57 protein-coding genes (1 of these 57 running past the window's edge) are annotated in these 57,671 nt (G+C 42.0%); 38 read left to right on the forward strand and 19 right to left on the reverse strand.

Annotation, left to right across the window (positions count from 1 at the left end; all coding sequences use genetic code 11):
• The 4 genes from U5K72_13585 to U5K72_13600 all read right to left on the reverse strand — a co-directional run.
• On the reverse strand, nucleotides 1–799 hold a 799-nt coding region (locus U5K72_13585), incomplete at its 3' end, for an Hsp33 family molecular chaperone HslO (protein MDZ7719843.1).
• Nucleotides 800–945: 146 nt separating this feature from the next.
• Nucleotides 946–1,770: a DUF6159 family protein gene (locus tag U5K72_13590; protein MDZ7719844.1), complete on the reverse strand. Its 825-nt coding sequence runs from the start codon at nucleotides 1,768–1,770 to the stop codon at nucleotides 946–948.
• A gap of 52 nt (nucleotides 1,771–1,822) precedes the next feature.
• Nucleotides 1,823–1,987 carry a hypothetical protein gene (locus tag U5K72_13595; GenBank protein ID MDZ7719845.1) on the reverse strand — a complete coding sequence of 55 codons (165 nt, stop codon included), beginning with the start codon at nucleotides 1,985–1,987 and terminating at the stop codon, nucleotides 1,823–1,825.
• A gap of 238 nt (nucleotides 1,988–2,225) precedes the next feature.
• On the reverse strand, nucleotides 2,226–3,350 hold the full coding sequence (locus U5K72_13600) for a Glu/Leu/Phe/Val dehydrogenase (GenBank protein MDZ7719846.1): 1,125 nt from the start codon (nucleotides 3,348–3,350) through the stop codon (nucleotides 2,226–2,228).
• Nucleotides 3,351–3,733: 383 nt separating this feature from the next.
• Between U5K72_13600 and U5K72_13605 the strand changes: the two genes are divergently transcribed.
• On the forward strand, nucleotides 3,734–4,411 hold the full coding sequence (locus U5K72_13605) for a hypothetical protein (protein MDZ7719847.1): 678 nt from the start codon (nucleotides 3,734–3,736) through the stop codon (nucleotides 4,409–4,411).
• Between the two features lie 2 nt (nucleotides 4,412–4,413).
• Here the strand turns inward: U5K72_13605 and U5K72_13610 are convergent, their stop codons facing one another.
• The 12 genes from U5K72_13610 to U5K72_13665 all read right to left on the reverse strand — a co-directional run bounded on the left by U5K72_13610 (nucleotide 4,414) and on the right by U5K72_13665 (nucleotide 16,311).
• Nucleotides 4,414–5,295, reverse strand: coding sequence for a ZIP family metal transporter (locus U5K72_13610; protein MDZ7719848.1), 882 nt, complete (start codon nucleotides 5,293–5,295; stop codon nucleotides 4,414–4,416).
• Nucleotides 5,296–5,416: 121 nt separating this feature from the next.
• Nucleotides 5,417–5,767 carry an MmcQ/YjbR family DNA-binding protein gene (locus tag U5K72_13615; protein ID MDZ7719849.1) on the reverse strand — a complete coding sequence of 117 codons (351 nt, stop codon included), beginning with the start codon at nucleotides 5,765–5,767 and terminating at the stop codon, nucleotides 5,417–5,419.
• A gap of 14 nt (nucleotides 5,768–5,781) precedes the next feature.
• The gene (locus U5K72_13620; GenBank protein ID MDZ7719850.1) at nucleotides 5,782–6,318 is read right to left on the reverse strand and encodes a hypothetical protein; all 537 of its coding nucleotides are present in this window, start codon (nucleotides 6,316–6,318) and stop codon (nucleotides 5,782–5,784) included.
• Between the two features lie 431 nt (nucleotides 6,319–6,749).
• Entirely contained in the window at nucleotides 6,750–7,340 is a 591-nt protein-coding gene (locus U5K72_13625; GenBank protein ID MDZ7719851.1) for a DedA family protein, read from the reverse strand.
• Nucleotides 7,341–7,374: 34 nt separating this feature from the next.
• On the reverse strand, nucleotides 7,375–8,457 hold the full coding sequence (locus tag U5K72_13630; GenBank protein MDZ7719852.1) for an AI-2E family transporter: 1,083 nt from the start codon (nucleotides 8,455–8,457) through the stop codon (nucleotides 7,375–7,377).
• Between the two features lie 99 nt (nucleotides 8,458–8,556).
• Entirely contained in the window at nucleotides 8,557–10,164 is a 1,608-nt protein-coding gene (locus tag U5K72_13635; GenBank protein MDZ7719853.1) for a hypothetical protein, read from the reverse strand.
• A 281-nt stretch (nucleotides 10,165–10,445) separates the two neighbouring features.
• Nucleotides 10,446–10,781 (reverse strand): DUF423 domain-containing protein, encoded by a 336-nt coding sequence (locus tag U5K72_13640; GenBank protein MDZ7719854.1) that lies wholly within the window; start codon nucleotides 10,779–10,781, stop codon nucleotides 10,446–10,448.
• Between the two features lie 334 nt (nucleotides 10,782–11,115).
• Nucleotides 11,116–12,333, reverse strand: coding sequence for an aminotransferase class V-fold PLP-dependent enzyme (locus U5K72_13645; protein ID MDZ7719855.1), 1,218 nt, complete (start codon nucleotides 12,331–12,333; stop codon nucleotides 11,116–11,118).
• 172 nt (nucleotides 12,334–12,505) lie between these two features.
• Nucleotides 12,506–13,021 carry a RidA family protein gene (locus U5K72_13650; GenBank protein ID MDZ7719856.1) on the reverse strand — a complete coding sequence of 172 codons (516 nt, stop codon included), beginning with the start codon at nucleotides 13,019–13,021 and terminating at the stop codon, nucleotides 12,506–12,508.
• Nucleotides 13,022–13,238: 217 nt separating this feature from the next.
• Nucleotides 13,239–14,504, reverse strand: a complete 1,266-nt coding sequence (locus tag U5K72_13655) for an amidohydrolase/deacetylase family metallohydrolase (protein ID MDZ7719857.1) — start codon at nucleotides 14,502–14,504, stop codon at nucleotides 13,239–13,241.
• Between the two features lie 24 nt (nucleotides 14,505–14,528).
• On the reverse strand, nucleotides 14,529–15,020 hold the full coding sequence (locus U5K72_13660) for a RidA family protein (protein MDZ7719858.1): 492 nt from the start codon (nucleotides 15,018–15,020) through the stop codon (nucleotides 14,529–14,531).
• A 364-nt stretch (nucleotides 15,021–15,384) separates the two neighbouring features.
• Complete coding sequence (locus U5K72_13665) at nucleotides 15,385–16,311, reverse strand: SMP-30/gluconolactonase/LRE family protein (GenBank protein MDZ7719859.1); 927 nt, start codon at nucleotides 16,309–16,311, stop codon at nucleotides 15,385–15,387.
• 210 nt (nucleotides 16,312–16,521) lie between these two features.
• Between U5K72_13665 and U5K72_13670 the strand changes: the two genes are divergently transcribed.
• On the forward strand, nucleotides 16,522–17,931 hold the full coding sequence (locus tag U5K72_13670) for a PQQ-dependent sugar dehydrogenase (protein MDZ7719860.1): 1,410 nt from the start codon (nucleotides 16,522–16,524) through the stop codon (nucleotides 17,929–17,931).
• Nucleotides 17,888–18,268 (forward strand): cytochrome c, encoded by a 381-nt coding sequence (locus U5K72_13675; protein ID MDZ7719861.1) that lies wholly within the window; start codon nucleotides 17,888–17,890, stop codon nucleotides 18,266–18,268. Before U5K72_13670 ends, U5K72_13675 begins: the two co-directional genes overlap by 44 nt.
• 458 nt (nucleotides 18,269–18,726) lie before the next feature.
• Here the strand turns inward: U5K72_13675 and U5K72_13680 are convergent, their stop codons facing one another.
• Entirely contained in the window at nucleotides 18,727–19,383 is a 657-nt protein-coding gene (locus U5K72_13680) for a CDGSH iron-sulfur domain-containing protein (protein MDZ7719862.1), read from the reverse strand.
• A gap of 799 nt (nucleotides 19,384–20,182) precedes the next feature.
• On the opposite strand from U5K72_13680, the gene U5K72_13685 reads away from it, so the two are divergent.
• The 20 genes from U5K72_13685 (at nucleotide 20,183) to U5K72_13780 (ending at nucleotide 41,894) form a co-directional block, all read left to right on the forward strand.
• Nucleotides 20,183–22,102: a PAS domain S-box protein gene (locus U5K72_13685; GenBank protein ID MDZ7719863.1), complete on the forward strand. Its 1,920-nt coding sequence runs from the start codon at nucleotides 20,183–20,185 to the stop codon at nucleotides 22,100–22,102.
• Between the two features lie 767 nt (nucleotides 22,103–22,869).
• Nucleotides 22,870–23,925, forward strand: coding sequence for a lysylphosphatidylglycerol synthase transmembrane domain-containing protein (locus U5K72_13690; protein MDZ7719864.1), 1,056 nt, complete (start codon nucleotides 22,870–22,872; stop codon nucleotides 23,923–23,925).
• A complete protein-coding gene (locus U5K72_13695; protein MDZ7719865.1) occupies nucleotides 23,918–26,155 on the forward strand; it encodes a glycosyltransferase in 2,238 nt (745 codons plus the stop codon). Before U5K72_13690 ends, U5K72_13695 begins: the two co-directional genes overlap by 8 nt.
• A 184-nt stretch (nucleotides 26,156–26,339) precedes the next feature.
• Nucleotides 26,340–27,191, forward strand: a complete 852-nt coding sequence (locus U5K72_13700) for a mechanosensitive ion channel (GenBank protein MDZ7719866.1) — start codon at nucleotides 26,340–26,342, stop codon at nucleotides 27,189–27,191.
• 39 nt (nucleotides 27,192–27,230) lie between these two features.
• On the forward strand, nucleotides 27,231–27,413 hold the full coding sequence (locus tag U5K72_13705; protein MDZ7719867.1) for a hypothetical protein: 183 nt from the start codon (nucleotides 27,231–27,233) through the stop codon (nucleotides 27,411–27,413).
• Between the two features lie 302 nt (nucleotides 27,414–27,715).
• The gene (locus U5K72_13710; GenBank protein ID MDZ7719868.1) at nucleotides 27,716–27,967 is read left to right on the forward strand and encodes a DUF6364 family protein; all 252 of its coding nucleotides are present in this window, start codon (nucleotides 27,716–27,718) and stop codon (nucleotides 27,965–27,967) included.
• Nucleotides 27,945–28,388 (forward strand): PIN domain-containing protein, encoded by a 444-nt coding sequence (locus U5K72_13715; GenBank protein ID MDZ7719869.1) that lies wholly within the window; start codon nucleotides 27,945–27,947, stop codon nucleotides 28,386–28,388. Before U5K72_13710 ends, U5K72_13715 begins: the two co-directional genes overlap by 23 nt.
• Nucleotides 28,389–28,729: 341 nt before the next feature.
• Nucleotides 28,730–29,047 carry a hypothetical protein gene (locus U5K72_13720; GenBank protein MDZ7719870.1) on the forward strand — a complete coding sequence of 106 codons (318 nt, stop codon included), beginning with the start codon at nucleotides 28,730–28,732 and terminating at the stop codon, nucleotides 29,045–29,047.
• Nucleotides 29,044–29,550 (forward strand): DUF2231 domain-containing protein, encoded by a 507-nt coding sequence (locus U5K72_13725; protein MDZ7719871.1) that lies wholly within the window; start codon nucleotides 29,044–29,046, stop codon nucleotides 29,548–29,550. The genes U5K72_13720 and U5K72_13725 overlap by 4 nt, the downstream gene beginning before the upstream one ends.
• Nucleotides 29,551–29,859: 309 nt before the next feature.
• On the forward strand, nucleotides 29,860–30,102 hold the full coding sequence (locus U5K72_13730; GenBank protein ID MDZ7719872.1) for a type II toxin-antitoxin system ParD family antitoxin: 243 nt from the start codon (nucleotides 29,860–29,862) through the stop codon (nucleotides 30,100–30,102).
• Entirely contained in the window at nucleotides 30,099–30,344 is a 246-nt protein-coding gene (locus U5K72_13735) for a type II toxin-antitoxin system RelE/ParE family toxin (protein MDZ7719873.1), read from the forward strand. The genes U5K72_13730 and U5K72_13735 overlap by 4 nt, the downstream gene beginning before the upstream one ends.
• Nucleotides 30,345–30,511: 167 nt before the next feature.
• On the forward strand, nucleotides 30,512–31,033 hold the full coding sequence (locus U5K72_13740) for a hypothetical protein (protein ID MDZ7719874.1): 522 nt from the start codon (nucleotides 30,512–30,514) through the stop codon (nucleotides 31,031–31,033).
• Entirely contained in the window at nucleotides 30,934–31,542 is a 609-nt protein-coding gene (locus U5K72_13745) for a hypothetical protein (GenBank protein ID MDZ7719875.1), read from the forward strand. The genes U5K72_13740 and U5K72_13745 overlap by 100 nt, the downstream gene beginning before the upstream one ends.
• A 177-nt stretch (nucleotides 31,543–31,719) precedes the next feature.
• Nucleotides 31,720–32,118, forward strand: coding sequence for a type ISP restriction/modification enzyme (locus U5K72_13750; protein ID MDZ7719876.1), 399 nt, complete (start codon nucleotides 31,720–31,722; stop codon nucleotides 32,116–32,118).
• A gap of 52 nt (nucleotides 32,119–32,170) precedes the next feature.
• Nucleotides 32,171–32,572, forward strand: a complete 402-nt coding sequence (locus U5K72_13755) for a hypothetical protein (protein MDZ7719877.1) — start codon at nucleotides 32,171–32,173, stop codon at nucleotides 32,570–32,572.
• A complete protein-coding gene (locus tag U5K72_13760; GenBank protein MDZ7719878.1) occupies nucleotides 32,550–32,915 on the forward strand; it encodes a helix-turn-helix transcriptional regulator in 366 nt (121 codons plus the stop codon). Before U5K72_13755 ends, U5K72_13760 begins: the two co-directional genes overlap by 23 nt.
• 488 nt (nucleotides 32,916–33,403) lie before the next feature.
• Nucleotides 33,404–34,303 (forward strand): cation diffusion facilitator family transporter, encoded by a 900-nt coding sequence (locus U5K72_13765; GenBank protein MDZ7719879.1) that lies wholly within the window; start codon nucleotides 33,404–33,406, stop codon nucleotides 34,301–34,303.
• A gap of 501 nt (nucleotides 34,304–34,804) precedes the next feature.
• Nucleotides 34,805–35,596, forward strand: coding sequence for a nucleoside phosphorylase (locus U5K72_13770; GenBank protein MDZ7719880.1), 792 nt, complete (start codon nucleotides 34,805–34,807; stop codon nucleotides 35,594–35,596).
• A 674-nt stretch (nucleotides 35,597–36,270) separates the two neighbouring features.
• Nucleotides 36,271–40,629 (forward strand): CusA/CzcA family heavy metal efflux RND transporter, encoded by a 4,359-nt coding sequence (locus tag U5K72_13775; GenBank protein MDZ7719881.1) that lies wholly within the window; start codon nucleotides 36,271–36,273, stop codon nucleotides 40,627–40,629.
• 26 nt (nucleotides 40,630–40,655) lie between these two features.
• Entirely contained in the window at nucleotides 40,656–41,894 is a 1,239-nt protein-coding gene (locus U5K72_13780) for an efflux RND transporter periplasmic adaptor subunit (GenBank protein ID MDZ7719882.1), read from the forward strand.
• Between the two features lie 348 nt (nucleotides 41,895–42,242).
• Here U5K72_13780 and U5K72_13785 read toward each other — a convergent pair whose 3' ends face one another.
• Entirely contained in the window at nucleotides 42,243–42,629 is a 387-nt protein-coding gene (locus U5K72_13785; protein MDZ7719883.1) for a DUF302 domain-containing protein, read from the reverse strand.
• A 357-nt stretch (nucleotides 42,630–42,986) separates the two neighbouring features.
• Between U5K72_13785 and U5K72_13790 the strand changes: the two genes are divergently transcribed.
• The 3 genes from U5K72_13790 (at nucleotide 42,987) to U5K72_13800 (ending at nucleotide 44,831) form a co-directional block, all read left to right on the forward strand.
• Complete coding sequence (locus U5K72_13790) at nucleotides 42,987–43,655, forward strand: hypothetical protein (GenBank protein ID MDZ7719884.1); 669 nt, start codon at nucleotides 42,987–42,989, stop codon at nucleotides 43,653–43,655.
• Between the two features lie 613 nt (nucleotides 43,656–44,268).
• A complete protein-coding gene (locus U5K72_13795) occupies nucleotides 44,269–44,691 on the forward strand; it encodes a hypothetical protein (GenBank protein MDZ7719885.1) in 423 nt (140 codons plus the stop codon).
• Nucleotides 44,676–44,831 carry an AraC family transcriptional regulator gene (locus U5K72_13800; protein MDZ7719886.1) on the forward strand — a complete coding sequence of 52 codons (156 nt, stop codon included), beginning with the start codon at nucleotides 44,676–44,678 and terminating at the stop codon, nucleotides 44,829–44,831. Before U5K72_13795 ends, U5K72_13800 begins: the two co-directional genes overlap by 16 nt.
• Nucleotides 44,832–45,822: 991 nt before the next feature.
• Here the strand turns inward: U5K72_13800 and U5K72_13805 are convergent.
• Nucleotides 45,823–46,725 (reverse strand): HAMP domain-containing sensor histidine kinase, encoded by a 903-nt coding sequence (locus U5K72_13805; GenBank protein MDZ7719887.1) that lies wholly within the window; start codon nucleotides 46,723–46,725, stop codon nucleotides 45,823–45,825.
• A gap of 245 nt (nucleotides 46,726–46,970) precedes the next feature.
• Here U5K72_13805 and U5K72_13810 point away from each other — a divergent pair, with 245 nt between their 5' ends.
• The 12 genes from U5K72_13810 to U5K72_13865 form a co-directional block, all read left to right on the forward strand.
• Nucleotides 46,971–47,237, forward strand: a complete 267-nt coding sequence (locus tag U5K72_13810; protein MDZ7719888.1) for a hypothetical protein — start codon at nucleotides 46,971–46,973, stop codon at nucleotides 47,235–47,237.
• 356 nt (nucleotides 47,238–47,593) lie between these two features.
• Nucleotides 47,594–48,046 carry a hypothetical protein gene (locus U5K72_13815; protein ID MDZ7719889.1) on the forward strand — a complete coding sequence of 151 codons (453 nt, stop codon included), beginning with the start codon at nucleotides 47,594–47,596 and terminating at the stop codon, nucleotides 48,044–48,046.
• A 24-nt stretch (nucleotides 48,047–48,070) separates the two neighbouring features.
• A complete protein-coding gene (locus U5K72_13820; protein ID MDZ7719890.1) occupies nucleotides 48,071–48,226 on the forward strand; it encodes a lmo0937 family membrane protein in 156 nt (51 codons plus the stop codon).
• Nucleotides 48,227–48,244: 18 nt separating this feature from the next.
• The gene (locus U5K72_13825) at nucleotides 48,245–48,523 is read left to right on the forward strand and encodes a YtxH domain-containing protein (GenBank protein MDZ7719891.1); all 279 of its coding nucleotides are present in this window, start codon (nucleotides 48,245–48,247) and stop codon (nucleotides 48,521–48,523) included.
• A gap of 209 nt (nucleotides 48,524–48,732) precedes the next feature.
• Nucleotides 48,733–49,980 carry an OmpA family protein gene (locus tag U5K72_13830; GenBank protein MDZ7719892.1) on the forward strand — a complete coding sequence of 416 codons (1,248 nt, stop codon included), beginning with the start codon at nucleotides 48,733–48,735 and terminating at the stop codon, nucleotides 49,978–49,980.
• Between the two features lie 1,252 nt (nucleotides 49,981–51,232).
• Complete coding sequence (locus tag U5K72_13835; protein ID MDZ7719893.1) at nucleotides 51,233–51,676, forward strand: hypothetical protein; 444 nt, start codon at nucleotides 51,233–51,235, stop codon at nucleotides 51,674–51,676.
• Between the two features lie 731 nt (nucleotides 51,677–52,407).
• Nucleotides 52,408–53,052: a hypothetical protein gene (locus U5K72_13840; GenBank protein MDZ7719894.1), complete on the forward strand. Its 645-nt coding sequence runs from the start codon at nucleotides 52,408–52,410 to the stop codon at nucleotides 53,050–53,052.
• Nucleotides 53,053–53,227: 175 nt separating this feature from the next.
• Complete coding sequence (locus tag U5K72_13845) at nucleotides 53,228–53,800, forward strand: porin family protein (GenBank protein ID MDZ7719895.1); 573 nt, start codon at nucleotides 53,228–53,230, stop codon at nucleotides 53,798–53,800.
• Nucleotides 53,801–53,911: 111 nt separating this feature from the next.
• On the forward strand, nucleotides 53,912–54,583 hold the full coding sequence (locus U5K72_13850) for an OmpA family protein (GenBank protein MDZ7719896.1): 672 nt from the start codon (nucleotides 53,912–53,914) through the stop codon (nucleotides 54,581–54,583).
• A 922-nt stretch (nucleotides 54,584–55,505) separates the two neighbouring features.
• Nucleotides 55,506–56,087, forward strand: coding sequence for a Crp/Fnr family transcriptional regulator (locus U5K72_13855; protein ID MDZ7719897.1), 582 nt, complete (start codon nucleotides 55,506–55,508; stop codon nucleotides 56,085–56,087).
• 135 nt (nucleotides 56,088–56,222) lie between these two features.
• Nucleotides 56,223–56,843, forward strand: coding sequence for a hypothetical protein (locus U5K72_13860; GenBank protein MDZ7719898.1), 621 nt, complete (start codon nucleotides 56,223–56,225; stop codon nucleotides 56,841–56,843).
• Between the two features lie 734 nt (nucleotides 56,844–57,577).
• Nucleotides 57,578–57,671, forward strand: the start of a protein-coding gene (locus U5K72_13865; protein ID MDZ7719899.1) for a response regulator. The gene runs 380 nt beyond the window's last position; only the first 94 of its 474 coding nucleotides appear in the window; it begins with the start codon at nucleotides 57,578–57,580; its stop codon lies beyond the right edge, outside the window.

Consider the following 57,671-nt stretch of genomic DNA (forward strand, 5'->3'; position numbering starts at 1 on the left):
GTTCTTTCAGGTCTTCGTAACTCAGCAAAGAGAGAGCATTTTTGAACTTGCCCGTGCTGCAACGGCAGAAGAAGTGAACGGGCTGTCGATCCAGTTCTTTAATTGTGAATGGTTCACAGGCTTTCTCCATTATGGAATCGATATACTGGTTGTTTTCAAGCATACTTGATACAGATGGCAGTTCCTTCACTGTTTTTTGCAGTGATTCCATCACTGATTCATCGGATTCAGGGAGTCTTTGGATGAGCACGCCCCCGGCTTGATTTACATCCCCATTGTCTTTAAGGCTAACATCAAGCAGAAAAGCGGACAATACCTGCTCCGATTGTACCATGTAATGAGCCATGTCTGAGAGTACATCTCCCTCTACAATCTCAATCGTACTGGTTCGCGGTTCGGCTTCATTGTAAAGCGTTTTTGATACAGTGAGAAGGCCAAGCCCGATTCCGTCTCCAATTTTTACATCCGGCTGACTGTAATCAAGTTCTGCCGCCGGGTTTTGGGAATAACCTCTGATCTCTCCCACACGATTGGCTTCAGCTACAAGAAGACCCACCGGCCCGTTTCCTTGAAGCTGAACTTTAATCCGTTCTTCGCCTTTCAGTTCCGAGGCAAGGAGCATCGCTGCGGTGAGAGTCCGCCCGAGAAGTACGGTATTTAACATGGAAAGGCCATGATTCTTCTTCGCGGTTTGAACTACATCCGTTGTTTTTACAACACTGATTTTAAACCGCCCTTCGGCTTCAATTCCCTTGATTAGTCTGTCGTTAAATTTAAATTCTTCTTTCTTCAGAGACATATGTTTAAATATTAAATATCCTTACAGATTATGAGTGATTTGAAACAAAATTTGGTCCCAAAATCGTTGCAAAGATACGGAGAAATCAGGCGATCAAATAACGGCTGTATATCTGAAAGATTGAGAATGTGTGAGATTATTTAAACTCAGTGAAAAGCATTGCTAATCTGAGTAATTGAATATGAAGACGGAATATTCTCCTTCCTTACAAAAAGATAGATCGCCCCCATAAAAATGGATTGGAGGGACCACTGTACCACCCCCATTCCAATCACCAAAAGTACTCCAACTGCAATACCGGCAATTGCAGGGGCTCCACCAAATTGCAAGCTCAGAAAAATGATGAAAAAAATCGGGAAACTTATAAGTGCAAATAGTAATCCAAAACTAAAATGACCGATAAGCTGCTCACCCCAGGAGTTTTTTAACATTTTTGCAGACAGTTTAAGTGAGGTGACCGGGCCTTTTCCCTCTACGATAAGAATAGGCAAAACAAGAAAACTGATAACCGTCCAGCTCAATCCCAAAAATGCTGAGAATATTTTTCCAATCGAATCGGAGGAGTTTTCAAGAGAATTTATGATCAAACCAACTGTTGAGGCAATGAAGGTCCATCCCAAAAGTGGAGTAATTCTGTGAGTAACCATTTTTAGTGCTTGAGAAATTGTGGGTCTGCCGCCACGCATCACTTCAATGGCATATACCACCGATGCAGAATTAAAAAACAACATCACAAAATAAGAGAGAAAATAGAAGAGAAAGAGATAAATGTACCCAAGCACTCCGGGCTGGTTCTCTAAAAAACGGATGGATTCGAGACTTCCCGTTGCAAAAAAGGGCAACATAAAACTGCCAATTATGAGCAGCGTAAAAATTCCTGAGAGAATTGGAAATATCAGGATCATGGCATCTTCTTTTAAAACCCGGAAAGAGCTTTTCATTAACGACCACGTATTCGAAAACCGATGCATAGGTATTGAATTTGTTTATTGACGATGTTCTAAAAAATATCAAAATGGCTGATTAATAAAACAGGGCATAGTAGATCACATAAAACCAGCTAAGAATTCCATGGATAATAGCCCATATGATCGACTTGTTGACCGACCATGAGATGGTTACTGCCAATGCTGATCCGAGTGTAATACCGCCCCGAACGGATTCTTTTACCTTTCCATTATTTTCCATCACTCTTTAAACTTTGTTAGAGTTTTATTTACAATTTTATGCATATATAATGCTGTATTTAGTAATGATATTTCGAGAATTCAAACACAATACGATCTTCTCTGGTAATTATTTACAGCAGGAAATAAAAAAAGCAACCCGTTTTACCGGGTTGCCCTGTATGGTGAGCTATGGGTCTCTTACCTGCTCATTTTAAACTCTCTCTTCGTCTTATCTATTTTGGCTCATGTGATTAAGATTAGGTTAAAATATTTTTAAGACTGCCAATATTTTGAATACGCTTTTCGGCAAGTTTATTGGATGCTTCAATCGGGGTCAGATTATGATTTTCAGCATATTCAAAAATGTTGAGAACGGTATCATAAATTTCAGCAGTTTTCTCCATCGCAAGGTTTTCATTATATCCCTGGGCTTGTAGTTCACTTGATATATTGATGATTCCACCGGCATTTATTACGTAATCGGGTGTGTATAAAATTCCTCTGTCCTGAAGCATCTGTCCGTGCTCTTGTTCATCATCCAAAATATTGTTTGCACCACCGGCAATAATATCACAGGATAGATGGGGAATGGTGTCCTCATTGATAATTCCACCGAGTGCACAAGGACTTAATATGTGGAGATCGAGTGTATAAATTTCATCGGGGTTTACAACTTTTGCTCCTGTCTCCTCTGCAAGTTTATGGGCTTTTTCATCAAAAATATCAGTGATAAAGAGGCTGACATTTTCGTTCTCCAGGTGTTTTGCAAGATAGGTTGCAACCGAGCCCGCACCCTGAATTCCAATTCGTTTTTCAGAGAGCGAATCACTGCCATAGGCTTTTTTTGCGGCCGCTTTTATTCCCATATACACGCCATAAGCAGTTACAGGTGAGGGGTCGCCACTGCCGCCAAGAGATTTTGGAATTCCGGTTACGTAGTCTGTTTCTGTATGAATCCAGCTCATTTCGCGCTCTGTCATTCCAACATCTTCGGCAGTAAAATACCGGCCGCCTAAACCGTCAATAAATTTTCCAAAAGCACGAAACATCTCTTCGGTTTTGTCAGTTCTGGAATCGCCAATGATGACCGCTTTTCCACCCCCAAAATTCAGGCCCGATATAGCTGCTTTATAGGTCATGCCCCGGGAAAGTCTTAAAACATCTTTGATGGCCTCATTTTCGGAAGCATAATTCCACATTCGGGTGCCGCCTAAAGCGGGCCCGAGTGTGGTATCATGGATTGCAACAATTGCTTTCAACCCGACCTCTGGGCGAGAGCAAAATACAAGTTGTTCGTGCTCCATGTTTTCAAGCTTCGAAAAAAGAGGATAGTTATTATTTGATGATACTTTGTTATCAGAAAACAGAACAGAATTTTTCATAAATAACAGATAACCCTATACGATAAAAATTGCTTTGGTAGCGCTTCCAAATATATAAAGTTTTATGAATTATTTATAATTATCTGTAAATAAATTTTACTTTCTGAATTCACTGAACTCATTGATAGAAAAGACTTTAATGTTAAATAATTATAAATGAGCCTGATCTGCTATGAGCCTGTTTTGGAATAGTTGAATAGAAGGCTTTGCAAAACTCTGACCGTCATCCTGAACTTTCCCATCGTTCCTCCGGGGGATTCAGGATCTCCAGATACTGGCTATAAAGACGAATGGAGAATCTGAATCGAGTTCAGATTGACCAATAACCACGGTTTTGCAAAGCCCTCGAATAATGTACTTTTCTAATCTTTAAAAATGACAAGATGATGCAAAAAGGACTAAAAATAGTTGTAGGAATATTTGTTGTATTAGCCGCCGTATTTATCATTTTGAATGTGACTATTGACGGTATTGTGAAATCAACAATTGAAACGAGTGGGTCGGAGTTGTATCAAACAGAGGTGAAGGTTGGTAATGTTAATGTTTCTGTTTGGAATGGATCAAGTGAAATCAATGAATTTGTAGTTTATAATCCCGGACAATTCAGTGATCAACCGGCAATAGAGATGGATGAAATCCATTTGAAATTTGATCTGACAACCATGTTATCGGATACAATTCTTATCGAAAATATTCGGATATCCGGTGCAAGGCTTTTTTTCGAGCAACAGGGATTTGGCATCAATCTAAGGCAGTTGAATGAGAATATGAATCTTTCGGAGGAGGATGATGAACCGGTTGTGGTGATTGATTATCTGATAATGGAAAATGCGACAGTTAGAGTGAGCAGTACAATTGACCGCGAAAGAACAGCAGAAGCAAGTATTGAGACTTTTGAGCTTGAGGGAATTGGCCGTAATGGGAGTAATACTATAAAACAGAGTATGCAACAAATAATGGAGCCATTGATTGAACGAGCAATTCGAGAAGCGATGACCGGTGGTTTACTGCAGCAACTCGAAAACAGGATAAAGGATCTGCTTGGCGGGGATGATAATTAGTTTTACGCATCCAGGACTATTTGAAAAAGAATCATAGCTATAGCTGTAATGATCATTAAAATATATACACGGTGAGACTTTAACTCATCGCGGGCATCAGGTAAAAGTTCCCTGAAAACCATCCAGAACATAGCGCCTGCAGCAATTCCCAGGCCAATGGGCAGGTAGGTTTTAAATGCCAGTACAAATAAAAACGCCGGAACGGCCATAATGGGCTGAGGCAGGCTGCTGAATATACTCCAAAAAGCCGCCTTCCGAACAGTAGTTCCGCGCGGAATAAGAATAAGGCTGATAGCCAGCCCTTCCGGTATGTTATGGATGGCAATTGCAATGGAGATGAAGGAGCCAAAGGATGAGCTTTCGCCAAACGATACTCCAACGCCAACTCCTTCAGCAAATGAGTGAACCGTCATAATACCAACAATCATCAACATTTTAATGGCGCTTGCACCGGTTACCTGTCCTATCGAATAATCTTCATCGGTATTGTCAAGAATCTTATGAGAGAGCAACACCAGTATTCCGCCTGCAATGAGGCCGCCGATAACTTTAATGATGCTATATTCCACCCCTTCAATCGTAAAACCCTCATAAACAAGCCCGATGCTTGCCCCGAGCATCAGGCCGGCGGCAACTGAATTTCCAACTCCAAGCCACTTATTGTCGAAACTTTTTATAAATAAAAAAGGTATTGCCCCGAAACCTGTGGTTGCAGCCGTTATGAATGCAGCTACAAACACATGATAGATAGTCACGTTTCCGTCAGTCATATCTCCCACCACCCAGTAGGAAGCTGCCATAACAGCTATGAGCAGGAGTACAGCAATTGCGCCATTAAGAAAATCGTTTTCTTTAGGCCGTTCGATTGAATTTTTAGCGCTCATCTACGGAGTTTAACAATTGAGAGGTGGAAGATTCGTTCGTTTGTATACGAATTCTACGGAATGTTTAGAGTGGATAAAATATAAATTGTAATAGAAGAGCTTTACATTATCGATAAATCTATTATTTCAGCGTCTCCTGATCTTTCATTGGCAATTTTGCTACTACCAGGTCATAGGAATTCATGATCCATGATTTAAGCAAATCATCCGGGAGATTGTTAGGCATCTTTACAGTGTTCCAGTGTTTCTTATTCATATGATAACCGGGAATAACAATGTCGGGATATTTTTCACGGAGCTCTATAGCTTTAGCCGGTTCACATTTTACATTCAAGCTGTCAAATTGATCCACATTGCAAAGTGCAAATATCTTTCCCTTTACTTTGAACACGAGCGTGTTATTATCAAACGGAAACTCCTCGTTTACTTTTCGAAAAGACAGGCAATAGTCGCGGAATTTTTGAATGTTCATAAGCGGACCCAGTTTTAATTCGCCTGTTTATAATCATCAATAAACTGATTTATTACATTTTCTGCCGCCTGGTTTATCAGCGGAAGCCGATCCTGCGAGACAATGCCAACCATTCCGGTATCCCAGGTACTGGCTGATGTTTGAAGATCTCTGTTTAAGATGAGTTTTACAGGCTGGTAAAGCTGAAGATTTATCGAAAAGGGAATAAGCCCGTTATCCAATCTCATGGTATTAATATGCATATACAGAAAGGGAATGTCGGCGGAAGATTCTACCTCTTCATCAGATATAAATCTAATTCCGGCTTCTACAAGTTGATTGATCGCCTGCTGACGTATCACGGAAGGGGTTAGAGAATCGTGATCCACTACTTGCCGGCTGCCCTCAATATTTGCTGTAAATCCAAATTCCTGGAGACCCTGCAGTGAAATTCTGCCCCTTTCAATTTCATTTTGGGCAAAAAGTGATGCCGGAAAAATTATGAATAACAAAAGAATTGCAAGCTTTATTTGATTTAAAAACCATTTTTCTGAAAGCAATTGGGTATCCATAATCACGACCGTTTTGGGTATAGTTTTTCGTGTTTCTATTTACAATATAACAGATGATCTGAATTTGCAAAGAGGAGCTTCTGCATCTATTTAGTGTTATTAGAAAGCTCATTATACCCTAAGAAAAACGTCAAGATCAAGGCGAGGGAAAAGTGCCGATGCTTCTGGCATGTTTTCTAATAGAAGGTTTTGCAAAACTCTGACCGTCATCCTGAACTTCATATCCCTGGAGAATCAGAACTAGTGCCGACGCCTCCGGCATGTTTCTCAGCAGAAGGTTTTGCAAAAACTTTCGACCGTCATCCTGAACTTTTCCATGGATCCCTCGGGGATTCAGGATCTCCAGATACTGGCTATAAAGACCAATGGAGAATCTGAATCGAGTTCAGATTGACCAATAACCACGGTTTTGCAAAGCCCTCTAATAAACACTATTTATTTCTGATGATATATATGATATAAGAGAGTATAATGAATCCAAAAACAGCGAATCCAACAGGGTCCAGGTAAGCCTCAACTCGGTGGTAATTTCGGCCAAGTATCTGTCCAAAGTAGGTTAGCAAACCTATCCAAATTGTAGTGCCGGCAACAGACAGAGAGATAAAACTAAAGAAGTTCATGCGTGCAACTCCGGCGGGAATGGAGATGAGTGTTCGTATACCGGGAATTAAGCGGCAAATGAATACGGAAGAGGCATCATGCCGTTCAAACCACCGGGTGGCTCTGTCGATATCGTTAGGACTCAACATTATCCATCGCCCATATTTTTGTGCCCAACTCTTAATTTTATCCTCGCCAATTTTTAATCCGAGGTAATAAAATGGAATCGTTCCAAGAACTGAACCGAAAGTACCCGCAACTATCACTCCAAAGAAATTAAGTTCTCCCTGCTCCGTTACAAATCCGGCAAACGGCATGATTACCTCCGATGGAATAGGCGGAAAGATGTTTTCAAGAATCATCAAAAAAGCAATTCCGGGATACCCAATCGACTCAATGATATTTTTTACCCAATCAAACATAGATAGTTCAGAAATTTAGAATACGAAATAAAGATTACTCGGAATCTTGACCGGATTGAAGAAAACTGAGCTGGATAGTGTGCCGTTCCGTCCCGCGCGTTCCAAGCAGGTATCCAATCGGTTTGAGTGATTCGATATTTTCACAAACAATTTTCATCATGGCCAGGTAGGGAATAACCATAAACATTCCGGGCATGCCCCATATCATGCCTCCCGCGATCAGTGAAAAGATAATGACCAGCGGATTGATCTGAACATAGGAGCCTGTAATATTGGGAGTGAGAATATTGTTCTCGAAAAACTGCACCACAAAGAACTGCCCCACAACACCAAGTGCAACACCGGGCGATTGGGTTGCAACTACAAAAATAAAGACAATTCCATATCCTATAACTGTGCCCAGGTAAGGAATGAGATTAAAGATCGCCGCGATAATTCCAAATAAAATGGCATACTGAACACCAATAAGATAAAATCCCAGGGAGTTGATCCCCATCAGCACAAAACAAACAATAAAAAGTCCTTTCATATATTTTGGCACAACTTCAGATGCCTGCTCAATGATATTATCGGCAATATTCTGTTTATCGTCAGGAACCAACAACTGGATAAAATTTTTGAACTTATCCCGGTAAAAAAGAAGAAGAAATGTGTACACGGGAACAAGTGCTACAGCCAGAATTGAGTTTGCTGTTGCCGTAAAAAATGTTTGTAGATATTGGCCTGTGTTTCCTACAGCATTTTTAATCATTGAATCTTGTTCACTTTCCTGAACCCCGATTAAACTACCGAGTGAACGCTGGAAACTGCTTAGATTCTGTCGAAACTGTTCCTGTATCTCAGGAAGATCTGCTGTAAATGTAGCTACTAACAGAGCCATACCATAAACAGATCCAATGACTATCACCGTTGTAAAAATAATGAGTACAAAGTTGGTGAGGATTCTTGACAACCCTTTTTTTTCGAGCCGTTCTGCAGCCGGGTAAAGCAGGTATGCAAGGAGTATGGAAAAGCAGAGAGGAACGAGAAGTGTTTTTGTGATGATAAGCGCAGCAATAATCAGAAATGCGAGCGATAACAGGATAAGAGACCGAATAACAAGTGGATATTTGTCCATAGAAATAGAGTTTAAATACGATCAGCCTTATTTATGTGATGATTATTAACTTGATTGCATATAATTATTCGCGAACAACCGGAATTACGCTCCTATCGGTCATAATCCTACATTATCTTTCAAACCGGTAGATAATGACTTCCACCAATAGCTGAAAATTGATTTTGTTCGTTTGCGTTCTTTGGAAACTTCACCTCTGCGGAATGGATCTTGATCATTATCCTCCTTTATTTTTATCAAATTTGCAAGCATTGTTTTAAACCACCGGCTGCCTCCATCGTTTACATTCTCGGTATTGAGTACGGCAATTTTCAGATCGCTGTACACAAGTTGGGTCCAGCCGGATGCAGAGTCTGCGCCGAGATTCATCAAAAATTGCAGGGAATGAATGGTGCCCCGCTCAGCACGAACAAGTCCCACCGGTTCCAGGATCGGGTTTAGTTGGGCGGCTTGCATGCCGGCAAGCGTTCCCCGCACAGTATGGTCTCCGTTCTCATCCATAGGAAATACAAAATGAGCATCCAGTTCTGCGCTTCCCATCACGTCCGATGTTACATCCAGGGTAATTTCATGTCCCCCGCTAATGGTCGTTGAGTCGTTCGTTACGTTGGCAAACACGCCATTCACGTTTGCAAACGTAACGGTTCCAGGCCGATCCACATCCGGCAGATGCTCGCTGTAACTGATTTCGGATTGGTTGATTGCAATAGTGTCTATAGTAACGGGAAAATTGAGATTTTTGAACGCTACATGAGGAAACGTCTTCACCCGATCAGGATCATCCGGCAGAAGTTTACTGTGAAAAACGTCCAGGTTTGCCTTGTCGATAATCAATTTTTCGGCGATGAAGTTGCCCGTGTTGACCGAATCAATATTGAGATTTTCAAGACTTACCTGATCCACGGTTAAAGAAATCCTGTCTTGTTGATGACCAATCTGCTGTGCAAACTCGTACCGGGGATACTTCGGTATCAATTTCAGTGAATCGATCGAAGCAATATTTTTAGCAGTGGAATATTCGGTTTGATGAGATTCGAGTGTATAAAGACCGTTTTTAAAAGCATACCGGATCTTTCCGGTTGATGTTGTAACCGATTCAAAGTTAAAAAAAGGAGAGGTGAGCCTGCTTGATGAATCAACCCGAACTCCTGAAATTGTCAAGTCAAAATTATGGAGTTCAGCCCTGGAACTGTCCTGCCCGGAGATTTGAACAATCACTGAACCGTCCTCAACGGTAAACCGATCAACAATAACATCCGGTGGTTTTATTAGGTTTGAAGAATCATCTTGCCGGTTCAGAAATGCAAGAGAATCCGGACTGTTTTCTATAAGAGTTACAACAGGATGGATCAGTTGAACATCGCCAAGGTTTACAGATCCATTCAGCAGATATGAAAGAAATTGTATGCCGGTGACTGACAATTGATCGAAGTCAACTTTGGGAGCAGTAGATGATGAGTTGGTGGGGTGAAGGCTCACATCATTCAGCTCCATTTTACGATTCCAGACACTGAGAGAAAGCTCCCCGACATTCATTTCATATTGATTTTGAGTCTGTTGATTTACTGCATCAACAAGCCGGCTTTCAACAAAATCATCTATGTAAAAACTCAGAAAAATCTGGATTCCGGCAAGAATAAGCAGGATGACTATGGCAATTGTCAGCCCGATCTTGAGTAATTTACGGCGGGTATCTCCGGAACTCATGATTCTATTTTCCTCTTAAGAATTTTTTAAATCCCAAGCTGCTGATATCATAAAAAAAAACACTTTGAAGGCTTTGCAAAACCGTGGGTATGCGTCAATCTGAACTCGATTCAGATTCTCCATTCGTCTTTATAGCCAGTATCAGGAGATCCTGAATCAAGTTCAGGATGACGGTCATAGTTTTGCAAAGCCTTCACTTTATGATATAGTTGGATGTTAAAATATAGTAACAAAATTTTTAGAAAGTGTGATGGTTCAACTGAAGCCCGTGCACTTACTTGTTACTCTTTTTTCAGAACAGCAATAAATAGAAATATCCACCCAAGAATAAAAGCAACACCGCCGATGGGAGTAATAGCTCCGAGCCATCCGATATCCAAAAGCGTGAGGAGATAGAGGCTGCCTGAAAAGATGAGAATACCGGCGATCAGGGAGTACCCACTCCATTTCATCCATTTGTTGTTGATGTGGTATGAGACAGTGCCAACGATCAATAAACCAAGTGCATGATAGAAGTGGTATTGAACGGCAGTTTGATACACTTCAAAGCGCTGCGGAGTTAACATTCCCTCAACAATGTGAGCGCCAAATGCTCCGAAAACTACTGCAAGTGCCATGAAGATTGCGCCGATTTCGAGAAATTTTTTAGGTTGATTCATATTAAGTACAACGGGCAGCCTGCCCGTTTCTATTATTCTATATTAAGTTTCATACAATTATTCGGGCCAATCCGTCAGTATCAATCGAAAAGGGTTATTTTGTCTTAACGAAGTATCCTGGAGCCGGAGAAGCTCTCCGGTGTACTATGTACAACGGACAGCCTGTCCGTTACTACAAATTGTTAAAAGGGTTTGATATATCGGTTCGGGTTTATCCAAAAAATTCATCATAATTGAGGGTCATAAAACTTGTTATATTCAATCAGTGCCGGAGAAGCTCTCCGGCGTACGTTTATGCCATAGCATTTTCCAGTTCCTCTTTCAGCCGTTTGGCTACAATGCCAACCTCCTCCGGCTGCATCATAAACACACTGACCTCAACCGATTCATCGCCTCCAAACGTAACAATAGATGGATACCCGCTTTCCAGATTTTCACGCAGCTTGGGAGGTGTAATTTGGATCGTTTCCTGATCCCATTTGATGGACAGATGGGGAACATGATTGGCAACGGGAAACACATAATGATTCGTCTCTACGGATGGAACAGTACTCACAGCCTCATCAATTCGGGCTACACGATTTTCCCACTCTTTCCAGTCTTTCTCATGATCGCGTTCAAGATATTTTTCCAACGCTACCATCATTGCTAAGATCTCCTCTTTATTCACTTTCATGCCACGCCCAATGGTATCACTGTGTGGAACCGTGTTGAGCCGAGCCGCTTCAATCAACTCCTTTCGGCCGAACAGCAACCCGGCACTCTGTGGCCCCCGAATGGCTTTTCCGCCCGAGAAGGTTACAAGGTCGAATCCAATTTCTGTGTATTTAAAAAGGTTTTCAACAGGAGGAACATCAGCCGCCGCATCGATAAATGTGGGGACATTGTGATTTTTGCCAATCTGAACAAACTGCTCATGACTTACGCTATGCTCGCCGGCGGCGTTAAAAAAGAGCATCATCACCGTCCGGTCATTAATCGCGTTTTCCATCTCTTGCGGACCGTCCACTTCAACCATTTTTATGCCCGTATTCCGAACGGCATGATCGTAGCCAAAACGGTGGGTTTTTTGAATAATCACTTCCAATTGTTCTCCGGGCAGATTGGGCAGTGTCCGAATTTTTTCAGGGTCTTTACCCGTAATCGTTGCAGCTGTACCCAGTGTTAATGCAGAAGCTGCACCTGCCGTCACCATTGCCCCCTCGCATTTCAGCATCTCTGCAATTCGCTCGCCGACTTTGTCTTGCAACTCATTCAAATCCACAAACTGTTGAGAAGCATAATTGTATGCTTCAATCACTTCCGGGTGCATCAGCGATCCCGACTTCGCCGTAATCGTGCCCCAGGCATTAATAAACGGTTTCACTCCCAGTTCTGTGAAGAAATCGCGGCTGTATTTCGGCCGAGTCAATTTTTCACCTGATACTTTTCTGATCGCATTTGATCCCGCAAGCCCACCCATAAACGGAAGAGTTGCAAGCATTTTTAACATCGTTCGTCGGTTTAACATTGGTTTATTTTTGATTAAAAAATTAGGGGTTTTAAGTCTCCCCTTGAGGGGAGACAGAGTTTTTCAAATGTTCTTGAAAAACTCAGAGGGGTGTTAACGGCACGAGTCTTGAGACATCCCCCGAGTTCATTCGCTATACGCTCATTTCACTTTCCCCCTTCAAAGGGGGAATTTAATCCACAACCTCCACAATCATCTCAATTTCTACGGGAATATTACTTGGCAAGGAGCCCATCCCAACCGCAGATCTCGCATGTTTTCCGCGATCACCAAAAACTTCAACCATCAAATCAGAAAAACCGTTGATAACCTGTGGATGGTCGCCAAAAGTGGGTTCAGCATTCACCATCCCCAGCACTTTTACAATTCGTTTTACTTTGTTCAAATCGCCAATCTCAGCCTTCAGGGAATTGATGAGAGAAATTCCTGTCAATCGAGCGGCTTCTTTGGCTTCTTCAACGGTAATCTGATCCGTACCCACACGGCCGGTAACAAGTCCTCCTTCTGGTTTGTCGGGACCATGACCTGAGAGAAATATGAGATTTCCGGTTCGAACAGCTTTCACATAATTCGCAACCGGTGGAGTTGGAGGGCTCAGTTCAATTCCCAGCTCCGAAATTCGCTCCTCCACATCGTAATCATAGAGGTTTTCTGAATTGGTTTGATTGTCGGGTTTTGCACATGTCATAGTAAAAAGTGGGATTAGGATTAATAGGGTTACATTTTTTAGCATAAACAAGAAATAGGTTGAGGGTTTAAAAATCTCCCTTTGAGGGGAGACATGATTTCTCAATTGTTCTTGAGAAATCAAGAGGGGTGTCTGCGTGGTGCGGTGACATCCCCCGAGTTCTCCCGATTCTGATAAATCAGATCGGTATCACTTTCCCCCTTCAAAGGGGGATTTATTATTCCTCAAAAGGAGTAGCTGCCAGTCCATTCAGATCCCAAACTACACTCCCGGCGCGAATGGTCAGTTCCGGTTGTAGTTTTTGAGATCCGGGGAGGCTGAATCCACGGGAATCAATAAACCCGAAATCTCCTTCTTGAAGACTAAAAACGGCAATATCCGCAACGGCACCTTCACTTAAATGTCCCAGTTCTTCGCGCTGAATAACCTGTGCCGGTTTCCAGGTGGATGCCTCAATAACTTCATTCAAAGTCATCCCAAGATTCATAAATTTAGACATCAGATTCGCCATATTTTTCATACCGCCATTCATACTGCCGATGTGAATATCCGTGCTGATGGTATTTGGCCACAATCCCTGCTCAATCGCCGGAACGGCTACACTGTAAAAGAAGCTGCCTCCTCCGTGGCCCACATCAAAAATGATTCCATTTTCCTGGGCCTCCAGCATACCATCACGCAGTTGATCGTTTTCATCAATTACCGCCTGCCGGACTTCCACACCACCGCCATAAACATGTGTGTAGATGTCTCCGGGACGCAGAATATCATTCACAAGACTGTCAATCGGAAGCGGCGGAATAGCTCCGCCAAAATCTACCATCACCGGGATGTTTGATTTTTCGGCTGCAGTGACCGTTCTGCGATAGGGCTCCCAATCTCTGCCGTTGTAGTGAGCAATTTTAACTCCTACAATCTCAGAGTGTTGATTTGCAATAATCGAGGTCATTCTCGGATCCATATCCGCAAGATTCTGTTCGGGCGCGCCACTCATACCATCGCCCACAATGTTGATAAACGCCAGAACGCGGGTTTGTGACCGGTCAATCACCTGGTCTTTGAACTGCTGAAAATTTCTCCAACCAGCACCGCCAACATCCACCACGGTGGTTACACCGGATCGAAATGTAAAACCATCCGGGGGAAGTGCATTAAAACCATCGCTGTAGGCGCGATAAGGTTCCGTACCGTAGAAATTGTGGCTGTGCATGTCTATCAGGCCGGGAGTGATATAGAGCCCGGAGGCGTCCACAACTTTCTTCGCCTCATTTTCCGGGATATTTGCTGCAACACGGGCAATGGTGTTACCGGAAATAGCGATATCAAAAACACCGTCAATCTCATTTCTTGAGTCTATGACATGTCCGTCTTTTAGCAGGAGATCATAATTCTGGGCAAACAGAAGGGATGGTAAAAGCAGGATTAGTGTGATGAATAACGAAGCGGTTTGTTTAAAATGAACCTTAAATAGTGAGCAGGTCATAATTGCAAATAGTTTAGATTACGATTAAAGAGCGGCAATACAGTCAATTTCAACCAGTGAATTTCCGGGTATTCCGCCGTGGCAGGAAACGGTTGTGCGAACAGGCGGGCTGTCTCCAAACCGACCGCGGTAGGCCGCATTCAAACCATCATAATCGCGGATATCATGAAGGTACACATTCACCTTCAGGACTCTGTCCATGGATGACCCCGCTTCTTCAAGAGCTTCTTCAATCTGATCTAATACCGAATTGGTATGAACCGTAATATCTCCCTCTCCGTGTTCGCCTTTTCCGGCTACGTACACAAGGCCGTCATGAATTTTTACGCTTGAAAAAAGCGGAACTTCGCCTTGTTGATTTTTACCGGTAATGGATGTAATCGGTTTAGAAGATTCTTCACTTGAAGCAGCTTTTGCCTGTGAGATTCCGAAAAGTCCGGCACCGGCAGCCAGGAGTCCACTAAACATTGATTTGATGGCAGATTTTCGTGTTGTTTTTTGGGTGTTGTGATCCATTTGTTTTGAGCTGTTTATTTGAATTTAAGTTGGTTAATAAATTCCCCCTTTGAAGGGGGAGAAATCAACAAAGTTGGTTCAGGGGGGATGACTTTTATGTCTTCATTCAATAACTAAATTTGTTAATTGTTTTCAGGATTGGCCATCCCCCATTGCCCCCTTCGAAGGGGGACACTTTTGAATTAAAATCATCGACCTGTAATGTACTTCCGACAGGATAGATTTACAAAATGAAGATCGGCTCGGCGAGCCGATGTATGTAGCAGTGCTTGCTGAGCAATGAAATCCTTTTTTTACCCAAAAAATCTATACTGGCGCAAGTTTGTCCCTGGGGATCTCTATAAGGTAACTTACACTTTACTATTCAAGATCTATCAAACAACTTCCAGCTTCTTCCCGGTGTATCTGTTCTGAACAGCTGGATATTTCCAATATCGGCAACGGTGCAGTAAACAGTTTTACCATCCGGCCCGCCAAACGCAAGATTGGTAATGTTTTTTCCGTCCGCCATCTTAATTTCACGAATAATTTCTCCCTCCGGCGAAACGATTACAACCGTGCCTTTGCTGTGGCGGGTGATATAAAGGTTTCCTTTTTGATCACATCGCATTCCATCTAATCCAAAATCGGGGAATTCTATCAAAATTCGTTTGTTGCTGATCTCTCCAGCTTCAGACAGATCGTACTGCCACACTTTTCGCTGAACCGATTCACCTACATAAAGCTTCTTCTCATCCGCACTGACCTCTACGCCATTGGTCGTTCCCATATTTTCTTCAAGTAGTGTTGTGGTTCCGTTCGTATCAATCCGCCAAAGCTGACCGGTGGATTCACTCCAATTGGGATCACTCGCGTACAAAATATCATTGGCTCCGATTGCCAGGTCGTTGGGTTGATTCATTCTTGGTTCATGCGCAAATACAGAGATCTCTTTCGAATCCATATCCACTTTCAGCACATTGTGATTCACATAATCCGCCAGGAACATTTCACCCCGGCTGTTAAATCGAATTCCGTTGGCAATGCTCCCATCAGACAGTTCTATAAAAACAGAGCCATTTCCACCTGGTGTGATTTTTCCGATGGTTCCCTGCCGGGCAAAATTCACAGCGTAGAGATTTCCATCTGTATCCACGGCCGGCCCTTCCGCACCGGATGTAAAACTGCCCGGCTCCGTAAAATGAGTGACTTCAAAAAGTTCCTGTTTGCTGATTTTCGGTAAAGCGGATAAAAGTGAAGGTGCTGCTAAAACTGATCCTCCGATTACTTTTAAAAATCTCCGTCTGTTCATGTAAGTATCTGCGTTTATTAGATTGAATTCTATTATATGTTTTCATGTCGTCATTACGAGGAATAACCATCATGAAAAATATTCAATTCGAATATGTGCTCGAACTTATATATTTATTACCTAATTTTCCGATGCTAATTTTCAGGGATTCTTTTTTTGAACGAACAATATTTACATAAAAACTTTTTCACGGGACAGATTCTTTTTCTGTTGAAATCTGCAGCCCTCTTTGGTTTTCTTCTGATAAGCTCCATCTCTTGTCAGTTTGAAAACCGTGTTCAACTTCCGCCCGGTGATCGGGATGATGGAGGGCTTACTCTGCCCGATGACTTCGAAGCAGTAGTGGTGGCCGATAGTGTTGGCCCGGCCCGCCATCTTGTGGTAAATGAAAATGGCGATATCTATGTAAAGTTGAAGCGAGCTTATGAAACCGGCGGAATTGCAGCGTTTCGTGATACGACCGGAGATGGAAAAGCAGATATCATCAAAACATTCAGCCTGGATCAGACCCGGGGGAATTACGAAACCGGTATGGAGATTCACGACGGTTATCTCTATTACAGCACACATCTGTATGTTTTTCGGTATCCATTGATTCCCGGTGAGTTGATTCCAGATACCACCCGCCGCGATACCATTGTGATTGACGATCACGATCCCGGTCATCATGAGCATATTGGAAAACCTCTCTCATTTGATGGTGAAGGAAATCTGTACACGGCTTATGGAGCACCCTCGGATGCGTGCCAGGAGCAGAATCGTATTCCGGGTTCGCCGGGACAAGATCCCTGCCCGATTCTTGAAGATCATGCAGGAATCTGGAAGTTTCAGTCGAATCAATTCAACCAGGTTCAACAGAAAAGTTCGAATGCAGAAAATAACTCTGTCTTAAATCCAACCGGAAAGAGATATGCTTCCGGCCTGCGCAGTATTGTGGCGATGGACTGGAATCCGGTTGATAACGAACTTTATGTGGTACAACACGGCCGCGATAATCTTCACAGCATGTGGCCTCAGCTGTTTACCGCCTGGGATAATGCCGTGCTGCCGGCCGAGGAATTTGCCAGGGTTGCAGACGGATCAAACTTTGGATGGCCCTACTGTTTTTACGATCAGTTTCAAGAGAAGAAAGTTTTGGCGCCGGAGTATGGTGGGGATGGAAAAGTAATCGGGCGATGCAGTGAGTTTGATGATCCGCTGGTTGGATTTCCGGGTCACTTTGCACCGAATGATTTGAAGTTCTATCAAGCCGACCAGTTCCCGGAGTATTACAGGAATGGGGCGTTCATCGCATTTCACGGATCAACCATTCGAAATCCCTACCCGCAGGCCGGTTATTTTGTGGGATTTGTGCCTTATAAAGATGGAGAATTCTCCCAGGATTGGGATGTTTTTGCAAACGGATTTACAGAGGTTGATCCGGTGGTAAATACAAACGATTCAAACTATCGCCCGATGGGATTGGCGGTGGGTCCGGATGGATCATTGTATATCAGCGATTCCGTGAAAGGAAAAATTTGGCGGGTGATGTATAAAGGAGACAGGGAATCATTATGGAGAGGAACAACTGGCCAAAATGAAAGAAGTAAAACGAACAGCCAGCAATATTCGATACCCTGATGAGGTCGAGGATAATCTGCAGAAAGAAATTGGAGTGGCAGGCCAGAGGATTTATGAATTGTACTGCGCGGCTTGCCACCAGCGAAATGGAGAAGGAGTAGCCGGGCGTTTTCCGCCGATTAAAGGATCAACAAAAATACAACACAAAGATTCGCTTTTAACGGTGATTCTATCCGGTCAGAATACTCCCGATTATGAAATTCAAATGCCCCCGCATGACTTTTTGAGTGATGAGGAGGTTGCCGGGCTTTCAACCTATATTCTGCAGGAATTTGGGGGTTATCCGGATAGTGTTGCTTCGGATCAGGTTGGAAAAATCCGCGAAGTTTTGGAGTAAGTTTATTCTCCGGATTTTCATACAATCCTAAATCCAAAAAAAGAAACTTCGCGGATTTCTTATACGGTTTAACTTGTTCCGAAGGTCCTCCTTCGGAACACACTCGTAGAAGCTCTGCTTCTGGTAATACAACTGTAGAATTTGATTCCATTTGGGTGAGGTGACGGAGGAATGGAAGCGGAGCTTCGGTTTAGCATTCCGAAGGAGGACCTTCGGAACGAGTAAAGTGAAAAAGGTTAGGAATTTAGAATAGAGCAAGTCATCGGATGAGGTCAGATCTATGTACAACGGGCAGCCTGCCCGTTTCTACAAATTGTGTTTAAGGACTCATTCATTCTGGTTCGATTTCAATTCATTTGATCACCATAAGGATGTTCGGGTTTTACTCGATTCCGGGTCATGGGTGCCGGAGAAGCCCCGAACGATCGGGATGGCCTGGCCACTCTCCGGCGTACAGGTTATTCGGCTTCAAACCCAATCTCTTTATGTGTCCCGTCACAAAAGGGTTTGTTGGATGAACCACCGCACCGGCAAAGTGCAATACCTTTTGAGGATGTCACTTCGCCAATTTTGGATGATTCCAACGTATATATGCCCTCGAGCAGTACCGGGCCGTTCTTCATAAGTTTGATCAACAACGTATCCTGGTTTTCCTCGTCCATCTGTTCCATACCGGAAGTATCCGCGCCAACATCAGCACTCCAGTTTAAATCTTCATGAGAGTTGTCGCAGGCAGGTTTGTTGGCGGAAGCCCCACATCGGCATAAAGCAAAACGGGTGTCCTTTAAAACAGTATTTCCCTCAGCATCCTGTACTTCCAGGTCACCGAAAAAATATAAGGGACCGTTTTCCCGGAGTTTAATTCGGTTTTTTGAGGATGGTTTTTCTGATCGGTCTCCGTTTTTCACTTCATAATGAAGCGCACCTGTCGGGCATCGTTCAATCACTTCTGTAATTTCATCAACGGACCCTTTTTCAGGTTGTATCCAGGGTTTTTGATCGGGATCGAACACATCATTTAATCCATGCACACACTCCTCCGCATGGATACACCGTTTTTTATCCCAGGTTACTTTTATTTCATCGCTGTCGTAAGAGAAAGTTCGTTCCTGCATATCCTGAAGTTATTTCTTTAAAGTTTGTAACGTTTATGTTTGATAAGAGGATAAGCCTGTAAATGATTATAATCATTCCAAATTATGGGTTATCCATTACAAGCTGCAATACAAAAAAGTGGCAGCAACTGTCCGGAAGGGATGCCCAAATCAATGATAGTGCCACTGTATAGATCAAAAACTTGGTATAAAGAGATGATATTGAGAGTAAAACCGGATGAAGAAGGACACAGCAAAGAATTTAATAAAATCAGGTTGATATAAAACAACAAGATTGCCGTGTGGAGGACTTGCCCCATTTTTATGGTTTAAAGGTATTACTGTAGTATGTTCTTTTGGCTTGACCCAAAAGGAACCAAAAAGTCAAGACTGTGAATACTTGGCGGCGGACACGAGTTCACCGTGGAATCCTTTCAATGGTCCATATCACTCAAAAACTTTAAAATTCGCTACTCGCCGGTATGAAAGGATTCTCCTCACGGTTCAATCGTTGTCCTTTTATCCGCCAACTATTCAAGGTCAATCCATTTTTCTCAGTTTCGTTTATAAAATTATATAAGCCATTGATATTATTATAATTATAGATTATAAAGTATGAATATCGGGGTAACTTCACTGCCGTGTGCTCTTTTAATGCAAAAATTAAATGTTTATGATGATCAAATTAGTATAATTTTTTTATCAGGAAATGATCTATCATCAACAAGAGAAATTAATTAAAGCCAATTCAAAACGTGGCGCTAACTCAATACATACGCGGCTAAAAGTTTAAAAGGCAGCGGGTACACAATATCGGTTTATGAATAAATCAGATCGAATAGTCGGAAATCTGGAAAAGGTGAGTAAGCTGCTTGAATCAACCAATGGGATTCAGCAGGATGATATAGCGAAAATTCGCGAATTATTGGATGGAATAAATGAGGAGATTCAAGAGAGAACTTCTGGCAAGGGATCGACTAACGAGTTGGGAATCGATCTATATCAAACCATATTTGAGAAATCACCCATTGGAATATTGCACTATAATGAGAAGGGAGAGATTACTATCTGCAATAAACGATTTACTGAAATATTGGGAACTACCTCTGATAAAATAATCGGCTTGAATATGACTGAGCTTCCGGATGTAAAGATTGTTGAAGCGGTCAAAAAAGCATTAGATGGCAAGAAAAGCGAATATGAGGGAAAGTACAGATCAGTTACATCAGGAAAGACAGTACCGGTGCGGGTTATCTTTCATCCGTTGAATAACACGGAGAATAACTTGGGTGATGGAATTGCCATGATAGAAGATATTACGGAGCGATATAATGCTCGTAAAAAACTTATAGAGAGTGAAAACAGGTATCACAGCCTTTTTGAAAATAAGCATATTATTATGCTTGTGATCGATCCGGATAGCGGACAAATTTTGGATGCCAATCCGGCTGCCATTGAATTTTACGGATGGCCGCGGGAAACATTAAAGAAAATGAAAATATCCGATATTGATACCCTTTCTCCGGAGGAAATAAATCAAGAAATAGACGGAGCTAAAAACGAAAAGAGGAATGTTTTTCATTTTAAACACAGGCTTGCCGACGGTTCCGTGCGGGATGTAGAGGTGTTCACCGGGCTTAATAAGAAGGAGGGAAAGCTGGTATTATTTTCCATTGTACATGATATTACAACCCGTGTCAGAGCCGAAAAAGAGCTATTAAAGTTTAAGCTCGGAATTGAACGTTCACCCAATATCATCTTTATAACTGATAAGGATGGATACTTTCAATACGTTAATCCATCGTTTCAGAAAAAATATGGATATACGATAGATGAACTTGAGGGAAAAACCCCCAGGGTTTTAAAGTCCGGTGTGCAGACTGATGATTTTTACGAAGAGTTCTGGGAAACAATATTAGATGGCCAGGTTATGGAAGGAGAGATAATGAATAGGACTAAAGGTGGAGATCTTTTAGATATAAAATTCTCCAGTAACCCGATTATTGATGAAAATGAAGAATTGATGGGTTTTATAGCGATCCAGGAAGATATTTCCGAAAAGAAAAAGAAAGATCGCCAGCTTCGGAAATCGCTGAAAGAGAAGGAGGTACTGCTTTCCGAAATCCATCACCGGGTCAAAAATAATCTCGCTGTAATCTCAGCACTGCTGGAATTGAATTTGTACCAGGGCGACGAAATGTCGGTTGAAGAGTATATCCAAAGCAGTCAGCTAAGGATTAAAACCATGGCAAATGTTCACGAGATGTTTTATCAATCAGAATCCTTTGCAAGTATCTCTTTCGGGAAGTATATCGAACGATTGATTTCAACGATTCAGTCTTCATTGCAACCAAATACTACTTACGTTGAATTTGAAACAGATCTTAATGAAGCGGAGTTAAACATTAACCAGGCTGTACCCTGCGGTTTAATAATAAATGAATTGATTACTAACTCTCTGAAGCATGCTTTTCCTGGTAAAAAAGAGGGCAAGGTCTGCGTAACTCTGGACTCTGATAATGACACTTTTATATTGATAATTGAAGATAACGGCATCGGTTTGCCGGATGGTTTTAACATCGAAACGGCCCAGGACATGGGAATGACCCTGGTTCGCATTTTGAGTAAACAACTGGAGGCAGATCTTACCGTTAATAACAGCAAAGAGGGTGTGGCATTTACAATCACTTTTCAGGCGAACGATACATTTAAAGGCTCGATCAGCAGCTTGTCTGTTTGAACAAATAGTTGTCTCTTCCTGTTTTTGCGCGTCGCCGACGCTTCAAATTTTACTTGTTCCGAAAGAGGACCTTCTGTGAGTAAACAAATGAAAACTCCGAAAGTCATCCCGGGTTAGACCCTGGATCTCCGTATGTTGCATAGGAGTAGTTGATCTCAACGGCAGGTAACCCTGGCACACTTGGGAGATTTCGGCTCGTCGGCCGAAGTGACGGATCTGCTAATTTACTTACACCAGTTGATAGGTGTTTAGCGATCTGGTAAATAAAAAAGATAAATCACTGGCAAAATCGGTGTATCGCCCTCTCTCCTTCGGAGGTTGTCCAAAAAGGATGGCCTGAACTCGATTTAGAATCTCCACTCTTAAACTATGCTTGGAGATACCGGATCGGGGTCCGGTATGACAATAAGAATATTGATTTTTCTCACATCCTTTTTGAAAAAGCTCGTTTGGGGGAGAGGGCGAAATAATAAATGACACATGGTGAGCCGAGTTTTTCACTGCTAAAACAAGCAGAAAAGAAGGTCTTCGATACGAGTAAATTTTTTTAAGCCTGTTTTAAATTTCGGTTATTCACCAACGGATCGGATTATGGCAGAGTTTGAATGTGTTTGGGATCAATATTTACTCACAGTCTTATATGTTACGGATACCAGTCCATCAGTCCGATAGGTTGAAATAGATCGCCTATTTGTATTTGTGGGATCTGATTATTGGAAGTACTTTTCTTTTCATGAAATGAATAAAACAAACCTGCAGAATACCTGATGGCAACCCGGTGGCAATTTGAAAATCCAAAATGGCGCATCTTATTATTTGGACTGCTTTTTATAGGTTTAACCGGGGCCGGTATTTATGTAGTGTACAGTGCATTTGCTAATCAAAACTTTACGTTCGACCGCAGGCTGCTTTCTCCTTCAGCTATAGCTTTGACAATTACACTACTGTTTATCTATTTTTCGAGCGATGGGCTTCGATTATATTATACACTGCGTGCGTTGGGACAACAAGTCAGCTTTTCTGTAATAACCCGACTCGTATTTATTAACCTCTTTTTTTCTAATATTACTCCAATGGCAACGGGAGGTGGATTTGCTCAAATATGGTATTTGCACAAAAATGGAGTGTCGGTGGGCCATGCAACCGCAGCAACAACCATTCGAACTGTGTTGGCTGTACTTTTTATTTTTACGCTTACCCCCATCTGTCTGTTTACGTTAGATCCGCTCAATTCGTCATCTATTTTTAGAGATATTGGCAGCACATTAATTCTTCTGGTGATCGTGTACATATCTTTTTTTGTAACCGTCATTTTCAGAACCCGATGGTTGATTTATCCCTCAATCAGCTTTTTAAGACTCCTTTTCCGATTCAAAATCATCAAAAAAGAAACCTTCCGAAGGTGGCATTTTAAAATCCGGAGAGAAATACTGAGGTTCAGTCTTTCTTTCATAGAATATTTTTCAGGCCGGACGATTTGGGTTGTGTTGTCGGTCGTATTTACAATGATCTTTTTGGCAAGCCTGTTTTCCTTTCCCGCCATACTGATTTATGCTTTAGGATACGAAGTGAACTATTTTACAATTATTGGATTATTGGTTGTTACAACATTTGTCATGTATTTTTCACCTACACCCGGTGCATCCGGTATTTCAGAAGGTGTTTTTGGCTCATTTTTTAAAGATATACTTGGCAGCAATCATCTTGTTCTTGTGATTGTAGCCTGGCGATTTTTAACCATCTATCTCGGAATGATCATCGGAATGTTCATATTTCAAAAAACCATTTCCGAATCTGCAAATAATAACAATGAAGATGCATAAACCGCTCAAACTGATCTTCTATGCGGTAATATTACTCGTTGTAGTAATATTGGTATACAAGGTTTATTTGAATGTCAATGTCACTGATATTGAAGCCAAGCATACAGAGCAGATCGATGCTATTAAAAACAAGTTGGCGGGACAAACCCAATTTAATTTTGCTGTTGTTGGTAATATCAACAATTCTATAGGAATCTTTGAAAAACAGTTGATTCCAAAAATTAACGCATCAGATAGTCAGTTTTTAATTTCCGCAGGTAATGCCGTTTTGGATGGCGGCGTAGATAAATACCAGGCACTTGAAGGAACATTAAATCATCTCAACATTCCTTATCTGCTCACATTTGGAGAAAACGAATATGAATCGTTTGGCGGCTTTCGCTTTTATGAACATTACGGCCCCTATTATTTTAGCTTTGTAGTTGCTGATTCACGATTCATTTTTTTAGACAGTACCGGCAAAACTCCCTGGAGCTGGCAATTGCAGTGGCTCACTGAGCTTATGAAAAGTGATCAGTCCAATCACCAATTTATATTTGTTTCAAAACCCGTTCTTAAAGTACCCAATGAGTATCTGTTTGGGGACGATGATGAAGATGCAATACCTGATTCCACTCGTACAGAACTCATTGAGATCATCGAGCGATACAGTGTTGACGCCGTATTCTCTTCGGAAATTCCAACATTTAATGTTCAGAAAAGAGAAGACACATATTTTGTCACCACCGGTGGAGCCGGAGGTTTGGACCTCAATACAGATCGTAGTTTTTATCATTACGTGGATGTATCCGTTTCTAAAGATAGTATTCAAATTCAACAAAAAGCTATCGACGAAGGCCAGGGACTCATAGCCCGGCAACTTGAAAATCTTTGGTTTTTCATTTACTCCTTTTTCTATGTTGGGTATTTGAATTTTTTCTTGTTGGTAGGTGTGCTCGTTTTAATTTCCATTAAACTGTACACCACTATTTATGAATCCAAAGAGTTTTACCCCATTTATGAAGTTGATCCCTCTCCGTGGTTAGACAAAACCATAAGGGTGGCCATGTTTACCGACAACTACCTGCCTTTTATTGGTGGAGTACCCATTTCTATTTCAAGGCTATACAAAGGCTTAAAACAGCTTAAAAACAAGGTTCTGATCATTGCTCCGTCCTATCACAATCAATCAGAAAAAGAGGAAGATGTTTTCCGGGTTCCGTCTTTGATATCCTTTGGCAAAGAAAGTGAGTTTAGAATGGCGAATATCTTCCTCAAAAAGATTCGAAAGGCTGTTTATGCTTTTAAACCGGATATTATTCATGTTCACCACCCGTTCTGGATGGGGTCTTTAGGCTTGTTTATAGCTCGATGGAAAAAAATCCCAGCGGTATTTACGTATCATACCCGGCTCGAGCACTACGCCCATTTTGTACCACTCCCTACGAGATTATTTCGAAACCTTATTTCACATTTACTGATCCGAAGATTTGCCAATAAATGTGATGGCATTATTGTTCCAACCAACTCTGTTGAGAAATATCTGCACATGATAGGAGTGGAAACTCCCTGTTTTGTACAATCTACCGGTATAGAATTTGAAGAGTTCCAGCAAGTGGAACCGGAAAAAATTCAAAACTTAAAAGAATCACTGGGCATAAAAGATGAAATAGTTCTGTTAAGCGTATCGAGATTATCGGATGAAAAGAATATTGATTTTATGATTGAGGCTCTCAGTAAATTAAAAAAGAGTATTCAGCAACCGTTTACTTTTTTGATGATTGGAGACGGCCATAAAAAAGATGAATTACAAAAAAAGGTGGCTCGTTTAGGCTTATCTGAAAACGTACAGCTGGTTGGATCAGTTGATCCCGACGAGATGAAAACCTGGTATAATTTAGGTGATATTTTTCTGTTTGCTTCAAAATCGGAAACACAAGGCATGGTAATCCTTGAAGCCATGGCAGCCGGTTTGCCGGTAGTAGCTGTTAAAGCTACCGGAATAGATGATGTGGTTGAAGACGGAGTTAATGGATATAAAACACCGGAGAAGATTGCCTTATGGGCGAATAAAGTACAATTACTTATTGATGATAAGAATCACAGAAAGAAGCTGTCAGATAATGCCCGGGAGTTTTCAAGTTCTTTTTCGATCGAATATTTTGGAAGAAATGTACAGGAGATCTACGCTATCATATTGGCTGCCTATAATCAAAATAAGTCAGGTACAAAATCTAAAAAGGTTCAATAAAGTTGAAACTCATACTTTAAGATTTAGATGTAAACCGGTAAACGCGTTCGAACAGTTATAACAGAGCACTCTTTTCAAAATTAAATCTCAATACAAATCTTAGAAATTCTCCAGTAAATTCAATCCTCTATTTTCTTGCGATACAATTCTTTTGAGAGGCAAGCAATTGAAGTATTATTGAGTAATGGATGAATTAGGTTTAAATAATATGATGGCATCAGATTCTATCTATGGGGAACTTATCAGTACAGTTATTATAATAGCTACAGTATTTCTTTTTCATTTTTTGGTTACCCGCTATATTCGGAAAAAGGTGCGGTCGAATGAACTGAGGCGCAAGTGGCTGGTTCAGTCTCGCAATGCTTTTATCCTGCTCCTTTTGTTAGGTCTTGTTTTTATCTGGGGTTCAGAAATCCGTACACTTGCACTATCGATGGTTGCCCTTGCTGTTGCACTGGTAGTTGCAACAAAGGAACTTATCCTTTGTGTCTCCGGGTCCATACTCAAAACAATTTCTGGATCTTTTGATTTGGGAGATCGAATACAAATCAAGGATTTTCGGGGAGATGTGATTGATCAAAACTTACTTGCAACAACGATACTGGAGGTGGGACCGGGCAAAATTACTCACCATCGAACGGGCCGATTGTCCGTAATTCCCAATTCGTTATTTGTGTCAGAACCGGTCATCAATGAAAGCTATACTTCCGATTATATTCTCCATGTTTTTACAGTGCCTTTTAAACGGGAGGATGACTGGCAAACGGCCCAGAAAATGTTTTTGGAAGCGGCAATCAAATATTGCGAACCCTATCTTGATGATGTTCGTAATCATATGAACCAATTAAGTAAAACGAAGGGTCTTGATGTTCCAACCGTTGATCCGCGTGTGACTATCCAGGTACCCTCGCCAGGTGAAGTTCTTTTGATTATAAGAATGCCCGCTAAATCCAAGCAGCAAGGGTATGTGGAACAGGCAATTTTGTCGGAGGTGTTAACTGAGCATGATTTCTCATCGACCAAAAATGAAAAATAATAAATCCGGTGACTGAAGATTCACGGCGGTAAATCTGTGATGTTAAAAGCATTAAAGTCATCATTCAAAGACAAAGAAGATGCTCTTCAATATTTTACCGTTCAATTCAGGGAAACCGATTACTTTATTACACGAAATGTGGAAGATTACAAACCACATGTTGAGTTTCTTGAAGTGATGACACCCACAGAATTTGTGGATTTAATTGATGATTTTGAATAGAAAAAAGGGGCACAAGTGACGCTTCGCTTAACACTTGCGCCAGTCGTGGAGTACCTGTTAAGCGGTTCGAATTAAATAACCTGACAGCACCCACTGGATCTGTCAGCGTTATGAAGCAAAGACAATTCCCTTCGACGCTGATCCCGACGCTTCGGGAAGAAAAGCACGGGACCACGCTGTCAGGTCGGTAAACACGTATGAAGGAGAACCTCCGGTACGAGTAAAACAGTTATAAAGTATCACTCTTTTCAAAATTAGAAACTAATACGTATTTTCAAATAAACACGTGTAAATAGATTTCTATGAAGAAGAAACTCACACTTACCGTTGAGGAAGAGATTATAAAATCCGCCAAAAGACAGGCGAAACGGCATGGAACGTCTGTGTCTCAACTGTTTGAAGAGAGCTTTAAAGAGGAGCGGGTACATACAATTCAAACAGAATCACAAAAAGCGGCGGGTCAACTGTTGAAAAAATTGGAAGCCTCAGAAAGCACACAGGCAAAACGGGATAAAGAATTAATCAAAGAACATGTTAAAAGGAAGTTTGCCTGAGGTATTTCTCGACACAGATGTATGCTTTGATATTTTATCAAAAAGAGAACCCCATTATAAACATTCTGTTCAACTGCTTGAGCTTGCCGAACAAGACCGCATCTCTTTAATGATGGCAGAAAGCGGCCTCGCAAACCTGATCTACCTGATGTTTGACATCCATAAAATTGATGATGCCAAAGAAAAGCTGATTGACTTTACCAGGGCAACCCAAATCATTTACGGCGGTAAATCTGTGATGTTAAAAGCATTAAAGTCATCATTTAAAGACAAAGAAGATGCTCTTCAATATTTTACCGCTCAATACAGGGAAACCGATTACTTTATTACACGAAATATCAAAGATTATAAACCACATGTTGAGTTTCTTGAAGTGATGACACCCAAGGAATTTTTGGATTTAATTGATGATTTTGAATAGAAAAAAGGGGCACAAGTGACGCTTCGCTTAACACTTGCGCCAGTCGGGTTCAATTGATGATTCTGAATAGAAAAAACGGGCTTCCCTTTGCAGTTTACTTGTTCCGAAGGTCCTCCTTCGGAACACCCGTTGGGAAGCTCTGCTTCTACTATCACAACAGTAAAATTTGATTCCGGATGAGTGTTCATGTTTTGATATCGTATTCAAGCTATTTCAATCATCCGATGACTACAATGGTTTCATGGAAATGGCTGTCAAAACAATTTATTACAGACGTGAAGTTGTATTGATTGTATCTTAAATTTATTCATTCATAATAAGATCTAACACAAACATACTCTATGAAATCTATTAAAGTTTTTTCTACACTTGCTCTACTTTTATTTATGATCTCCGCTTGCGGGGAAGATACCTCCGTTGTGGAATCCGGAACCTATACAGGCACGATTCAGGAAGTGAATGCCGAGGAAACTGAAATCTATGTGGAACTTGAGAGCGGTGACGTCATTGAGTTGTACTTTACCGATACAACCACTCTGACCCAAAATGGCGAAGATGTTCCCTTTTCCACCATCCAGGTTGATGATCGCGTAGAAGTTACGGTAGAAAAAACCGGTCAGCGGCTTGATCCTGTAAGTGTTGAACTGCTCAACGAATGAACGAGCTTCCGGGCATTTGGAGAACAGAACTGTGGCACCCAATGGTCGTGCATTTTCCAATTGTGCTATTGTTGGGCGCAGCAGTTTTAAGAATGTTATCGAAATTCTTTGCTGAAGAAAAAAGTGCATTTCTAAAGAATACAAGCCGGCTGAGTTTATACATCGGTGTAGTTACTGCATGGATTGCAATCTACACCGGTTCGCTGGCAGACAGTATTGTTGTGAGGGAACTCTGCGACCCAACTGTGCTGGAAGACCACGAAAATGCAGCGTTCACGCTGGGTTATATTTTTACTGCATCTGTACTTTTTGATTCTCTGGATCTCTTTTCGTGGCATAAGCTCTCTTTTCTTAAAAAACCATTTATAGAATGGATTGTGATCGGTTTACTGCTTACAGGAACTGTTTACCTGGGCTACACGGCACACCTTGGGGCCACTCTTGTCTATCAACAAAGTGCTGCTGTTTACCAGCCTACGGAAGGTTGCGTTGAGTTTGAGTAAACCTCAACTGCAAGCCCTCATAGAAAGATCGCTACCGTTCAGCTAAAAAATGGGTTAAAGGCTGCTATCAACGGGAACAGTTATAGACGGCATAATACAATCTGATTTTTTTGACACAGATATAATATACACCGTCAATAACAACTATCAACGCTGTCGTTCAGAAGGAGCGAAGCGACTGAAGAATCTCATCGCAAAAGAGGAACTCTTAGAAAAGAAATTCTTCAGATTCGTTTAGAATGACAGCTTGAGTTTTCACATTTGTAATGAATACCAATAATTGGTACTCTTTGAAAAAACTACATTCCTATGAGTAAAAATACATCCATAACCTTAAGTGATCACTTTCAGGACTTCATAAAAAAAGAAGTCTCATCCGGTCGATATACCAATGCGAGTGAAGTTATCCGAACGGCCCTTCGGCTACTTCAGAATGAAGAACAAAAAATGCAAAATTTGAGAAATGCATTGGAAAAGGGAGAAGAAAGTGATTTAAGAGAAGATTTCGATCCAAAAAAGCATTTGAAGTCTCTGCATGAAAAACATTTATGAAAAAGCCCGTTTATAAAATCCGGGATGAGGCAATCAACGATCTTGAAAAGATTTGGGAGTACACATTCGAAAATTGGTCAATAGATCAAGCAGACAGATATTACAATTTGCTTATCTTAGAGATTGAATTTATTGCTGAGAACTTTTTGGCCGGTAAATCTATGGAATATATCAAAGAAGGTTATCGGGCTTCAAAGATTAAATCTCACCTGATCTTTTACAAAAAAGGACGGATAATGTAGTTGAGATAGTGCGGGTACTTCACGAACGAATGGATATTGAGAACAGGCTGAAATCGTAAAATTGCAGCCATGAATCCAATCACAAAACTTCCCTTTGTAGTTCACTTCTGATTTTATTAGGATAAAGTGCTTTAAACAAGGCGGGTAAAGCCCGGCTGCTGGCGGATGTGATCGAAAAAGCCCTGAATGCCGATGCCGAAAATGCCGACCGCGTGAATGAGTCGGCCAATAACACGCTTCGGGAGCAGCTTTCGGCGTTTCAGAACGTGCTGATTCATGACATCGGGGCGAAGGAGTTTGCCGATATTTATGCGCAGACCATCGCCTACGGGATGTTTGCCGCCCGGCTGCACGATCCGAGCCTCGACACTTTTGACCGACACGAAGCCGCCGCGCTCATCCCCAAAACCAATCCCTTTTTGCGGAAGCTGTTCCAGTACATTGCCGGCTACGACCTCGACGACCGCATCACCTGGATCGTGGACGGACTCGCCGATATTTTCCGCGCTACGGATGTGGACGGCCTGCTCAAAAACTTCGGGAAATCCACGCAGCAGCAAGATCCCATCATTCACTTTTACGAGACCTTTTGGCCGAGTACGATCCCTCACTGCGCAAAAGCCGGGGCGTTTGGTACACGCCCGAGCCGGTGGTCAATTTTATTGTCCGCGCGGTGGATGATATCCTGAAGGATGAATTCGGGCTGAAAGACGGCCTGGCCGATACTTCCAAAACCACGGTGAAGGTGAATACCGATGTGCCCGACAAACGCTCGCCCACCGGCTACAAACAGGTGGAGAAGGAGGTCCACAAAGTGCAGATTTTAGACATCGCCACGGGAACCGGAACCTTTTTGGCGGAAGTGATTAAGCAGATTTATTCCCGTTTTAAGGGACAGCAGGGCATCTGGAAGCAATATGTGGAAAAACACCTGATTCCCCGACTGAATGGATTTGAGATTTTGATGGCCAGCTACGCCATGGCGCATCTGAAGCTGGACCTGCTGCTCCGCGAAACCGGGGTTGAACCCAGCGGCACTGAGCGATTTCGGGTGTATCTCACCAACTCGCTGGAAGAACACCACCCCGATACCGGAACCCTGTTTGCAAGCTGGCTGAGCCAGGAGGCGAACGAGGCCAACCATGTGAGTTATCCTTTGGATAGTGCTTTTTGTGAGTTTCACAATGGTTATGATTGAAAATAAAATCAAAGAAAATCCCGATTTTAACTTTAAATCTGCTTGGTATCACTTTATTCCACATATTTTTATGGCTTCATCCTTTGGATATGGTTTTGTGAGTCTCATAATTTTTGCCATTACTAATAATAATTAATGATGTAATTACTTCAAGAAGCGTTTTCAAAATCTCTATAAATGAAAATTATCGAGTCAGGCGATAATGTGATTTCGAATCGGTTGACGAAAAGAGATCCGGGGTTTGTGTTGGATGAGCCTGAACAGGGAGAGGAATCGGAAAAAGAGATCTCCCCTGGAGGGGAGAGCCGCGAAGCGGGAGGGGTGTCAGATCCCGGAACACCCACCGATCTCCAAACCGGCAAAGTGTGGATCAACGAAACCCAGTATTTCGGCAACGTCCCAAAAAAAGCCTGGGAGTTCTACATCGGCGGCTACCAACCCGCCGAAAAATGGCTCAAAGACCGCCGCGACCGAGAGCTTTCTATCGAGGAAATCCGCCATTACCAAAAAATCATCGTGGCCCTGATGGAGACGGATCGGATTATGGGGGAGATTGATGGGGTTTTTGAGGTGTAGTTCATTATAAATCGGTTAGTGAATTGAATAATATTAAGCAATAGCTTAACTTATGAATCGAAATGCAATCATAATAAAACAATCTTCTGATGGCGGGCGAGCTATTGCTGTTGATGAAGAAAATGCAGAAGACCTACTAACGTTCTTTCGGCAGGATAAACGATACCAGAAGAAATTTAATCACATATGTGAGTTGATATTGGGGAATCACATCAACCGTGAGCTTTATGATAAAGAAGAACCGGATGATAAAAGCAAAGGCGTTCGGGCGATGAAGTTTTTTAAAGGTCAGGAGAACGCCAGGGTTTATTGTAAGGAGGTTAGTACCACTGATAAAACAACTGTTATTATAGCAGCAGAAGTGTTAAGAAGAAAAAAGCAGACCAAACTGACACACAAAGAAATCAACATCATACATCGGGTAGCGAGTTATGAGTACGACACAATCAAATAAAGCGGAAAATATTCGAAACGAGTTCCAAAAGCTGTTCGAACAATCTCCTGAAGAGCAGGTGGAGCACCGGGCACAGATGCTTTCCTATATTTTTCTGAGTGAAGCCCAAAAAGCGATGGATCGCAAGGAATGGACCCGTAAACGGTTAGCCAAAGAGATTGGTACATCCGCCAGCTATCTAACACAACTTTTCCGGGGAGACCGGCTTTTGAATCTCAAAACAATTGCGAAGATTGAAGCGGCACTGGAAATAAATTTCGGAGTTTCTGCTTCACAGGATACTGTTACTTACCAGAGCCGTGAAGAGTTGAATCTGGATCCTTCCCAGGTAAATGAACCTTGATTGTGGATGTGATTGCATATTCAGCGAGGCAAATGTACGAGCCGAACAAATACATGAAGAAGAAGGGTGGGCACAATTTTTACAAACGATTGATGCCGGTTTTAAATACAGCGGCATCCACAAAACATGAACTGGGAATTGTGGAACAATAACGCAAAAAATAAGGGACGGCTTTCACCGCCCCGGGGGAATCCTAATAACGGGACTGGCCCGATTTCGGATTCATAACCAATATAATAACGTTTATAATGAGTAAAAAAATTTTAATAAAACAGACAGCAATCAAACAGTTAATAAATGCTTTATTTAAAGGGGAGAAAAGCAAATTAAGAGAAAGCTTTAATCCAAAAAAGCATTTAAAATCATTACACAAAAAATATAGATGAGTAATTTGTTGATTTTAAAGACCGATGGGCTCTAAAACGTGTAAACCCGTCTGACCGAAAAAGCAACGGTCGGACGGGGTAGTATTGCAAAACCATTACCCTATGCCACACAACCACTCACATTCACACGATCAATCTCACGCAAAAACCTACGGAAAGGCATTTGCCATTGGCATCGGCCTGAATGTAGCCTATGTCATTGTTGAGGCAACCTACGGGTTGCTGATCGATTCGTCGGCTTTGCTGGCAGATGCAGGACATAACCTGAGTGACGTCTTCAGCCTGATCTTCGCCTGGTTCGCGATGGCGATTGCACAAAAACGTCCCGCGAAGAAGTTTACCTATGGGTTGAGGCGAAGTACCATTTTGGTCTCCATTCTGAATGCACTGCTGCTGTTTGGAGCCGCCGGAGTGATTGGCTGGGAGGCCTGGCAAAAACTTTATAATCCCGTTGAAATTCCCGGAAACACCATCATGATTGTAGCCGGAATCGGGTTGGTGATCAATACAGCTACAGCGCTTCTGTTTATGAAGGGCCAAAAAGATGACCTGAATATCAAGGGAGCGTTTTTACATATGGCGGCCGATGCCGGAGTTTCGCTTGGAGTGGTGGTTTCCGGGCTTTTAATCACCGTAACCGGCGCCATGTGGATCGACCCGGTAACCAGTTTTCTGATTCTTATTGTGATTGTTTACGGTACGTGGGGACTCTTTATCGATTCCATCAACCTTGCGCTGGATGCCGTTCCAAAAGATATAGACTACGAAGAGGTGGAAAGTTTTTTGAAAGATCACGAGGAAGTTGAGTCGATCCATGATCTGCATATCTGGGCGATGAGTACAACGGAGAATGTTTTGTCCGTGCATATCGTCTTAAAAACTGACAAGACAGATCAATTTTTGACAGAGATAAAAGAGGGGTTGAGAGAAAAATTCAAAATAGACCATTCAACCATCCAGGTGGAAGTATCTGATTTGAAGGATAGTTTGATGAGGGATTAATCCAGTAAATGTTTCTTTAAATTGATTAAATGAGGGTTTTGAAAAACTCTGACCGTCATCCTGAACTTTCCCATCGTTCCCTCCGGGGGATTCAGGATCTCCAGATACTGGCTATAAAGACGAATGGAGAATCTGAATCGAGTTCAGATTGACCAATAACCACGGTTTTGCAAAGCCCTCTAAATCTTATATTCCACTTATTACGTGTTCGGTTGTGTTCACTTTTGAATTGTCGATGGAGGGGTTGCCCGTTTCAAATAGTGAATGATGACCATTACAATAAGTGATCGCTTTGGAGGAAGTGTTGCTAAACAGTAAATTTTTATTTGAATATGAGTTTGATATAAAACTTTGAAAAATGAGTTTCATTTTCTTCGTAAAGAAATGACTTTATTGCATCCAAAACAGAGACTTTATCTCGAACTCAAGTCACTTTTTATAAATTGACTTTTAGGCTAATCTGAAATTCGCACATTTGTTAAATCACATATCATTCAAATAATGACCCACAATTTCCTGTCACAAAAGAAAGACTACAAGGAACCATCTGTATTCAAACCGGAAAATCTGCTGCGGGAAGCCCGGCGTCAAAAATCGATCCCGGAGTGTGAGATTCCGGCCATCTGTCTGTTGGATCCCGATGGGGATATTGTTGACTATCTTAAAAAAAGAGGGAGAGCTTCCGTCAATCGCTGCTGGGCGGGGTATCATACAACAATGTACCAGTTTGAACTGGATGGAAAGACGATTGGAATCATCGGCCGGGCGGTTGGAGCCTCGTTTGCAGTTCTTCTTGCAGAGCAGATGTTTGTGAGCGGCTGCGAACTGCTGATCAGCATCACATCGGCCGGAACCATAATTTCGCCGAAAGGAGGTCAAAGGTTTATTCTGATTGAAGAAGCCCTTCGGGATGAAGGCACCAGCTTTCATTATTTGCCCCCGGATAAACCGGCTCAGATCAACCCGAAGCTTTTGATGAAGCTGAAAGATCTGGAATCAGATTCTGATATTTCGATGGGAACCGGGAAAAGCTGGACGACGGATGCACCCTACCGTGAAACGCAAGCGGCGATCAATCACGCAGAGCAGCAAAAGGTTACCGCCGTGGAGATGGAGGCCGCGGCTCTCTATGCATTTTCCAGGTCAAGGAATAAAAAAGTGGTATGCTTTGCTCACCTAACCAACACGATGGCCCGGGAAGGGGAAGATTTTGAGAAGGGAGAAGAGGGCGGAAGCATCGCTTCGCTGGAACTTGTGAAAAAGGTGATCTCAAAGCTGGTCAGTGAATCATGAATTGAAATATCTGTTTTCAGTATTAGAATATAGAATATGAGCTTTTCCTCCTTCAAAAAAATTGTGTTCTTTTACAGTATGGGTAATCAATTTGATGGAAAGAATATACGAGTGTCAAAAAAGGGATTTTAAATCCACAATAATTAAAAAAGATGAAAGATTTTCGTATAGACAAATTGGAGCATCTCTTTATCCATGTCTTACTCTTAACCTCAACTTGTTGCACTGCATTCAAGAAATGAGTATCCTTTCAAATCTTACATGAAAGTTATTTCCTACATATTAATCCTGCTGATGACTCTTATGGTGCTTCGCCCCCTGTGCAGACGCTGCTGAGATTGGAACGCATCAAAAGGAACAGGTTGTCAAGATCAGCTCGCAAAACCTCACTCTTGAGAACGGCACGGATCAGCATGCTGAAGCCTGCTCACCATTATGTTCTTGCAAGTGTTGTCCCTCTGTAGCGAGTGACTCGCTGGATTTATTAGAATTGAATTCAACTTCCCCTATGTTGAGAACGGTTCAAAACAAACCAGATCTCTTTACCAGCCCTCCAGATATCATCTGGTCCCCTCCACGGCTCCTTTCCTAACTTCCTTTCCATCTATTATCGCGCAGTAACAGGAAAAGTCTATCCTGTCTGTACCCTTTCAAACCTATTAACCGGACTATCCATGATTAATCGGATCATTACGTATTCCGTAAAGAATAAACTTATCATCGGGCTGTTTACCCTTGCACTTGCTGCCTGGGGAGCCTACTCATTAACGCAGGTATCTGTGGATGCCGTACCTGATATCACCAATAACCAGGTTCGCGTTATCACGACCTCACCAAACCTGGCAACGCAGGAAGTGGAACAGTTTATCACCTTCCCTGTTGAGCTTTCCATGGCAAACTTGCCGGGCGTTGTGGAAATGAGATCGGTCTCCAAGCTGGGACTGTCCATTGTCACCATTGTCTTTGAGGAGGATCTGGGAACCTACCTCCCACGCCAACTTGTCTCCGAACAACTCAAAGAAGCTGAAAGTCAGATTCCGGGACATATGGGAACACCCAAAATGGCACCGATAACTACCGGCCTCGGAGAAATCTATCAATATATTCTTGATGTGAAGCCCGGCTATGAAGATCAATATGATGCCATGGAACTGCGCTCCATCCAGGACTGGATTATTCGGCGTCAACTCTCCGGAATTCAGGGTGTTGTTGAGATCAATAGCTGGGGAGGATTTTTGAAGCAGTATGAGGTAGCTGTCAATCCCGAGAAGCTTCGCAGTATGAATATTACGCTGACCGAGATTTATGAGGCACTTGAAAGCAACAATGAGAATACCGGCGGAAGTTACATCGAGAAAGGCTCCGAAACCTTTTTCATCCGGGGAGAGGGACAGGTTCAGGCACTTGAAGACATCCGAAATATCGTTGTTAAAACCGAGAATAACTTTCCTGTAACGATCGGTGACCTGGCAGATGTCCGCTTTGGTCATGCGGTTCGATACGGAGCGATTACTGCCAATGGTGAAGGTAATAAAGTGGGCGGTCAGCTTTTGATGTTGAAAGGCGAAAATACAGCAGAAGTTATTGAGCGAATCAAAGAGAGGATTGCCCAGGTTCAGCAAACACTGCCGGAAGGAGTCGTCATCAAACCGTTTCTGGACCGGACGGAACTGATCGATAAAACCACGGCCACCGTTGCCGAAAACCTGACGCTGGGTGGATTGATTGTGATTTTTGTACTGGTATTGTTGATTGGAAACTTCCGCTCCGGTTTGATTGTCGCCTCCGTCATTCCCCTGTCGATGCTCTTTGCACTCGGAATGATGAACCTGTTTGATGTGTCGGCCAACCTGATGAGCCTCGGCGCGATTGACTTCGGAATTATCATTGATGGAGCTGTGATTATCGTGGAATTCACGTTGTTTCAACTGGCTTCGAAAACGGGGGTTCTGGCGGGGCTTACAGGAAAAGAGCGCCAAAACAAGCTCGATGAACTGACGATTCAATCCTCCAGCCGAATGATGCGCTCAGCCATTTTCGGGCAGGTTATTATCCTGATTGTGTTTATTCCCATCCTTACGCTCACTGGTATCGAAGGCAAAATGTTCAAACCAATGGCTCTAACGTTCGGCTTTGCCATGCTGGGTGCCATGATTCTGTGTCTTACGTACGTCCCTATGATCTCTTCGATGTTCCTGAACGAAAATGTGAAAGCGGAGAACGGCATTTCCCAGCGCATTATGAATGTCTTCCACAGATTTTATGACCCTGCAATCCGGTTTGCCTTGCGAAGAAAGGGTATTGTGATTGTTACAGCAATATTGCTTTTTGGGGCGGCGCTGGTGGTGTTCTTACGAATGGGCGGTGAATTTATCCCCCAGCTTGATGAAGGCGATTTTGCCATTCATCCGCTGGTGAAACCAGGAACATCACTTACCCAGACTGTGGAGACAAACACTCGAATTGAACGGATTCTGATGGAAGAATTTCCAGATGAGATTGAACAGGTGGTTTCGCGAATTGGAACCGGTGAAGTCCCGAACGACCCCATGTCGATGGAGATGTCGGATTTGATCGTGGTACTACACGAGAAAGATCAGTGGACCAAAGCCGAAACCAAGGAAGAGCTGGGCGAGCAGATGAGAGAAGCCATGTCGGCTGTTCCCGGAGTAAACTATGCGTTTTCACAGCCCATTGAGATGCGTTTTAATGAATTGATGACCGGTGTCCGTTCGGATGTCGCCATCAAGATTTATGGAGATGACCTGAATCTTCTGTTCAACAAAGCGAACGAAGCAGCCGGAATCATCGCCAACATTCAGGGTGCGGCGGATATAAATGTTGAACAAATTACAGGTCTTCCGCAGATGGTCGTCGATTATGATCGTGATAAAATGGCCCGGTATGGATTAACCATTGAAAATGTGAACAACACCATCCAAACGGCTTTTTCAGGAGGAATTGCCGGAGTTGTGTTTGAGGGTGAACGCCGGTTTGATCTTGCAGTTCGGCTTCAGGAACCTTTTCGACAGGACATTGAACATTTGCGTGGCCTTTATATCAGCCTCCCGAATGGAGAACAGGTTCCGCTGGATCAGCTTGCAAGTATAGAATACCGGGAAGGCCCGGCCCAAATTTCACGGGATGATACCCGGCGAAGAATCGTCATTGGTGTCAATGTCCGTGACCGGGATGTGGAGTCGCTGGTTGATGAAATCAGCCAAACTTTGGATGCAGAGTTGACACTTCCCGCCGGTTATTACATCACGTATGGAGGTGCATTTGAAAACTTGCAGCGGGCCAAAGATCGGCTGGCGATTGCCGTACCATTGGCGCTTGGACTCATCTTCCTGTTGCTCTTTTTCACATTTAATTCTATTAAACAGTCACTCATGGTATTTACGGCGATTCCACTCGCGGCCATCGGCGGAGTGTTTGCCCTGTGGATTCGCGGTATCCCGTTCAGCATTTCGGCGGGTGTTGGATTTATCGCACTGTTTGGAATTGCGGTACTGAACGGAATCATTCTGATTAGTTTCTTTAATCAGCTCAAGGAAGAAGGAGTGAATGATATCGATGAACGGATTTTGCGTGGAACTCGTCAGCGATTGCGACCCGTTCTGCTAACCGCCTTCACCGATGCACTCGGTTTTCTCCCGATGGCACTTTCTGCATCTGCCGGTGCGGAAGTCCAGCGTCCACTGGCCACAGTAGTAATTGGAGGATTGATTTCCGCAACATTTTTAACCCTGGTTGTGCTGCCGGTGCTCTACCGTATTTTTGATGAAGGCGTTTCATGGAGTCCGGTTTCTCCGAAAACAGCCATTGCAGGAGTTCTCTTGCCTGCCCTGTTTTTAGGCCTGGCAGGAAGTGTCATTGCCCAGGATAGCAATGGAATTACCCTCGATCAGGCGATTGAATCTGCCCTGCAGGAAAATAAACAGTTGCAGTCGGAGGAGTATAAGATCGAACGCAGAGAGGCTTTGAAGAGATCAACATTTGATCTCGGTGATACCGAACTGTTTTATTCCCGGGCGGAGGCTGAAACCGGAATTAGCTGGGGCATCGAATCCTATGGAATCAGCCAGGAACTCCCGTTTCCAACACGATTCATCAATCGGCGGAAATCAGAGGGATCAAAGGTTGATCTGCAGCAATCGGCCTATAATCTGACCAAGTCAGAACTGATTCGAAATGTCCGGACAGCCTATTATCAGGTAGCATACGGACATCAAAAACTGAATCTGCTGAGTGAGCTTCGAACGGTCTTCGAAGATTTTCAACGGGCCGCGGAAGTTCGATTTGAATCGGGTGAAACCGGAAAGCTTGAACAGGTTGCCGCTCGCTCCAGGTATCATCGTTTGGAGGCAGAATGGCAACAGGCACGGGCAGATCTTGAGATCTACTACGATGAACTCCAGCGATGGTCCTATCTCAGTGATTCTACTCGTATTTCTGAACAACCCCTTGAAGCCATGGTTCAGCAAGAAATCATATCGGGGGAAGAAGCAATTCTGTCTCAAAATCCGCTTCTCCAATACCGGGAAAATGCTGTGGATGTTGCTGAAGCAGAGCGATCACTGCAACGGTCTGAATGGCTGCCTGACCTGTCGTTAGAATATCGCTGGCAGCAGATTCGGGGTGCTGACGGATTTTATGGTTTCCACGTGGGAGTAAAAGTTCCGTTATGGTTCCGTGGTCAGCAGCAGCGCTCAAAAGCGGCCTCTTTGGATCTGCGTGCTGCACAGGCTGAATTTGAAGACCAACGGTTTGCACTGCAAAACCAAATAGATCAATTACAAAATGAGCTTTTGAAGCTGCAAACACAGATTGATTTCTATCAAACCGAACAGATGGCACTGGCGGACGAACTTCTCAATACAGGCCGGAAAAGTTATAATGCCGGCAATATCGACTATGTAACCTATGTGAACTATATCGATGAGGCCATCGAGATCAAACATTCCTACCTGGATTTGTTGTATGAGTATCTCCTTCTTCAGGCAGAATGGAAGCAGATCATCGGACAATAAATTTAATCACTCAAACCAATCAACTCATGAAAACTTTATCAAACTCAATACGATGGATGACATTGCTTCTCTTCATTTCTCTGGTGGGATGCAATAATCAACAAACCGGCGAAGCCTCACATGATGATCACGCTGAGGAAGAAGAACACGCTGAAGAAACGATGGAAGTGGAACTGACCTCCCGGCAATTGGACGCGGTGGGCATCGAAACGGGCTCCTTTTCTCGTCTTCCATTGCAAAATTCAGTCAAGGCAAACGGCATCCTTGAACTGCCACCTCAAAACAAGGCGGATGTCAGTTCGCTCGTTCCCGGATCGATCCGTTCTATTGAAGTGATCGAAGGGGACCGGGTTGCCAAGGGCGAAGTCTTAGCTGAACTTGAGGATCTGAGCATCATCGACTTGCAGCAGAATTATGTAGAGGCCAGTGAACGACTTGCCTATTTAGAACAGGATTACGAACGAAAAAAACGATTGATGGATGAAGGTGTTGGATCTCAGCGTGAATTTCAGCAGGCTTCATCGGAGTACAACTCAACCCGGGCCAAGACTTCTGCAGTAAAGGGAAAACTTGAACTTTTAGGGTTGAATCCTGCAGAAGTCCGGGAAGGAATGATCAAAACATCCGTTCCTATCCGTGCTCCATTGGAAGGGTTTGTTCGAAAAGTCGAAGTGAACACAGGCAGTTTTGTCACTCCCGGTCAGCACTTGTTTGAGATCGTGGATAATCATCACATCCATATCGATCTGATGGTATATGAAAAAGACCTGCACAAGGTCCGCGATGATCAAATCGTCAAATTCCGATACACCAACCAGCCGGACGACAAACTGTACGAAGCAAGAATTTTTGCTGTGGGAAAAGCTTTTGAACAGGAACCCAAAGCGGTACAGGTTCACGCCGAACTCACCAACAGACAACCGGATCTGTTACCGGGAATGTACGTGGAAGCCTGGATTGTAACTGACAGCACACAGGTATTGGCACTACCGGAAGGCGCTGTGGTTTCAGATAGTGGTTCATCCTATATCTTTATCCGGGAGCATGAGGAAGAACACGCAACAGTTGAGCAGGTTTCCGATTCCGACGAACATGAACATGGATCACGGTTTAAAGCGATGGAAGTGATTACCGGTGTAACTGACAAGGGATATGTGGAAATAAAGCTACTGCAAGACCTTCCCGAGGATACAGAGGTCGTAACGAATGGCGCTTTTTTCATTCTTTCTGAGATGAAAAAGGGTGAGGGTGGACATCATCATTAAACGAAGGCTTTGCATTACTGCCCGTCTGCACGCTGTGTGTGCGGGCTGACGGGTTGGGGACACCCATCAGCCGGTAAAAACAACCGACAGATGGGTATTTCAAACCCCCGTGATCGGTAGTTAAAAGTTCACCCTATTTTTAGAATGAATGAAATACTCATTTAAAAGACAATGCATTTTTCTTGCCAGTTCAGAATTCTACATCCATTATTAGCATTGCAGTAATTCCGCATTGCTTGCAAGCAGGAAAAAATACAATGTCTGAAGAGGGCAGTTTTGGAGTCATCGGATGAGTGGAATTGCCAAAAAATGGGATATGGCTCGAATACTCATCCGATGATTGCTATGTTAAATAGCTTTTATCACCTTCTCCAATTTCGATTTTACCTCGCCTGCAATTTTCCCAAGGCTGTCATTTTCAACCGCCTGCATGGAGTCTAACGGATTGACCGCAGAAACTTCAACGGTTCCGTCTTCATGCTCTTCCACAATTACATTGCAGGGAAGCATCGTACCGATTTTATCTTCAGCCTGGAGGGCTTTGTGAGCAAAACCGGGATTGCAGGCTCCAAGAATTTTATACTTTTTAAAATCCACATCCAGTTTCTTTTTCAGTGTTTCTTTTACATCGATTTCGGTGAGTACACCAAACCCCTCTTTCTTAAGTTCATCGGTGGTTTTTGCAATTGCATCTTCAAAAGATCCGTCAAATTTGGTTGATACGTAGTAACTCATGATTGTCCTGTTATTATTAAGATTTGTGTATTTATAATGTAACAAGATTTACGATGACAAGATGCCACAAGCGGATTCGATTTTATTGATCGGCTGGATTTATTACTATGATCAGATCTGGTATTGTAGAGGCAAGCATTATATTAACGTAAACTCAGGATAAGAATATCAAGAATTGGCATAGAAAAGTCCCCTCCTTTTCCAAGGAGGGGATTTAGGGGTGGTTGATACAGAATTTAGTTTCAGTTTCAAGATTTAATCTCCTTTCTACCTCCCCGAACCCCTCCTAATCATAGAAGGGGATTTCATTTTCAACTATATTATCCCAAACTCAGGTTATATTAGAAAAATGTAAAAATGCTAAATAAAATTAAACATGCTCTAAAAAAACTCTCAACATGGGAGCCCTCTTTTGACCCGTCAAAATTTAAGGATGATATTGCTATGGAAACCCAATGGTCGCCCCTGAAACGCGGCGGGTCTAATTTTCAAACTCACAAATTAGTTGAGGTTAATTATAACCGGTTGGAATTTAAATCTACACTTGGGGCGAAAATTTTCAGCCTCATATTTTTATGCGTTGGATTAACAGTGCCTGTATTTTTTGGAATAAAGATGGTTCAGGAGACGGGAGACCTGTTTCAAAAGGATTTTCTGTTCATTCTTCTGTTTGGGTTGATTTTTGGGTCCGTCGGCGGCTGGTTGTTTTACAGTTTTTCGAAACCTGTAATTTTCGATAAAAGCATGAGCCTCTACTGGAAGGGATGGAAAGCTCCAAAACGTTACATGGCAAAATTGAAAGAAGATGACAGCAGCAGAATTGGCAATATTTATGCTTTACAAATTATCCCGGAACTGGTTCGAAATGATAACAAAAGTTACGTGAGCTACGAGTTAAACCTGGTTCTTAAAGATGGGTCACGGATGAATGTGGTGGATCATGGAAGTCCTATTAAACTTCGGGAAGATGCAAAGGTCCTGTCTGAATTTTTGGGAGTGCCCGTCTGGGATGCAGTACATGCTTAAAAATTCTAAATTCAACGGAAAAAGTTCAAATATACCTGTAAGTCCGAATTCAGAAACAGGAGTAGCCATTTTGAGTGGGAAATCAGTGAATTATGTAACAGATCCATATATTTATATATTGGTCAAAAATGAGCCAATTATCTTAACTATACTAAAATAGATAAATAATATGTGCGGTAAGTATATTGTATAAAAGGTGATAGAATCTTATTCGAGAAGTTACCCTAATATTTTCAATGTAAAACAATTAAGATAAATATAATCAATAATTTATAATTTTTATTGAGTAGAAATAGTAAACATGGGAGTGTAATGGACCTTGAATAGTTGGCGGGAAAAAGGACAACGAGAGAACCGTGAGATGAATCCTTTCATACCGGTGAGAAGCGAAATTTAAGGGTTGTAAGCCTGATGGACCATTGAAAGGATTCCACGGTGAACTCGTGTCCGCCGCCAAGTATTCACAGTCTTTTTTCGTTCTTTTGTATCAAGACAAAAGAACAAACTACATGTAACATGTTTACATCATAAAATGGGGTAAGTCCTCAATCTTATTCATGTGTAATCAATACGATGTTTTGCCTATTTTACAGTTTTTATTAAGTGTTGCAATATGAAGCTATACATAAAATACATGGTTAGCTTGCGATGTAAGATGCTGGTTAAATCTGAGTTGGAAAAACTTGGCATTGATTATTTATCGGTGGATCTTGGTACGGTTGAAATTCGGGAAGATATTACAGAGAAGCAGAGGGAGAAATTCAGGAAGAACTTGAAAAAGGCAGGACTGGAACTGCTGGACGATAAAAAGAATATCCTGGTTGAAAAAATTAAAGCCGTCATTGTGGAGATGATTCACTATTCGGAGGAAGTTCCCAAAGTGAATGATTCCAATTACATTAGCGAAAAGCTGGGATACGACTATACATATCTCTCCAATATATTTTCGGAAGTGAAAGGAATTACCATACAGCAGTATGTGATCATGCACAAAATTGAAAAAGTAAAAGAACTTCTTACTTGTATGACGAACTAACGCTCACCGAAATTGCATACCGGTTACATTACAGTAGTGTTGCCCACCTCTCCAATCAGTTCAAAAAAGTGACCGGACTCACTCCCACCTATTTTAAAGAAGTAAAAGAGAAAAGGGAGAAGAATCTCGAAGACCTGTGATAGGATATCTATTCAAAAAATGAAAGTAATGAGGGTTTAATCTAAAGTGGTTTAGTTCACCGAGCCTCTGGGTCGGAAAAAGACTAAAGTCCCCTTCGAAGGGGGAAAGCGAGCGGAGTAGGGAGGATGATGTTCTAGCCTGAGTTCGATTCTTAATCTGTATCAAAGTACCTCAAAAGTCCCCTCCTTTTCCAAGGAGGGGATTTAGGGGTGGTTGAAAAAGAATGAATCAGTCAAATTTTAAATTTCAACCCTGATTAAGTTACTATAACCACCCCCAACCCCTCCTTACGAAGGAGGGGAGCCTCTTTTATTGATTTTTAGAATCGAACTGAGGTTTCTACGTTTTGTATTGTTCAGACCTTGGTTCTGAGACACAGGAGTTCATCCCCCATTGCACCCTTCAAAGGCTATGGTGTGGACACATCTTTAAAAAAAATAAACATGCGTTCTTTGACTACGTTTTTAACAGTCGACAGGAGATTCTTCGACCCAGACACAAAAACACTGTCCGGATCTCAGAATGACAGCAATCATTGAGTAAGAAGAAAGGCAGGCGGAGGAAAACTGGCGGTTTTCCTCCGCCTGCCTTTCTGTGTCTGCTTGCATTAATGTCATCCTGACGAATTCCGTCAGCGTTTTTGTGACGGGATGAGGAAGGATCTCCTTTTTCTATACCAAACTTGTGTCCACACGATAGCTTCAAAGGGGGACACTTCACAATAAGTGCATAGATTGTTAAAAAATTTGGATTATAAGTTGATACCTCGCGGGCTCTGCACCGAGGTAGTTCATTAGAGGTAAGCTGATCAGGTGATAGCCTATAGTTTGGATATTTCGAGACAAAGTGGAAAGGTTCTTTTGTTTACTGACTCGGGAACTTCAACTATGGACAGAAGTGAACCATTCATCGAGTCCCACCTGGTTCACTACAGCACAGTGGAAAACAGCAGAATCGAGAAAACGAAAACAAAGAAAATGTTAGGTCACTTTAGATTTGGGATCCATTAACTAACATTGAACCATTTTTAACAATAGAATGGGCCCCGTTCTTTCGATCTGAATTTTTATAGGGAATTGGAAATGAGATTGAAAATGTTGTCCCTGAGTCTATTTCACTTTCCAAAAAAATCCGTCCGCTATATTCGGAAACCATATGGATAATATGCTGAAGGCCGATGCCAAAACCTGGTTCACCATTGGTCCCCATCGATTTGCGTATGGGTTTACCCTGATTAAACGCTGATACCTGATCGGGTGATATGCCCTTCCCTGTATCAGTAACAGTCATGTTCAGTGTATTGTAATTTTTATCAACATTCAGGTTAAAAACCACATCAACAGATCCTTTAGAAGGAGTAAATTTGACGGCATTCGCAACCAAATTTCCAGTGATTTGTATCAGATTAATGAAGAAATTGGGTTGGAGTTGTATCTCTGTATCGATTTGACTTTTCAGCGACAGTGAAATGTCTTTGTTTTGTGCCATTGGAAGATATAAACGTCTAACTTCTGTGATAACGGAAGAAAGGTTTCTGTCGATATTCACACCTTCTTTCAGGTTATTTTGATTGTCCTCAATCACCAATGCACCATTTATAAGATCAAGCAAGGATTCAGCGGATTCCTTAATCAAGAGTAGATCACTGGTTTGCACTTCAATCTGATCTTTACCTTCAATAATTATCAGGTCAATCATTCCCGAAATACCACTAAGTGGGTTCCTTAGATCATGTTTTAGATTTTGTACGCGTTTTTTCAGAAGATCTAATTTTGAGGAAAGCTGTACGTAATTATTTTCAAGGTCTTGATTCTCGTCAACCCACCAGGAAATCTTATGTAACTGTTTTGTTTGATCGGATTTAATGGATCGATCATTTTTGTTAGTCTCCATTTTAAGTTCGTTTTGTTATTCTTGATACTTAAAAATATGAGATGGAAACCAGCTACTTGTTATAATAACTACGGATAATATTACAAATATCACATGTTTTTTGGGTAAATAAATCCCATGATCCAATTTCAGCTTCATGAAGTGAACCTAAAACTGGACAAAAAAACCAAAGACCTGTGAAATGTATAACCATTCAGCCCATCTTCTATAACGGTTAAACGGTTTCATATAAGTAGATTGCAGTTGTGAAATTCAATTCACAACTGACCCGCAAGCTGCGGGAAATGAATGGGTTTGATATGCGAAAAGCCGGGATCATTATTCTTGTCGTTGGGCTGATTATTACAATCATCAGCGGTTACAATTATGTAACCAAAGAAACCATCGTGGAGATTGGGGAGCTAAAAGTTACCGCTGACAGAACTCAAAGCGCAGGCTGGTCGCCCCAGGCAGGAGTTGCCGTAATGCTTGCAGGTAGTGTTGTTTTCCTGGTTGGCGGTAAAGAACAATGATTACCGCAATGATCATCGGCTTGGTTCTGTTTTTATTTAAAGACAAGAAATCAGAAGAGAGTAAAACATAACAATTTATAGCGAAACCGGCGGCTTTACTGCTAATATGGCCGCTCGGTAAACCAATTTTTTTAAAAGATAACGTGAGTTCGAGATAATGAAAAAGCTTTTAAAATCCCCCTTTGAAGGGGGAAAGAATCAACGAAGTTGATTGAGGGGGATGACCCAACCTTATTTGAATGTACATCAGTAAATCAAATTCGAATCACGTAAAATCATCCCCCTGCGCCCCCTTCAAAGGGGGACACACCAATAAATTCTTATCCCAAATTCACATTAAAATAGATATCAACAGTATGAAAAAATCAAACCTGCTATTTACAAGTTTAATAATTGTATCATTATCAGTTTTTATGGCTTGTGAGAATTCCTCACAAAAAATGGAAAGAGCGGAAAACCCGATAGCAAAGTCAGACCGGAATGTGGATATGAGCGAAAGCAAAGTGTTGGCTGAAGTCCGAATGTTCAGATTCAAAACCGCGAATGAGATTAAAGCTAATTTTCGAAAGATTGCAGCTATTAAAGACAAAATTAAAACCAGTGATGAAAGCTTAAGAGAAAATTATGAAGTCAATCTTGAAGTTCTTGATGAAGCCAACCGGGAGATGAAACGAACAATCGACAATTTCACCGAATCCGGAAGAGGTGAGTGGACGACTTTCAAAGATGAATTCAGCGACTCGATGGATGGCCTTGCAAATTCTTTAGACAACTTCTTTGATGCAAGCAATACTAATTCTTTAAAATAAACAACATTTAAAAACTCAAATATTATGGGAAATCTATTATACCTCGTAGCAGTCATCTTAGTCATAGCCTGGCTGATCGGTTTTGTGGGCTACAGCACCGGTGGCCTTATCCATATCCTGCTGGTTATTGCTGTAATTGTAATTATACTGCGCATAATACAGGGAAAACGAATTTTTTAAACTCAAAAAAATAAATATATGAAAGCATTAAAGATTATAACTACCACATTAGGTGCAACGGTTATTGGAGTTGCATTGGGAATACTATTTGCTCCCAATAGGGGATCAAATACAAGACATAAAATTTCTAAAAAAAGTCATAAATACGCGGATCACCTGTCTGACAGTTTTGATGGTTTTCTTGATACGATTTCCCATTCATTTGAAAGCGTAGAAAACGAAACTGCACGTCTCGCAAAAAAAGGGAAAGATCAGGCCAAAAAGGTGGCTGCTGATTTAAATTCGAGCAAGCCTTAACACAATCAGGCTGACTAACGGCTCAGCCGGCAGATGACTTAACAACCTGGCAGAGTGCCGTTCTTTTTCGGCTCCTGCCAGAGTTGTTGAACAAAGAAAATGTCCTTTGAAACAACTATCCGCGACTCTTGCAGGAGCTCTCTGCCGTTCGCACTCTGCCAGGTCGCTAAACACGTACTTTTTTAAATCAAACTTAATTAAAATTCATTATGAAGAAATTATACATTTTAGTAATTCTTGCACTATTTGCATCAGTTACTGTTGTTCCGGTGTTAACAGCACAGGAAAATCAAGAACCGAACAGGCTAAGTATTGGCCTGTTAGGGGGAGTAACCCTGGGACATATGAATATCGGGACAGAATATGATCCTGCATTTGGATTCAATTTGCGATATGCAGCCAATCCCACATTTGCTGTTCAGACAAATTTTCTTTTTGGGACATTTACGTCAAGTGATGAAGATGGTTACCAGAACGAGAACAATTACTTTGACCGGCATTTTGAAAACAGTTACTTCACCACATCTGTTACATCACAAATTAACATGCTGAGATTACTGGGTTCTCAATCGGAAACAGTAAATATCTATACGAGTGTTGGTTTAGGCCTGATATTTAATGACGTTACCACGGAGCTAAACAATAGTACACCCAGTAACTGGCCGGAATATATCGGTGAAGATCATTCTGAACCGGCATTTTTTGCTACCTTTGGGAGCGGGCTTCGATTGAATCTTACAAGAAGGATTGACCTTTTTGCCCAGTACGACTATTCCATTTCGAATAGTGATTTGATTGACGGCTACAGAACACGCCCCGAACTTGATATCGATTTACACCGGCGTACGCCGGATAGCTGGAGCTCCCTTACAGCCGGAATTCAGATAAAATTTGGAAGCAGTGATAAAGATGCAGATTGGCATACATACACGCCCGGGCTCGACCCGAGTGCACTTGACGGTATCAACCGAAGACTTAATGATCTTGATGGCCGCGTAGCGGATAACAGATCCTGGCTCGACGAACATCAAAATTATCTTGAAATGCTTGAAGAACGAATGGATAGGTTTGAAGAGCGGCTGAATAACCTCGATCAGATGATTCGGGATATGGATCGCGTAGATCTGACAATTGGCAGTGATGTTCTTTTTGCATTCGACTCTTCAGTAATCCGGGAAAGTGCGAAGCCAACTCTTGCCAAAGTTGCTCGTGCATTGAACAGTAATCCTGATAAAACATTGAATGTCGCTGGTCACACCTGTGATATTGGCACGAATGAATATAACCAAGGGTTGTCAGAACGACGAGCTGCTGCTGTGAAGGAATACCTGGTTAAATCAGGAATTTCTTCAAATCGAATTACTACAGCTGGATTTGGTGAATCCGATCCTCTTGTACCGAATGAAAGTGATGCTGCACGACAACTGAACCGACGCGTAGAACTAACGATTCAATAAAGTATAATTCTGTCGGAAGATTTTAAGGGTTGTCATCGAAAGATGGCGACCCTTTTTTTGGGGAAAGTACAACGGACAGCTTGTCCGTTACTTCAAAATGTTAGTTCGATCGCGATCTGGTGTTTGGCGGAATAAACGTTGAACAACAAGCATATCATTCGGAAATGGAATATAGGTTTAGAGGGCCGGAGAAGCTCTCCGGCGTACATTAAATCCCCGTCTGGCGCAAGTGTTAAGCAAAGCGTCACTTGTGCCAGTTTGGGGAAAGTACAACGGACAGCTTGTCCGTTACTTCAAAATGTTAGTTCGATCGCGATCTGGTGTTTGGCGGAATAAATGTTGAACAACAAGCATATCATTCGGAAATGGAATTTAGGTTTAGAGGGCCGGAGAAGCTCTCCGGCGTACATTAAATCCCCGTCTGGCGCAAGTGTTAAGCAAAGCGTCACTTGTGCCAGTTTGTGGAAAGTACAACGGACAGCTTGTCCGTTACTTCAAAATGTTAGTTCGATCGCGATCTGGTGTTTGGCGGAATAAATGTTGAACAACAAGCATATCATTCGGAAATGGAATATAGGTTTAGAGGGCTGGAGAAGCTCTCCGGCGTACATTAAATCCCCGTCTGGCGCAAGTGTTAAGCAAAGCGTCACTTGTGCCAGTTTCGTGGCAAAGTACAACGGACAGCTTGTCCGTTACTTCAAAATGTTAGTTCGATCGCGATCTGGTGTTTGGCGGAATAAACGTTGAACAACAAGCATATTATTCGGAAATGGAAGATAGGTTTAGAGGGCCGGAGAAGCTCTCCGGCGTACATTAAATCTCCCCTCTGGCGCAAGTGTTAAGCAAAGCGTCACTTGTGCCAGTTTGGGGAAAGTACAACGGACAGCTTGTCCGTTACTTCAAAATGTTAGTTCGATCGCGATCTGGTGTTTGGCGGAATAAACGTTGAACAACAAGCATATCATTCGGAAATGGAATATAGGTTTAGAGGGCCGGAGAAGCTCTCCGGCGTACATTAAATCCCCGTCTGGCGACATCCTTTTTGGACAGCCTCGGGAATGAAACCATTTATAGATTCAAAATAAGCCTTTAAGAAACTGTTAGTTCTACAACACTAATATGAAAATGTGTAACGTCTCTTTGCTTATATATGCAGACATTGACTTAACACAGTGATTATTCCGGTTATAAATCTGACTGATCGAATAAGCAACTGCGAAGAATATAACCTTAATTTATAACTCCCTATAAGATGAAAACAATACGCCTTTTAATTACTTCCATTTTTTTACTGTTTGCCGTTCAGTCGATGGCTGTTGCACAATCAACAAACATTACGGAAACGTTTAAGAAACATTTCAACGAAACCGTTCAGGAGGTTCAGCAGGCAGAGAGTGCCGATGAAAAGCGATTAATTCTAAATGAATCGTTTACCAAAATGATCGATGCCATAGATCGCATCGAATCGCTGGCTAACCTATCTGAGGAGGAAACTGCACAGCTTCAATCCTATAAACTTGGGATAGAAGAAAAACAGAATGAATTAAACGGTTTAGACGGGTTTGACGAAGTTCAGGATGAAGATCTTGAAGATTTCTCCAACTTTTCCCAGGATTTTATGGAGCAGGCCGACCGTACAGTAACCATTGGTGTTACAACCGTTCTTTTGATCCTTATCATACTTCTGTTGCTATAAAAATGTGAGTTCTGCCACGGCCATGCCCTGGCCAAATTATAAAATTAGTAATAAAGTCTCCCTTCTTAGTTATGTACTTGAGAGGGAGACTTTTTACTTTCCGAGGGCTTTGCAAAACCGTGATTATCGGTCAATCTGAACTCGATTCAGATTCTCCATTCGTCTTTATAGCCAGTATCAGGAGAGCCTGAATCAAGTTCAGGATGACGGTCAGAGTTTTGCAAAGCCTTCTTTCCAATTGTTATTAGATCAAGATCTCGATCATTCTTAAAACAAGTTTATGTTCAATTCATCTTCAGCATATAAAACCCTGATCTGGCCGGCCCTGATTATGGGATTTTTTTTATCTGGGTGCGGCTCTGTTTCTGAACTATTCAGAGAGGCTCAAATGGATGAAACTGTGAACGTGGACTATTCGGTGATCTACTACATCCATGCCGATGCCGATTATCTCTATCATGATGCTGACGGGAATCCGGTCCGGGGGAACAGCAAGGTTCTTGATACTGCGCTCAGTGTAGCTGAAGAAGCGAAATCGGGGGAGGTTTTTGTTTTTTACCAGCGTCCGGAGAAAAAATTCCTGGGCCTGTTTCCGCGAAAAAAGAGCCGGTTTTATCACTATACAAACGGGGAATTAACCAGCCAGGTAAAGTATCGTCATTCCGATAAGAATGAAGAATTCCTCACCACAGAAGCCCAAATCTATAACCAATATCGAATTCATTCCCGGAATGAAGATCAAGATCAGCGAAACTACTTTCTCTATTTCGGCCACGAAATACCTGATGACGATGGAAAAAATTACCACCGAACGATTGCCGGATATTGTGGTAAATACCAGGTCTTTTTCAGAAGGCATTCAGAAGTTTTTGGTCTCAGATGAAGATCGATTTGATCTTGTTGTGCTCTCAACCTGTAATAACGGAACTCCTGTGATGGCAGAACATCTGATGCCGGTTTCCGACCTTCTGCTGGCTTCCCCGCAAAATCTGCATCTGTCTCATATCGATTCGGAAAGTTTGGGTATGATGGAGAGCAAGCCAGGGATCTCTTCCATTCAGGTAGCTGATTCCATGGCCGAACGTACCTATCAACGTCTCGAAAAAGAAATTCAAACAACGATTACACTTACCGTGTATGACCTTGAAATAATACAGGAATACAAAAACGCACTTCAAAACTTTTCCACAAAATATGAGGCGTTAGGCAGCATGCAGCATTTTTCTGATAATGTTGATTGCAAACAGATTGAATTCTTTGATGACGAACTATTCAGAAAGGGATTAAACAGATGGTATAAACCCGCGAGATTTGGAAGAAGATCACCCGCCTCTGATCATTCCGGTTGGGGATGTAAGCCGCTTATACAAAATTGAAGGAAGATGGTACCCCCGCCATCAAATCACATGGCTGTTTGAATATGTGATCTATATAACATCTTTCTTCTATTCCGTAACAATCCCAAGTTAAAATTCATGCATTTTGCTTGTACTTGGAAGGATTCCAAAGGGATGAAATTACCCTGACAAGAACATTTAAAAAAACAAAACCATGAAATTTTATTTGATTACAATCATTACCATGCTGTTTATGGCTGTGAGCACAGTAAGTGCACAAAACATAAATATCGGTACGAAAATAGGGCTGAATTCATACACGATTAATAGTGACAATAACTCTGATTTTGACTCAAGAATCGGGATTCATGCAGGCTTGCTGGGGCATATTCACCTGAACAGCCAGTTTGCTCTACAGCCGGAAATTGTCTATTCCATGCAGGGTGCAAAGAGTGGCAATAACGAATTAAAGCTGGACTATATTAATGTTCCGGTTATCATACAATACATGTTTGATAATGGATTTAGATTCCAGGCCGGCCCGCAGTTAGGCTTGCTGGTTAACGCTAAAGCAGAACACAATAACTCTTCTAACGATATTAAAGATGATTTTAAATCTGTTGACGCAGGATTAAGTTTTGGTGTGGGGTATGTCCATCCACCTACTGATTTTGGTATCGATTTAAGATATAATCTCGGATTAAATGATATCTCTGAAAGTTCAAATGTAGAGTCAACCAACAGGGGATTCCAGATAGGTGTTTTTTACCTGTTTAATCATAATTAGAGCGATCATAAATAACAAATCATACACGTTCCGACAGGCGATGAACTGGCATCAAATAGCCGGTTCAATACCTGTCTTTTTTTCACTAAATAAATTTTAAAATCAAAAATAATGAATATTATAAAATCATCACTCATCGTATCGATGTTATTAGCTGCAGGCCTGTTAGTGTCAGGTTGTAAGAGCATGAGTAATACGACGAAAGGCGCAGTAATAGGAACAGGAGGAGGGGCGGCTGTTGGCGCTGTTATTGGTAAAACTCTTGGTAATACAGCAGCCGGTGCCATTGGCGGAGCCGTTGTTGGCGGCACTGCAGGTGCAATTATCGGGCAAAATATGGACAAAAAAGCCAAAGAACTGGAAGAAGAGGTGGATGGAGTTACTGTCCAGCGTGTTGAAGAAGGAATTGCTGTCAGCTTCGATAGCGGTATACTATTTGACTTCGACTCAGCAACTTTGCGCCAGGAAGGATACGATAATCTTCAAAAACTGACCAGGATCTTAAATCGTGATAAAGAGACGACTCTTATGATTGTTGGCCACACAGATTCAAGAGGTGAAGAGGATTACAACCTGAAGTTAAGTGAACGCCGTGCAGAATCTGCGAGCACATACATGAAATCTCAAGGACTTGCATCATCCAGAATCCAAGTTGTAGGCAGGGGAGAATTAGAGCCTCTTTCCGAAAATGAAACGGATGCGGGGAGACAGAAGAACCGCCGCATTGAGGTGGCTATCTATGCCAGTCCGGAATATGTAGATCGGGTGCAATCAGAAATTTAACAGCAGTTATTTCTTAAGCGTAGCCGGGCAAAAGTGGACTACTGTCCGGCATCATAAACTATCTGATTACTAACTAATATACTTCAAGCCATACAATTTATTTTGTGTGGCTTTTTTATGTGTGCCCGGCATGGCGCAGAACCTATATAGGGTGCAAATCCCGATCACGCCCCGATAGCGGGAAGTGTTAGCTAAAGGCAAGGGTGTCCTCTGTAAGGAGGAATCTGAAGGAAGCCTAAGGCAACGCTCTGATCCGACGAACAGGAACCATATACGGAGGCGATGCAGGAGGATAAGCCTGCCAAACAAGGTGAAGTCCAATGGTTATCCGGGATCTTGCAGGCGTAAATGTGGCGGATAGATGGAGCAACAGGTTTTGCCCTTACCCGGGGAGATCTGACTGCCCGTTTTCGGTCAGAAGTCAGCCGAGGTCATAGTACTACGCCAAAAGTGTGGGAAGGGCTGAACATTGCATACTAACGAGTCGTATTGGTTACATAGCAGGTATGAAGACAGCCAATCCCGATATTAAATTGTCGGGACTGATTCGGTGAGAATAGGATGGAATCTGAAGGTACCCGGACAGAGTCGAGCTACTGTGTGCACCATACGGAAACCGAAGTAGTAAAGCAGTGAACCGCCGTATACCAGACCGGTACGTACGGTGGTATGAGGGGACAGATAGGGAACTAATCCCTATCTTCCTACTCGATCAATCCAGATTATCTCTTTTGTTCATTGTTAATTTTTCGTCAGATCAAACGCTAATCAGTAAAGGCAGATCCTGGAAATACAAATATGAATAAAGCGAAATAAACTTTCGCCTAAAGCCTTTAAGCGTAGAATTATTCGTAATATGATGTCTCATAATAGAATACGTAAAAGCTGATTACATTAACCAGGCAAATAAAAAACAGTAAAGATGGAAAAAGAACTTTTTGGATTTATTTCAAAATACATGACACTAACTGCTGATGAAAAGCAGATGATCATGGATTCGGATATTTTCAGAAGCTTTAAAAAAGGGACTGTTTTACTAAAAGAAGGAGAGTTTTCAAAGGAGAGTTATTTTGTCATCAAAGGATGTTTGAGAATCTATTTCATCATCGATGGCGAGGAGAAAACAACGGCCTTTTATACCGATTTGGAATCCATCACGCCTGCCTCCCTTAAGACTAAAATTAAATCAGACTATTTTATCTCTTGTGTGGAAGATTCCATTCTCACCGTTTCCAATCCGGATATGGAGAGAGAATCGTTTGAAAAATTTCCACGGTTTGAAACTCTTTGCCGAATCATGTCGGAAGAATTATTGATAAAGAGCCAAACCTCTTTTGCAAATTTTATGAATTCAACACCGGAGCAGCGGTATGTAAATCTGATCAAAATAAGGCCCGATTTAGTACAGAGAGTGCCTCAATATCAATTGGCAAGCTATTTGGGAATGAAACCGGAATCATTGAGCCGTATCCGGAAACGGTTATTACAAAAGAGTAAACTCTGAATAATCATGTCATTTATCGGAGTAATTTTCTTCTTATTGGCTCACCCTTCTTTCTTAACTTAAGTTAAGGAGATATAGGCATTGACACTCATAACTTTGTGACAGATCAATTTTATCATTTCTAATCACAAATTTATGAAAAGAACAGTTTTTATTTTCTCACTCATTATAGCTCTTTCTCTTAACGATGCACATAGCCAGCATTCAGATCAGGATTTTCCGGACGGCAGATTCTTCATTGGCAGTTCGGCATTTGTTTTAGTGAATGCTATTCCTGACCAGGCAAATCCCCCAAATTTTTATCAGTTAAACGTCGGCTATTGGCTAACCCCCAAAGATGTAATCTCTGTTGAAGCCATAACCTGGAAATATCATGCCCCTTTAGGGATTCCATTTGGCCCGAATTACGGATCATCGGATGAATCCTATACCGGACATATCAGAGAATTCGGACTTGGAATTGCCTATCAGCGTTTCATTTTGAAGGGATTTTATTCAGGTACCCATGCTACACCGATGTTACAGATCTACGTAAACAGTGAAAATGAAAAAATTCAGAATGGGTTCCAGTTATTCTTAACGCAACGGTTCGGTTATCACTTTAAAATTAAAAACCGATTCTTTATTGAGCCCTCCATTGCTTTCACTCATTGGCCAATTAATACGAACGTGCCTGAATCTTTTCGGGAAGTTGAAAACAAGTGGCCTAATTACTTTCTGTTTGAGCCGGGCCTACATTTTGGTGTTAAGTTTTAGAGGACTTTGCAGAACCAACCATTTGTTTTTAGTAGTCGGGATCGTACCTCCTCATAGTATTCAAACTGACGCCCTATTGAGACGAAGAGAGCAGCCTGTCCCGAATCGTCGGGGAAGTCGAAATATATCCGGTATTTCAAAGCCCTCTTACAAGAATAAGACAGTGATTTATCCAGCCAAATCTGTGAATGGTGCAACTATTAAACGGTGAACTGTAACAACAATGGGGCAGAATTTGTGCACCTTATTGATTGGACTACTTCATCACGAAATTCCATCGTAACTTTTACTGGAATCATCCATACATAGGAGGAGAATGAGCTGAAACAACTGTGATTTTAGATAAAACATAGTTATTCAGCCTCAAGGCCAAGTGAGAGCATACATATAGAATAAACTGTTATTTACTCAGTTTTAATAAAAAAGGCAGGATCGCATTGAGCAGGGTTGCTCTTCTTTATGAAGCTTCTTTTATGGCATCATGAACATTTCTGAAATATGGATAGTCATTATATGAAGGCTTTGCAAAACCGTGATTATTGGTCAATCTGAACTCGATTCAGATTCTCCATTCGTCTTAATAGCCAGTATCTGGAGATCCTGAATCAAGTTCAGGATGACGGTCAGAGTTTTGCAAAGCCTTCTATATACCGGTTAGAATAATAGTTGTTCAAACCATACTCAGAAAAAACAACATCGTTGTAAACACTTGTAATTTTAAGTAGGTTTTAATTATGAAAACAAAAAAAGAGTATTTGCCAATCGATAACAAATTAAGCATAATCCTTGCTGAGGATGATTTTGACGACCGCCTCCTTTTTGAAGAAG

Source organism: Balneolaceae bacterium, assembly GCA_034521495.1.
Taxonomy (GTDB): domain Bacteria; phylum Bacteroidota; class Rhodothermia; order Balneolales; family Balneolaceae; genus Rhodohalobacter.

Bases quoted from the DNA above. Each gene is read 5' to 3' on its own strand.
- U5K72_13590 (MDZ7719844.1), bottom strand. From the start codon at position 1,770: ATGCATCGGTTTTCGAATACGTGGTCGTTAATGAAAAGCTCTTTCCGG.
- U5K72_13595 (MDZ7719845.1), bottom strand. From the start codon at position 1,987: ATGGAAAATAATGGAAAGGTAAAAGAATCCGTTCGGGGCGGTATTACA.
- U5K72_13600 (MDZ7719846.1), bottom strand. From the start codon at position 3,350: ATGAAAAATTCTGTTCTGTTTTCTGATAACAAAGTATCATCAAATAAT.
- U5K72_13605 (MDZ7719847.1), top strand. From the start codon at position 3,734: ATGATGCAAAAAGGACTAAAAATAGTTGTAGGAATATTTGTTGTATTA.
- U5K72_13610 (MDZ7719848.1), bottom strand. From the start codon at position 5,295: ATGAGCGCTAAAAATTCAATCGAACGGCCTAAAGAAAACGATTTTCTT.
- U5K72_13615 (MDZ7719849.1), bottom strand. From the start codon at position 5,767: ATGAACATTCAAAAATTCCGCGACTATTGCCTGTCTTTTCGAAAAGTA.
- U5K72_13620 (MDZ7719850.1), bottom strand. From the start codon at position 6,318: ATGGATACCCAATTGCTTTCAGAAAAATGGTTTTTAAATCAAATAAAG.
- U5K72_13625 (MDZ7719851.1), bottom strand. From the start codon at position 7,340: ATGTTTGATTGGGTAAAAAATATCATTGAGTCGATTGGGTATCCCGGA.
- U5K72_13630 (MDZ7719852.1), bottom strand. From the start codon at position 8,457: ATGGACAAATATCCACTTGTTATTCGGTCTCTTATCCTGTTATCGCTC.
- U5K72_13635 (MDZ7719853.1), bottom strand. From the start codon at position 10,164: ATGAGTTCCGGAGATACCCGCCGTAAATTACTCAAGATCGGGCTGACA.
- U5K72_13640 (MDZ7719854.1), bottom strand. From the start codon at position 10,781: ATGGCACTTGCAGTAGTTTTCGGAGCATTTGGCGCTCACATTGTTGAG.
- U5K72_13645 (MDZ7719855.1), bottom strand. From the start codon at position 12,333: ATGTTAAACCGACGAACGATGTTAAAAATGCTTGCAACTCTTCCGTTT.
- U5K72_13650 (MDZ7719856.1), bottom strand. From the start codon at position 13,021: ATGACATGTGCAAAACCCGACAATCAAACCAATTCAGAAAACCTCTAT.
- U5K72_13655 (MDZ7719857.1), bottom strand. From the start codon at position 14,504: ATGACCTGCTCACTATTTAAGGTTCATTTTAAACAAACCGCTTCGTTA.
- U5K72_13660 (MDZ7719858.1), bottom strand. From the start codon at position 15,020: ATGGATCACAACACCCAAAAAACAACACGAAAATCTGCCATCAAATCA.
- U5K72_13665 (MDZ7719859.1), bottom strand. From the start codon at position 16,311: ATGAACAGACGGAGATTTTTAAAAGTAATCGGAGGATCAGTTTTAGCA.
- U5K72_13675 (MDZ7719861.1), top strand. From the start codon at position 17,888: ATGAAAGAAGTAAAACGAACAGCCAGCAATATTCGATACCCTGATGAG.
- U5K72_13680 (MDZ7719862.1), bottom strand. From the start codon at position 19,383: ATGCAGGAACGAACTTTCTCTTACGACAGCGATGAAATAAAAGTAACC.
- U5K72_13685 (MDZ7719863.1), top strand. From the start codon at position 20,183: ATGAATAAATCAGATCGAATAGTCGGAAATCTGGAAAAGGTGAGTAAG.
- U5K72_13690 (MDZ7719864.1), top strand. From the start codon at position 22,870: ATGGCAACCCGGTGGCAATTTGAAAATCCAAAATGGCGCATCTTATTA.
- U5K72_13695 (MDZ7719865.1), top strand. From the start codon at position 23,918: ATGCATAAACCGCTCAAACTGATCTTCTATGCGGTAATATTACTCGTT.
- U5K72_13700 (MDZ7719866.1), top strand. From the start codon at position 26,340: ATGGATGAATTAGGTTTAAATAATATGATGGCATCAGATTCTATCTAT.
- U5K72_13705 (MDZ7719867.1), top strand. From the start codon at position 27,231: ATGTTAAAAGCATTAAAGTCATCATTCAAAGACAAAGAAGATGCTCTT.
- U5K72_13710 (MDZ7719868.1), top strand. From the start codon at position 27,716: ATGAAGAAGAAACTCACACTTACCGTTGAGGAAGAGATTATAAAATCC.
- U5K72_13715 (MDZ7719869.1), top strand. From the start codon at position 27,945: ATGTTAAAAGGAAGTTTGCCTGAGGTATTTCTCGACACAGATGTATGC.
- U5K72_13720 (MDZ7719870.1), top strand. From the start codon at position 28,730: ATGAAATCTATTAAAGTTTTTTCTACACTTGCTCTACTTTTATTTATG.
- U5K72_13725 (MDZ7719871.1), top strand. From the start codon at position 29,044: ATGAACGAGCTTCCGGGCATTTGGAGAACAGAACTGTGGCACCCAATG.
- U5K72_13730 (MDZ7719872.1), top strand. From the start codon at position 29,860: ATGAGTAAAAATACATCCATAACCTTAAGTGATCACTTTCAGGACTTC.
- U5K72_13735 (MDZ7719873.1), top strand. From the start codon at position 30,099: ATGAAAAAGCCCGTTTATAAAATCCGGGATGAGGCAATCAACGATCTT.
- U5K72_13750 (MDZ7719876.1), top strand. From the start codon at position 31,720: ATGAAAATTATCGAGTCAGGCGATAATGTGATTTCGAATCGGTTGACG.
- U5K72_13755 (MDZ7719877.1), top strand. From the start codon at position 32,171: ATGAATCGAAATGCAATCATAATAAAACAATCTTCTGATGGCGGGCGA.
- U5K72_13760 (MDZ7719878.1), top strand. From the start codon at position 32,550: ATGAGTACGACACAATCAAATAAAGCGGAAAATATTCGAAACGAGTTC.
- U5K72_13765 (MDZ7719879.1), top strand. From the start codon at position 33,404: ATGCCACACAACCACTCACATTCACACGATCAATCTCACGCAAAAACC.
- U5K72_13770 (MDZ7719880.1), top strand. From the start codon at position 34,805: ATGACCCACAATTTCCTGTCACAAAAGAAAGACTACAAGGAACCATCT.
- U5K72_13775 (MDZ7719881.1), top strand. From the start codon at position 36,271: ATGATTAATCGGATCATTACGTATTCCGTAAAGAATAAACTTATCATC.
- U5K72_13780 (MDZ7719882.1), top strand. From the start codon at position 40,656: ATGAAAACTTTATCAAACTCAATACGATGGATGACATTGCTTCTCTTC.
- U5K72_13785 (MDZ7719883.1), bottom strand. From the start codon at position 42,629: ATGAGTTACTACGTATCAACCAAATTTGACGGATCTTTTGAAGATGCA.
- U5K72_13790 (MDZ7719884.1), top strand. From the start codon at position 42,987: ATGCTAAATAAAATTAAACATGCTCTAAAAAAACTCTCAACATGGGAG.
- U5K72_13795 (MDZ7719885.1), top strand. From the start codon at position 44,269: ATGAAGCTATACATAAAATACATGGTTAGCTTGCGATGTAAGATGCTG.
- U5K72_13805 (MDZ7719887.1), bottom strand. From the start codon at position 46,725: ATGGAGACTAACAAAAATGATCGATCCATTAAATCCGATCAAACAAAA.
- U5K72_13815 (MDZ7719889.1), top strand. From the start codon at position 47,594: ATGAAAAAATCAAACCTGCTATTTACAAGTTTAATAATTGTATCATTA.
- U5K72_13820 (MDZ7719890.1), top strand. From the start codon at position 48,071: ATGGGAAATCTATTATACCTCGTAGCAGTCATCTTAGTCATAGCCTGG.
- U5K72_13825 (MDZ7719891.1), top strand. From the start codon at position 48,245: ATGAAAGCATTAAAGATTATAACTACCACATTAGGTGCAACGGTTATT.
- U5K72_13830 (MDZ7719892.1), top strand. From the start codon at position 48,733: ATGAAGAAATTATACATTTTAGTAATTCTTGCACTATTTGCATCAGTT.
- U5K72_13835 (MDZ7719893.1), top strand. From the start codon at position 51,233: ATGAAAACAATACGCCTTTTAATTACTTCCATTTTTTTACTGTTTGCC.
- U5K72_13840 (MDZ7719894.1), top strand. From the start codon at position 52,408: ATGAAGATCAAGATCAGCGAAACTACTTTCTCTATTTCGGCCACGAAA.
- U5K72_13845 (MDZ7719895.1), top strand. From the start codon at position 53,228: ATGAAATTTTATTTGATTACAATCATTACCATGCTGTTTATGGCTGTG.
- U5K72_13850 (MDZ7719896.1), top strand. From the start codon at position 53,912: ATGAATATTATAAAATCATCACTCATCGTATCGATGTTATTAGCTGCA.
- U5K72_13855 (MDZ7719897.1), top strand. From the start codon at position 55,506: ATGGAAAAAGAACTTTTTGGATTTATTTCAAAATACATGACACTAACT.
- U5K72_13860 (MDZ7719898.1), top strand. From the start codon at position 56,223: ATGAAAAGAACAGTTTTTATTTTCTCACTCATTATAGCTCTTTCTCTT.